Source organism: Candidatus Saccharibacteria bacterium (assembly GCA_016432585.1).
Taxonomy (GTDB): Bacteria; Patescibacteriota; Saccharimonadia; order Saccharimonadales; family Saccharimonadaceae.
This window is the reverse complement of the sequence record CP066696.1, coordinates 627,330-684,300: the sequence shown is the minus strand read 5'-3', so window position 1 is coordinate 684,300 and position 56,971 is coordinate 627,330. Positions and strand designations below refer to the sequence as shown.

Annotated in this window: 58 protein-coding genes and 2 tRNA genes (2 of these 60 only partly in view); 32 read left to right on the top strand and 28 right to left on the bottom strand. The window is 49.8% G+C overall.

Going from position 1 to position 56,971, the window contains the following annotated elements:
• A protein-coding gene (dprA, locus tag HZB75_03730; GenBank protein ID QQG50615.1) for a DNA-protecting protein DprA crosses the window boundary here: on the bottom strand, positions 1-760 show its 5' portion. The gene continues 125 nt to the left of window position 1, outside the view; 760 of the gene's 885 nt are visible here — the first part of the coding sequence; it begins with the start codon at positions 758-760; the stop codon falls past the left edge of the window.
• Positions 761-1,158: 398 nt separating this feature from the next.
• Between dprA and HZB75_03725 the strand changes: the two genes are divergently transcribed.
• Together HZB75_03725 and HZB75_03720 are read left to right on the top strand one after the other, a co-directional pair.
• Positions 1,159-1,467, top strand: a complete 309-nt coding sequence (locus HZB75_03725; GenBank protein ID QQG50614.1) for a hypothetical protein — start codon at positions 1,159-1,161, stop codon at positions 1,465-1,467.
• Between the two features lie 110 nt (positions 1,468-1,577).
• Positions 1,578-2,327 (top strand): ZIP family metal transporter, encoded by a 750-nt coding sequence (locus HZB75_03720; protein QQG50613.1) that lies wholly within the window; start codon positions 1,578-1,580, stop codon positions 2,325-2,327.
• A 28-nt stretch (positions 2,328-2,355) separates the two neighbouring features.
• On the opposite strand, the gene HZB75_03715 is transcribed toward HZB75_03720, so the two are convergent.
• From HZB75_03715 to HZB75_03690, 6 genes are all read right to left on the bottom strand, one after another.
• Positions 2,356-2,793, bottom strand: coding sequence for a hypothetical protein (locus HZB75_03715; protein QQG50612.1), 438 nt, complete (start codon positions 2,791-2,793; stop codon positions 2,356-2,358).
• Positions 2,794-2,886: 93 nt separating this feature from the next.
• Complete coding sequence (locus HZB75_03710; protein ID QQG50611.1) at positions 2,887-3,456, bottom strand: aminoacyl-tRNA hydrolase; 570 nt, start codon at positions 3,454-3,456, stop codon at positions 2,887-2,889.
• 21 nt (positions 3,457-3,477) lie between these two features.
• A complete protein-coding gene (gene der / locus HZB75_03705; GenBank protein QQG50610.1) occupies positions 3,478-4,860 on the bottom strand; it encodes a ribosome biogenesis GTPase Der in 1,383 nt (460 codons plus the stop codon).
• 89 nt (positions 4,861-4,949) lie between these two features.
• Positions 4,950-5,642, bottom strand: a complete 693-nt coding sequence (locus tag HZB75_03700; GenBank protein QQG50609.1) for an rRNA pseudouridine synthase — start codon at positions 5,640-5,642, stop codon at positions 4,950-4,952.
• Positions 5,643-5,651: 9 nt separating this feature from the next.
• Positions 5,652-6,656: a response regulator gene (locus tag HZB75_03695; protein QQG50608.1), complete on the bottom strand. Its 1,005-nt coding sequence runs from the start codon at positions 6,654-6,656 to the stop codon at positions 5,652-5,654.
• A 51-nt stretch (positions 6,657-6,707) separates the two neighbouring features.
• Complete coding sequence (locus tag HZB75_03690) at positions 6,708-8,735, bottom strand: PAS domain-containing protein (GenBank protein ID QQG50607.1); 2,028 nt, start codon at positions 8,733-8,735, stop codon at positions 6,708-6,710.
• Positions 8,736-9,081: 346 nt separating this feature from the next.
• On the opposite strand from HZB75_03690, the gene HZB75_03685 reads away from it, so the two are divergent.
• From HZB75_03685 to HZB75_03675, 3 genes are all read left to right on the top strand, one after another.
• Entirely contained in the window at positions 9,082-9,576 is a 495-nt protein-coding gene (locus tag HZB75_03685) for a hypothetical protein (GenBank protein ID QQG50606.1), read from the top strand.
• A 187-nt stretch (positions 9,577-9,763) separates the two neighbouring features.
• Positions 9,764-9,838: transfer RNA gene (locus tag HZB75_03680), tRNA-Glu, on the top strand.
• A 117-nt stretch (positions 9,839-9,955) separates the two neighbouring features.
• The gene (locus HZB75_03675; GenBank protein QQG50605.1) at positions 9,956-10,459 is read left to right on the top strand and encodes a hypothetical protein; all 504 of its coding nucleotides are present in this window, start codon (positions 9,956-9,958) and stop codon (positions 10,457-10,459) included.
• 22 nt (positions 10,460-10,481) lie between these two features.
• Here HZB75_03675 and HZB75_03670 read toward each other — a convergent pair whose 3' ends face one another.
• Positions 10,482-10,904, bottom strand: a complete 423-nt coding sequence (locus HZB75_03670) for a VOC family protein (GenBank protein ID QQG50604.1) — start codon at positions 10,902-10,904, stop codon at positions 10,482-10,484.
• 122 nt (positions 10,905-11,026) lie between these two features.
• Here HZB75_03670 and HZB75_03665 point away from each other — a divergent pair, with 122 nt between their 5' ends.
• The 3 genes from HZB75_03665 (at position 11,027) to HZB75_03655 (ending at position 15,112) form a co-directional block, all read left to right on the top strand.
• A complete protein-coding gene (locus HZB75_03665) occupies positions 11,027-11,428 on the top strand; it encodes a hypothetical protein (GenBank protein ID QQG50603.1) in 402 nt (133 codons plus the stop codon).
• A gap of 115 nt (positions 11,429-11,543) precedes the next feature.
• Positions 11,544-13,958 (top strand): phosphoketolase family protein, encoded by a 2,415-nt coding sequence (locus HZB75_03660; protein ID QQG50602.1) that lies wholly within the window; start codon positions 11,544-11,546, stop codon positions 13,956-13,958.
• A complete protein-coding gene (locus HZB75_03655) occupies positions 13,931-15,112 on the top strand; it encodes an acetate/propionate family kinase (GenBank protein QQG50601.1) in 1,182 nt (393 codons plus the stop codon). Before HZB75_03660 ends, HZB75_03655 begins: the two co-directional genes overlap by 28 nt.
• Here HZB75_03655 and HZB75_03650 read toward each other — a convergent pair.
• Positions 15,100-15,909: an HD domain-containing protein gene (locus HZB75_03650; GenBank protein QQG50600.1), complete on the bottom strand. Its 810-nt coding sequence runs from the start codon at positions 15,907-15,909 to the stop codon at positions 15,100-15,102. The two genes, HZB75_03655 and HZB75_03650, sit on opposite strands and share 13 nt — an antisense overlap.
• A 125-nt stretch (positions 15,910-16,034) precedes the next feature.
• On the opposite strand from HZB75_03650, the gene HZB75_03645 reads away from it, so the two are divergent.
• A complete protein-coding gene (locus tag HZB75_03645) occupies positions 16,035-16,853 on the top strand; it encodes a hypothetical protein (protein QQG50599.1) in 819 nt (272 codons plus the stop codon).
• Here HZB75_03645 and HZB75_03640 read toward each other — a convergent pair.
• From HZB75_03640 to HZB75_03620, 5 genes are read right to left on the bottom strand one after another with little or no spacing between them, the layout of a single operon-like run.
• On the bottom strand, positions 16,824-17,219 hold the full coding sequence (locus HZB75_03640) for a response regulator (GenBank protein ID QQG50598.1): 396 nt from the start codon (positions 17,217-17,219) through the stop codon (positions 16,824-16,826). The genes HZB75_03645 and HZB75_03640 overlap by 30 nt on opposite strands.
• A gap of 2 nt (positions 17,220-17,221) precedes the next feature.
• Positions 17,222-18,769, bottom strand: coding sequence for a HAMP domain-containing histidine kinase (locus HZB75_03635; GenBank protein ID QQG50597.1), 1,548 nt, complete (start codon positions 18,767-18,769; stop codon positions 17,222-17,224).
• The gene (locus HZB75_03630) at positions 18,760-19,860 is read right to left on the bottom strand and encodes a DUF3048 domain-containing protein (protein ID QQG50596.1); all 1,101 of its coding nucleotides are present in this window, start codon (positions 19,858-19,860) and stop codon (positions 18,760-18,762) included. The genes HZB75_03635 and HZB75_03630 overlap by 10 nt, the downstream gene beginning before the upstream one ends.
• 47 nt (positions 19,861-19,907) lie before the next feature.
• Positions 19,908-21,347, bottom strand: a complete 1,440-nt coding sequence (locus tag HZB75_03625) for a glutamate--tRNA ligase (protein QQG50595.1) — start codon at positions 21,345-21,347, stop codon at positions 19,908-19,910.
• Between the two features lie 31 nt (positions 21,348-21,378).
• The gene (locus HZB75_03620; GenBank protein QQG50594.1) at positions 21,379-22,347 is read right to left on the bottom strand and encodes a DUF4367 domain-containing protein; all 969 of its coding nucleotides are present in this window, start codon (positions 22,345-22,347) and stop codon (positions 21,379-21,381) included.
• Positions 22,348-22,472: 125 nt separating this feature from the next.
• Here HZB75_03620 and HZB75_03615 point away from each other — a divergent pair, with 125 nt between their 5' ends.
• Positions 22,473-23,918, top strand: coding sequence for a PEGA domain-containing protein (locus tag HZB75_03615; GenBank protein ID QQG50593.1), 1,446 nt, complete (start codon positions 22,473-22,475; stop codon positions 23,916-23,918).
• Positions 23,919-23,921: 3 nt separating this feature from the next.
• On the opposite strand, the gene HZB75_03610 is transcribed toward HZB75_03615, so the two are convergent.
• Positions 23,922-25,199 carry a sortase gene (locus tag HZB75_03610; protein QQG50592.1) on the bottom strand — a complete coding sequence of 426 codons (1,278 nt, stop codon included), beginning with the start codon at positions 25,197-25,199 and terminating at the stop codon, positions 23,922-23,924.
• Between the two features lie 58 nt (positions 25,200-25,257).
• Between HZB75_03610 and HZB75_03605 the strand changes: the two genes are divergently transcribed.
• Positions 25,258-25,344, top strand: a tRNA-Leu gene (locus HZB75_03605).
• A 47-nt stretch (positions 25,345-25,391) separates the two neighbouring features.
• Here HZB75_03605 and HZB75_03600 read toward each other — a convergent pair.
• The 5 genes from HZB75_03600 to xth are packed head-to-tail and all read right to left on the bottom strand — an operon-like array spanning position 25,392 to position 29,035.
• Positions 25,392-26,171: a hypothetical protein gene (locus tag HZB75_03600; protein ID QQG50591.1), complete on the bottom strand. Its 780-nt coding sequence runs from the start codon at positions 26,169-26,171 to the stop codon at positions 25,392-25,394.
• Positions 26,172-26,223: 52 nt separating this feature from the next.
• On the bottom strand, positions 26,224-27,009 hold the full coding sequence (locus HZB75_03595; GenBank protein ID QQG51367.1) for a hypothetical protein: 786 nt from the start codon (positions 27,007-27,009) through the stop codon (positions 26,224-26,226).
• Positions 26,978-27,490 carry an 8-oxo-dGTP diphosphatase gene (locus tag HZB75_03590; GenBank protein QQG50590.1) on the bottom strand — a complete coding sequence of 171 codons (513 nt, stop codon included), beginning with the start codon at positions 27,488-27,490 and terminating at the stop codon, positions 26,978-26,980. Before HZB75_03590 ends, HZB75_03595 begins: the two co-directional genes overlap by 32 nt.
• Positions 27,491-27,500: 10 nt before the next feature.
• The gene (locus tag HZB75_03585; protein QQG50589.1) at positions 27,501-28,232 is read right to left on the bottom strand and encodes a hypothetical protein; all 732 of its coding nucleotides are present in this window, start codon (positions 28,230-28,232) and stop codon (positions 27,501-27,503) included.
• 2 nt (positions 28,233-28,234) lie between these two features.
• The gene (gene xth / locus HZB75_03580) at positions 28,235-29,035 is read right to left on the bottom strand and encodes an exodeoxyribonuclease III (protein QQG50588.1); all 801 of its coding nucleotides are present in this window, start codon (positions 29,033-29,035) and stop codon (positions 28,235-28,237) included.
• A gap of 120 nt (positions 29,036-29,155) precedes the next feature.
• On the opposite strand from xth, the gene HZB75_03575 reads away from it, so the two are divergent.
• Positions 29,156-29,410: a hypothetical protein gene (locus HZB75_03575; protein ID QQG50587.1), complete on the top strand. Its 255-nt coding sequence runs from the start codon at positions 29,156-29,158 to the stop codon at positions 29,408-29,410.
• Positions 29,411-29,465: 55 nt separating this feature from the next.
• Here HZB75_03575 and smpB read toward each other — a convergent pair whose 3' ends face one another.
• Entirely contained in the window at positions 29,466-29,939 is a 474-nt protein-coding gene (gene smpB, locus HZB75_03570; protein QQG50586.1) for an SsrA-binding protein SmpB, read from the bottom strand.
• Between the two features lie 120 nt (positions 29,940-30,059).
• The gene (locus tag HZB75_03565; protein QQG50585.1) at positions 30,060-30,632 is read right to left on the bottom strand and encodes a CDP-alcohol phosphatidyltransferase family protein; all 573 of its coding nucleotides are present in this window, start codon (positions 30,630-30,632) and stop codon (positions 30,060-30,062) included.
• Between the two features lie 175 nt (positions 30,633-30,807).
• Here HZB75_03565 and HZB75_03560 point away from each other — a divergent pair, with 175 nt between their 5' ends.
• The 6 genes from HZB75_03560 to HZB75_03535 all read left to right on the top strand — a co-directional run bounded on the left by HZB75_03560 (position 30,808) and on the right by HZB75_03535 (position 36,375).
• Entirely contained in the window at positions 30,808-31,425 is a 618-nt protein-coding gene (locus tag HZB75_03560; protein ID QQG50584.1) for a hypothetical protein, read from the top strand.
• Positions 31,426-31,578: 153 nt separating this feature from the next.
• Positions 31,579-32,370 (top strand): hypothetical protein, encoded by a 792-nt coding sequence (locus HZB75_03555; protein ID QQG50583.1) that lies wholly within the window; start codon positions 31,579-31,581, stop codon positions 32,368-32,370.
• A 133-nt stretch (positions 32,371-32,503) separates the two neighbouring features.
• Positions 32,504-33,211: a UMP kinase gene (gene pyrH / locus HZB75_03550; protein ID QQG50582.1), complete on the top strand. Its 708-nt coding sequence runs from the start codon at positions 32,504-32,506 to the stop codon at positions 33,209-33,211.
• A 1-nt stretch (position 33,212) separates the two neighbouring features.
• Positions 33,213-34,040 carry an alpha/beta fold hydrolase gene (locus tag HZB75_03545; GenBank protein QQG50581.1) on the top strand — a complete coding sequence of 276 codons (828 nt, stop codon included), beginning with the start codon at positions 33,213-33,215 and terminating at the stop codon, positions 34,038-34,040.
• Between the two features lie 7 nt (positions 34,041-34,047).
• Complete coding sequence (locus tag HZB75_03540; GenBank protein ID QQG50580.1) at positions 34,048-35,067, top strand: glycosyltransferase family 4 protein; 1,020 nt, start codon at positions 34,048-34,050, stop codon at positions 35,065-35,067.
• A gap of 12 nt (positions 35,068-35,079) precedes the next feature.
• On the top strand, positions 35,080-36,375 hold the full coding sequence (locus HZB75_03535; protein QQG50579.1) for a glycosyltransferase: 1,296 nt from the start codon (positions 35,080-35,082) through the stop codon (positions 36,373-36,375).
• 61 nt (positions 36,376-36,436) lie between these two features.
• Here the strand turns inward: HZB75_03535 and HZB75_03530 are convergent, their stop codons facing one another.
• The 3 genes from HZB75_03530 to HZB75_03520 form a co-directional block, all read right to left on the bottom strand.
• A complete protein-coding gene (locus HZB75_03530) occupies positions 36,437-36,895 on the bottom strand; it encodes a hypothetical protein (GenBank protein QQG50578.1) in 459 nt (152 codons plus the stop codon).
• A gap of 134 nt (positions 36,896-37,029) precedes the next feature.
• The gene (locus tag HZB75_03525; GenBank protein ID QQG50577.1) at positions 37,030-37,449 is read right to left on the bottom strand and encodes a hypothetical protein; all 420 of its coding nucleotides are present in this window, start codon (positions 37,447-37,449) and stop codon (positions 37,030-37,032) included.
• Positions 37,450-37,562: 113 nt separating this feature from the next.
• Positions 37,563-38,327: a hypothetical protein gene (locus tag HZB75_03520; protein QQG50576.1), complete on the bottom strand. Its 765-nt coding sequence runs from the start codon at positions 38,325-38,327 to the stop codon at positions 37,563-37,565.
• Between the two features lie 99 nt (positions 38,328-38,426).
• Between HZB75_03520 and HZB75_03515 the strand changes: the two genes are divergently transcribed.
• A complete protein-coding gene (locus HZB75_03515; protein ID QQG50575.1) occupies positions 38,427-40,076 on the top strand; it encodes an ABC-F family ATP-binding cassette domain-containing protein in 1,650 nt (549 codons plus the stop codon).
• Between the two features lie 108 nt (positions 40,077-40,184).
• On the opposite strand, the gene HZB75_03510 is transcribed toward HZB75_03515, so the two are convergent.
• Entirely contained in the window at positions 40,185-40,487 is a 303-nt protein-coding gene (locus HZB75_03510) for an NrdH-redoxin (GenBank protein ID QQG50574.1), read from the bottom strand.
• 86 nt (positions 40,488-40,573) lie between these two features.
• Between HZB75_03510 and HZB75_03505 the strand changes: the two genes are divergently transcribed.
• The 13 genes from HZB75_03505 to HZB75_03445 all read left to right on the top strand — a co-directional run bounded on the left by HZB75_03505 (position 40,574) and on the right by HZB75_03445 (position 54,740).
• A complete protein-coding gene (locus tag HZB75_03505; GenBank protein QQG50573.1) occupies positions 40,574-42,766 on the top strand; it encodes a ricin-type beta-trefoil lectin domain protein in 2,193 nt (730 codons plus the stop codon).
• Between the two features lie 235 nt (positions 42,767-43,001).
• Positions 43,002-43,256 carry an AtpZ/AtpI family protein gene (locus tag HZB75_03500; GenBank protein ID QQG50572.1) on the top strand — a complete coding sequence of 85 codons (255 nt, stop codon included), beginning with the start codon at positions 43,002-43,004 and terminating at the stop codon, positions 43,254-43,256.
• A 95-nt stretch (positions 43,257-43,351) separates the two neighbouring features.
• The gene (locus HZB75_03495; GenBank protein ID QQG51366.1) at positions 43,352-44,095 is read left to right on the top strand and encodes a F0F1 ATP synthase subunit A; all 744 of its coding nucleotides are present in this window, start codon (positions 43,352-43,354) and stop codon (positions 44,093-44,095) included.
• Positions 44,096-44,134: 39 nt separating this feature from the next.
• Entirely contained in the window at positions 44,135-44,347 is a 213-nt protein-coding gene (locus HZB75_03490) for a H(+)-transporting ATPase (protein QQG50571.1), read from the top strand.
• Positions 44,348-44,361: 14 nt separating this feature from the next.
• A complete protein-coding gene (atpF, locus tag HZB75_03485) occupies positions 44,362-44,907 on the top strand; it encodes a F0F1 ATP synthase subunit B (protein ID QQG50570.1) in 546 nt (181 codons plus the stop codon).
• 4 nt (positions 44,908-44,911) lie between these two features.
• Entirely contained in the window at positions 44,912-45,295 is a 384-nt protein-coding gene (locus HZB75_03480; GenBank protein QQG50569.1) for a F0F1 ATP synthase subunit delta, read from the top strand.
• Positions 45,296-45,310: 15 nt separating this feature from the next.
• Entirely contained in the window at positions 45,311-46,837 is a 1,527-nt protein-coding gene (locus HZB75_03475) for a F0F1 ATP synthase subunit alpha (protein ID QQG50568.1), read from the top strand.
• 3 nt (positions 46,838-46,840) lie between these two features.
• Positions 46,841-47,710: an ATP synthase F1 subunit gamma gene (gene atpG, locus HZB75_03470; protein ID QQG50567.1), complete on the top strand. Its 870-nt coding sequence runs from the start codon at positions 46,841-46,843 to the stop codon at positions 47,708-47,710.
• A gap of 11 nt (positions 47,711-47,721) precedes the next feature.
• Positions 47,722-49,101 (top strand): F0F1 ATP synthase subunit beta, encoded by a 1,380-nt coding sequence (locus tag HZB75_03465; GenBank protein ID QQG51365.1) that lies wholly within the window; start codon positions 47,722-47,724, stop codon positions 49,099-49,101.
• Between the two features lie 133 nt (positions 49,102-49,234).
• Positions 49,235-49,561: a hypothetical protein gene (locus tag HZB75_03460; GenBank protein ID QQG50566.1), complete on the top strand. Its 327-nt coding sequence runs from the start codon at positions 49,235-49,237 to the stop codon at positions 49,559-49,561.
• A 120-nt stretch (positions 49,562-49,681) separates the two neighbouring features.
• Positions 49,682-50,107, top strand: a complete 426-nt coding sequence (gene atpC / locus HZB75_03455) for an ATP synthase F1 subunit epsilon (GenBank protein QQG50565.1) — start codon at positions 49,682-49,684, stop codon at positions 50,105-50,107.
• Between the two features lie 220 nt (positions 50,108-50,327).
• Complete coding sequence (locus tag HZB75_03450) at positions 50,328-52,880, top strand: DUF2309 domain-containing protein (GenBank protein QQG50564.1); 2,553 nt, start codon at positions 50,328-50,330, stop codon at positions 52,878-52,880.
• A 9-nt stretch (positions 52,881-52,889) separates the two neighbouring features.
• Positions 52,890-54,740: a hypothetical protein gene (locus HZB75_03445; protein ID QQG50563.1), complete on the top strand. Its 1,851-nt coding sequence runs from the start codon at positions 52,890-52,892 to the stop codon at positions 54,738-54,740.
• 3 nt (positions 54,741-54,743) lie between these two features.
• Here the strand turns inward: HZB75_03445 and HZB75_03440 are convergent, their stop codons facing one another.
• Together HZB75_03440 and HZB75_03435 are read right to left on the bottom strand one after the other, a co-directional pair.
• Entirely contained in the window at positions 54,744-55,703 is a 960-nt protein-coding gene (locus HZB75_03440) for a tRNA-dihydrouridine synthase (protein ID QQG50562.1), read from the bottom strand.
• A gap of 40 nt (positions 55,704-55,743) precedes the next feature.
• Positions 55,744-56,971, bottom strand: partial view of a hypothetical protein gene (locus HZB75_03435; protein ID QQG50561.1) — the 3' portion only. Its footprint extends 5 nt past the window's final position; only the last 1,228 of its 1,233 coding nucleotides appear in the window; the start codon falls outside the window, past its right edge; the stop codon is at positions 55,744-55,746.

The window sequence follows — 56,971 nt, the reverse complement described above, 5'->3', positions numbered from 1 at the left end:
GAAGGCCTGTTTGGAGTAAGGATATAATTTTGCTCTCAAGTGGATTAGAGCCTAGAGGTAGAGTCGTTTGTATTTGTTGCAATTGAGGTGCGATAACCTCAAGAATGTCCTCGGCGCAGGTAGCGGGTTGCGCGCCTTGTTTTAATAATGCGTTACACCCGGCCGAAAGCGGGCTGGTGATATTGCCTGGCACAACAAATACTTCACGGCCTTGCTCGAGTGCATGCATGGCGGTAGAAAGCGTGCCGCTGCGTTTTGCAGCCTCTACTATAATAATAGCGTCGGAAATGCCGCTAACGAGCCGGTTGCGTGCCAAGAACTGATAGGTTCGCGGTTCGGTTGGTGGCGCATATTCGCTCATGATCGCCCCGCCCTTTTCGATAATCTGCTCACCTAGGGTGGCGTGGGATCTTGGATAGATGTGTTCGACGCTATTTGCGAGAATAGCAATGGTTTTTCCGCCCGCCTCCAGCGCCGCGCGGTGGACGATCGCATCGGTTCCGAGTGCGAGACCGCTAACTATAATTACGCCACGTTTTGCAAGATCGTAAGAAAGCTTGTGTGCTACTTCTACCCCATAAGACGTAGGCTTTCGAGTACCTACAATAGCAACCGTCGGCAATCGATCAACAGGGATACTGCCTCTAAAAAACATATTTTTTGGAGGCTTTGGTATCGTGCCGAGCGGCACTAAATACTCATGCTTATCAGGGGTGGATATATTGATTTTCATAGATTTTGTGGCAAAAACTGTTGACATTATGTCAAATACGTGCTACTATCAAACACGATTGGTTGCATTGCGAGATCAACCAAACGCACCTTATACCCCCTATTCTAACTTATGTTAGGTTGTGCGCAATGTGCTATTAAGTATCTACCCTCCACTTTATAGCGCAAAAAACATTGCGTGCATACTAATCCCTTTAACCGGCGGACCTCTCGTATGTGTGAGGTGGGTCACGCTTTACCTCCTAGGAGGTGCGTTAAAGGGTTAAACGGCGCCAGGTGATGCCCACCCTTACCTGGCGCTTTTTAAGTACTCAGAAATAATCAAGTGCAGACGGACCATAACTTGACAAATGACGAGTTATGGTATATAATTAAGATATCGCGTCAACCACGCGTGAAGTCCCGCCTAGTACGGAGGTAACATCAATGAACGAGCCTGGCATGTTCGCTGGCTACAGCGCTCTCGTCGCCGCGTTCTATCTGGTCATGTTCCTTGCGCTGCTGATCAGCGCCTGGAAGCGATCGGTCGGAATGACGATGGCGACGCTCGGCGGTTTCCTGATCGCCAACCTCTACGGCGCGAGCGTGCTCACCGAAGGCACTCTGCCTTCCGGCGAGATCGTTCGCATCGTGGGGATCGCGGCCGCGTTCATGATCGTCATCGGTCTCCTGCTTGCCCTCTTCGGAGGCAAGAAGAAGCGCCCGACGACGCCGACACCCGCGCCCCGCCCGTGACTTCACCGGGGCGGTGGGAGCATTCGCTCTCCACCGCCCCGGCACGCACCACTCTGTTATTTTCAAACTCGCAATTGCGGGTTTTTGTTTTGCTGTGATATATTTAACAGATGACTATGCTACTTATGATCCTTGCTATTATTTTGGGAAGTGCTATTTCGCTCGCAGGCGGAATCGCGCTTATTCGTGTTAAAAAGCGTCGCCAGGCCGCGTTGCTTATGACGATGCCTTTTGGTGCTGGTGCGCTACTTGCGGCTGCGTTTTTTGATCTTTTGCCCGAATCGTTTGAAATCGCCGATCCGGCAACGATGCTCATGTATGCCCTTGCTGGTTTTATCTTCTTTTTTATTATGGAACGCTGCGGAACATGGTTTCACCACCATCATGATCACGGACAGATTGAGGCGAAAGTTGTGCAGCAGCGCCGATTGGTAGTGCTTGGCGATCTTACGCATAATATTATCGATGGACTTGCAATAGGCGCGGCGTTTCTTGTGAGCGTGCCGACGGGTATTATTACGACGCTTGCGGTTTCGGCCCATGAAATTCCTAAAGAAGTAGGGACATTTGCATTGCTTCTTTCTCGTGGCTGGCGTGGAAAAACGGTTATTCTTGCAAATATTGCCACTGCCCTAGGAACGGTGTTCGCGGCCGTGTTGGTGTATATACTGGCAAAAGATGTCGAGGAGTTTGTAGCGCCCCTTCTAGCGTTAACATCAGGCTTCTTTATTTACGTGGCGGCAAGTGATATTATCCCCGATATCCACGAACAGCCGCAGCGAATCGGTACGATTCAGGCGGCCATGCTTGTTATTGGAGTTATTGCCGTCGGTAGTTTGATTACACTTCTTGGCGTGTAGGCATACGTTGAGATTGACTTTATTCGCATTATAGATTATAATATGTAAGCACAATCGTGCACGAAGTATCGACTCTTGGAGGTTTTTGGTGAATCCCACCACTCCCCCCGCTGTGCCCGGTGTCACCGACGCCGCTGCCAGTAACGGTGTCCTGCTGGGCATCGTTCTGTGCCTGCTGTTCCTGGGTGCCCTCGGCTTCGCTGTCTGGGCGATCTGGGGCATCTGGTGCCGCCGCCCCGCGCGCCGTAACGCCCGTATGGGCGGATTCTCCGCGCTCGCACTGACCGTGCTCTTCGCGGTCTGGGTGGGGCTTTCGCTGTGGACGGTGCTGTTCTTCCTGATCGCCTTCGGGCTTCTCCTCTTCGTCTTCGCGCCGAAGAAGTGGTCCGACGGAACGAGGGAGCGGATGGCGAAGGTCAAGGCCGCAAGGCCGCAGCGCCCTACCCCGCCGCCGGCTGAGTAACATCGGCCTGGCAGTTCCAGAGTAAGAAACTTCGTCCGGGTGTGGAGCAGTGTGAGAATCCCTAGCGGGACCTCCCTGCTCCCACCCGGGAGAAGCCTAGTTTTTTTCTAGCGTCACCTTTGTAAGATGAAATGAGTCGGCAATAAAGCCGTCGATAAAAGGCAGTACATGTTTATAGACGTCCGTAAGGGCGTTATTTTCGTTTTCGCTAAAACGCGCCAATACAAAATCGGCGTCAGGCATGCGGTCGCGGAGTTCGTTGTAAATGCCGACGCGAATGCGGTTGTGATGCTCGCCAATGTGAGCGTTGAGTGATTTAATCCCGTTATTGCCAGCGTCGCGGCCTTTGTCGCGTGTACGGATAGTGCCAAATGGCAATGCGAGGTCGTCGTGGATCACGAGAAAGTCCTTGCTAGGATCGAGCTTGTAAAAGTCTAATAAAGCCCGGGCGGATTGGCCTGTTTCGTTATAGAAAGTCGTTGGCTTTACGAGGAGAACTTTTTCGCCCTTTACGGAGATTTCGGCGATATCCGCCTGGAACTTTGCCTTGCGGGTGAAATCGGCGTTATGCGCATGCGCATAGGTGTCGACCATTAAAAAACCGACATTGTGACGGGTGCGGGAGTATTCGGCGCCAGGGTTGCCTTGTGCAAAAACGATTTTCATACTACGACTATTGTAGCGTATTTATTGCTCGTCTGTTTTTTGGGCGAGTTTTTCTTTTTCGGCGCGTTCGTTTTCGCGATTGGCTTTGATTTGCTTTTCGTCGCGGAAAGAGAATTTAATAGGCGTTCCAGCGTAGTTGTAGGTTTCACGGACAAGGCGCTCTAGGTAACGCTTGTAGCTCCAGTGAACGAACTTTAGGTTTGATCCGTAAATAACAAACCATGGCGGAGTGGTGTCGGTTTGTACCATGTAGCGAAGCTTTGGATGGGTGTTCTTTAGGCCTGCTGGCGGGTGTTTTTGAGTTGCCTTTTGTAGCATGTCGTTAAGAACACGAGTCTTGGTCTCTTGCTTGCGGCGAGCATCGATATCGAGTGCGAGATCGAACAGTTTAGTAACGTTTTGGCCAGTAACGCTGCTAGTAAAGATAAGCGGTGCCCAAGGAATAAAGTTAAATGTGCGAGCGATTTTTGGTGCCAAGGCGTCGCGAGTATACGCGTCTTTGTCTTCGACAGCATCCCACTTGCTAATAACAAGCACAAGCCCCTTGCCTGCTTCATCGATAATACCCGCAAGGCGTTGGTCGAGCTGAGTATTGAGTTCGTTAACATCCATAAGGAGCAGACAAACATCTGCTTCTTCGATAGCCTGAAGCGTTCGAAGCACGCTAAACTTCTCGATTCCTACCTCTTGTTTGCCTGGTTTTCGCATACCGGCGGTGTCTAAAAGCTCGATATCGCGGGCACCATAACGGATAGAAACACGGTTAACATCGCGAGTTGTTCCAGCAATATTAGCAACAAGCGCTTGCTGCTTGCCGGCGAGCGTGTTGAATAAGTTTGATTTGCCAACGTTCGGACGCCCGATAAGTGCGACGCGTAGGATTTCATCTGGTGTCTCTTCGTGTTTTGCGGGAATAAGCTCGACAATTTCGTCGAGAACGTCGACAATACCGCTGTTGTGCTCGGCAGAGGTGCGGATAATCTGCTTGATACCGAGGCGTTTAAATTCGTCGGCTGGCAAGCTTGTTTTAAGATCGGCCTTGTTTGTAACAAGGAGGACTGGCTTTTTAGATTTGAGTGCTTTTTTAGCGACAGTGCGGTCTTGGTCGCTGACATACTGGCTGCTGTCGACGACAACCAAAATAACATCGGCTGCCTCGGCGGCTTCTTGGATCTGCTCTTGAATAGATGCTTCGAAATCGTCGTTAGGGTCTTTTAGTCCTGCTGTATCGACGAGCCAAAAATTGTGGTGTTTGTGCTCGACACGACCAAGGACATTGTCGCGGGTGGTGCCGGCTTCGCGGGCCACAATAGCCTGCTGTGCACGAACCATGCGATTAAAAAGCGAACTCTTGCCGACGTTCGCTTGACCGATAATTGCTACTGTTGGTAGTTTTGAAGCCATAACTTTTGATAATTATAACAGAGGTTGTATAAGTTAGCGAGCATAAGCATCATGCGGATTTGCAAGGGGCTGCTAGGTGGGTATATCATCTAGCGCATATCAACGACTGTGAACTTGCCGGGCTGTATATCACCGAGTGAATAATTGCCAAATGTATGACGATGAAGTTTTTCTACGTCGTATCCTAGCGAGCCAAATGTGCGACGAATTTGTCGGTTGCGCCCCTCGTGCATGGTTACTTGCCAGTGTTTACGATCTGTTTCGTTGAGCCGATGAAGGTGGAGCTTGCTTGTGCCATCCTCTAGCTGAACTCCATAATCGCTTATCATTTGCTGGTGGAGGGGTTCAAGGTCGTGATCGAGCTGAACATCGTAGATCTTTGTCTTTACGAACTTGGGGTGAGTCATTCGATAGGTAAAGTCGCCATCGTTTGATAGTAAAATCAAGCCCGAACTGTCTTTGTCGAGCCGACCGACTGTTTTTAGCGTGTGATACTGATCTGGGAGAAGATCGTAAATAGTTGGATTGTCGCCCTGGGCACGGCGTGAGCAAACATAACCAACGGGCTTGTTAAAGAGGATGTACTGGTAGGCTGTGTGAGTTGTAAGCGGTTGGCCACTCACAGAAATAGAATCACCTTCATTGAATCGTGCGCCGAGGGTGGCAGTGTCGCCATTGATGGTTACGCGGCCACGCTCGATAAGCTCGTCGGCCTCGCGACGTGAAATGCCCAACTCTAAAGCGATATGTTTATTGAGGCGGAGTGTTGCTGGTTCGGTCATTATAAGAGATTATACACTACTCGGCGTTGGAGGCTGAGGGCCGGGTGTAAACTGCGCAGCAGGCTGCGGTGATTGGGGTGCTGGTTGACGAGGCGTTTCTTCGAAACTAATACCCGAATCTTCGCGCTCGGGAGCTGGAGCGGTTGGTGATGTTGGCTCTTGCGCTGGCGAAGGCATAGATGGCATTTGTACTGGCTGAGGTGACACTTGCTGCTGTATTGGTGCTACTGGTGGTGCCATTGGAGCTGGAGGAGGTGCGATTGGCTGCGGTGATGCTTGATTGAGTTCTTGGTCCATAAGACTGCCAAGGTCGGGCTTTGGTGGCTGCCCTGCAGGAGTAGTGATCGGGTGAATGATTCGATCACCAAGACTTGCTGGACGAGTCGTTGAAAAAGGTGCCGTGGGCTGAGGTAGCCCTGCACTTGGGGCTGGCGCCGCTGGGCGTGGAGCGGGAGCCTGAAACGATGGCGCAGAGGGCGCTATTGGCGTGACGGTTGGCTGTGTTCCTTGTGGCTGAGGTACTTGTTGTGGTGGAACTGGACTTGCGGGGCGCTGTGGTGTTGGCATAGCCGAAGGCCGTGGCATCGATGAAGCAACCGGTGCTGGGCCGCCAAAAGTGGCGCGAGCCGACGAGGCGGTGGTTGGCGCATCGCCAAGTACCTCGTGAACGGTGCGGACAACGTCTTCGATTCCCACCTGTGATTTTACTAAGTAGCGGTCGGCACCCAGAGCCTCGCCGCGCGCACGCTGATCTTCGCTGCTAAGAGCGGTCATCATGATCACTTTAATATCTTTTGTCTCTGTTGTAGAACGAAGAATATCGAGCATGTCGAAGCCACTAATCTTAGGCATCATGACATCACTGACGATAAGTTGAGGGCGTTCTTTTATAGCCATGGCAAGCGCCGCTTCTCCGTCGCCAGCAGATACGATATCGTATCCTTCTGCGAGGAGTCGAACGCCATATATCTCCCTCAGGCTCTTATCATCTTCTACCAGTAGTACTTTGGTCATATTACCTTCTATTGTAACCAAGGGCGATAGAAATTGCTATAGCCCTTATGTTTAATTTTGATTCCTTGGTGGAACAGGTACGCCGTCGGGGCGAGTGCGAATGTATCCAGCCGGGTCTTGTTCGATGCTTGTGAGGGGTACGTTTGTGTGAGCTTGCTGGGGTGGTGTGTACTGAACGGGTTGCGGTGTTGGCGCGGCGGCCTGTTGCTGAGGCTGATAATAAACCGGAGGCGGCGCTTGCGGCTGAACCTGGGGTGGCGTAATAGTGCCAACGGATTGCATTTGTTGAACGACCGTTTCGATAGGCTGGTTTGTGTAAACGGCGTCGTTCGTATCTTGAGTTTGAGCTACCGCCTGGGGTGCTGGAGCTGGAGCGGATTGTTCAGGGAGTGGCGCTTGGTAGGCGCTAGGGATAATCTGAGGCTCGACGGCCTCTTGCTGAATACTGGCGGCTTCGATAAGTCGTGTTGCCTCTTCGTGGTCGATGCGAGGGATTTCAACGTAGAAAGTACTTCCCCTTTTGTATTCGCTATCTACCCATATACGACCGTTCATGGTTTCTATGAGACGTCGACACAAATAAAGTCCAAGGCCTGTGCCCCCAATTTCGCGCGTGTCGCTATTGTCGACTCGATAGAACTTTTGGAAAAGGTGTGCTTGATCTTCTTTTGGAATTCCAATTCCACTGTCGGTAATACTAATGGTGACATGCTCGGCATCGCCGCCGACATCGATAACAACATCGCCCGATGGTGTGTATTTTATGGCATTTTCAATAAGATTGGCGACGATTTCGCGAAGGTGGTCGTTGTCGACGTTGGCGTAATACACCGGATTGAGGCGACGCTCCCCTCCCTTGTCGTCATCGTCGTCGGGCATTGGCTTGAAAAGGAAGCGAAGTCCTTTTTCTTCAGCCTTCGGCTTAAGGCCCTGGGCGATATCGTGGGTAAAAGCGACGACATCAACAACCTTAGGGTTGTCGGATAGGCGTCCGTCTTCGGCCTTGCTAACATCGAGAAGATCTTGAAATAGATGACCGAGGTGTTGAGCGGATTCGTGCGCTTTCGTAAGGTAGTCGTGCGCTTTTTCATCGATTTGTGCGGTTGCAGGGTTAAGGGCGAGACCGAGATATCCTTCAATTGAGGCGACGGGCGTGCGCATTTCATGAGCTGCGGTACTGATAAACTCCGCTTGCTCGCGCTCTTCCCTTTTTTCTTTTGTAATATCACGAAAAACAACGATTGCGCCCGAGCCAAGTTGGGCGACCGGCGACACGATGACCGATACAAGGAGCTTTTTACCAGAATTTGTAATAAGACTTAGGTTGTTGCCGGTCGCCTCTTTGTTGGCGGCAAGCACCTGGGCTACTGGGTCATTTGCGGGGGTCACCTCGTTGCCATTGGCATCGACAAGCTTTAGGACCGACTTGTAATTAAGTGTTAAGGCATCTTGTTTCCCCCAGCCGATAATTTGCTGAGCAGCGGGATTGATAAGCTCTATTCTTCCTTGACTGTCGAGTGCGATAACACCATCGGCGATGGCATTAATAACAACCTCGGATTTGCCCGATACCTCGCTTAATTCGCTTGCAAGCGCGCTATATGCTGACTTGCTACTATCTTCACCCTTTGATTTTTGATGCCATAATAAATAACTGACCGCAAGAGGTAGCTCGCCCACAATGAAAATAGTAATAATTGTTTCGCGGCCAAGTAGGCCGCCGGTATATTGCATGACCATATAGGCAGTAACGGCGATAAACATCGGCAACATGCCGTAAAGGCCAAAAACGCCGGCAAATATAGAGACGATCATCCAGAGCGCGATAAATGGCGACGAGACACCCCCGGTGTTTAAAATAAGCATTGCGGTTGTGGCTGCAAGGATAGTAAATGCCGCTAATGACCCCCAGAAGATGTATTTTTTTGGGGCCCACAGATACGAAATAAACCCAGTCGCCAATGAAAACCCTGCCATGACAGCAGCGATCTCGCTGACGAGAAGCGCCGCACCGATGCTTTTTACATCGGCAAAGTAAGCCCAAAAATAGAGCGCAAGAATAATAACCGACACTAACATAACAGCCTCGCATATTCGGCGATGCCAAAAACGTGTGAGCGTTAGTGGTTTTATGGTGTGCCCCCTATTTAGTCGTATAGTTCTTATGCATTATTATGCCCAACTCTACGAGAGGATGCAAGGGCATAATATGATCATAAACACACTGTATACACATATTTTTATGCAATATTATTGACAATATATTTACAATGTGATAAGATGTATCTCAGATTGTTTACGAAAGTAATAATCGAACCTTTTGGCACAGTTTGGTGCGAAACAGGGATTGGTGTGTCTTTATAGAAGACATAGCAACCCCTGCTTCGCCCTCGAAGCAGTGTGGTCACAGAAACCGGAGTAATCCATGTTGGTTCTCAAGAGCACGCACGCCCGCGCCGTCCGCGAGCTGAACAACGACCTGTCGGCCGCGTACGCGGACAACAGCCGGCTCGAGACGGCCAACCGCCGCCTCCGCACGCAGAACGCCCTGATCCTCCCGATGGTCATGAACGCCGCGACCAACCTGGTCCCGGTCTTCGGCCCCCTGGAGTCCCTGGGTTCCGACGAGCACGACAGCGCGCTGCTGTTCGTGGCCGCCGACGGCCTGGCCAACGTGGCGCTCTACCCGGCGACCAGCGAGATCGTCGTCTCCGACCCCAACAACGTCGTGGACGGTGTCCGCGTCTCGCTGGACGGCAACGGCGCCCTCGACCGGCACGAGCTGCGGGAGATCCGCACGTTCCGGGCTGAGGTCCTGTTCATCCAGCAGCAGGGCAACACCCGCGCCATCGGCCCGGTCTCGCTGACCGCCAAGTCCCGCCCCGCGTCCCCCGACGCCGAGCAGGAGCCCGCGGTCTGACCCTGCTTCACCTGCGCCATCCCCGAGTGGGACTGGCTCGGCACCCATCAGCGGTGTCTGAGCCGGTCCTACTCGGATCGACTCAAGCCTTATTCCAAGAATCATCGCAGGATGATTTTTTTGTACCTCGCACTTGTGGACAGATACGAATATTTTTGATACAGTGACTAAGGTTAATTATATAAATGGTCTCATCGTCTAACGGTTAGGACATCAGGTTCTCATCCTGGCAATCCGGGTTCGATTCCCGGTGAGATCACCATAGAAATCATTAGAAAGCTCCTGTTTTTTGCAGGAGTTTTTCTATTTCGTTTTTTCTTGAGCTCCGCACGGAAAAGTGATCTGGGGTATAATAAGAGAAGAAACGGAAGGAGGAGTTATGGGGTTTATGGATTTCCTAGGGCGAATGGCTGGTGGCAAGCCTATCTTCGATGAAGGAGTGGCGGCGAAAAATAACGACACACCGCAGCAGCCTGTCGACTCGCAGCCCGAGACCGGACTTGAGAAAAGTGATCCGCATACGTTTCCAAACGTTCATATTAAACGCGTGTCGACTCGTATAAACGGCGAAAACATGCAGGTGTATTGCCAGATTCTCAATAGTTGGAATCAAGAAGTGATGCTCGACAAAATTACTATTTTAGGCACAAAACATGAGATTGACGATTTTTTAAACGCAAATGAAGAACAGCAGTTTCTGGTTTACGACGGCCCAATGCCAACCGATCAAAACCGCGAGGCGTTTCTTGACTACAAAATTCGTGATACTGGGGATTATTTTCAGTCGGTGCACGACGTGACGTTTATGTATCACGACGACACTAGGCGGTATAGCGTGAATGAAATCCGGCTTCGCTTGCCTATCCGCGATATCTACGAGTAGTCTCTACCGCTACCATCCTTACTTATTGCTGCTGTGCTAATGGCGCGATATTTACCATCCAGTCGATCCCGAACTTGTCGGTACACATGCCGAATGTGTCGCCCCATGGCGCCTTTTCGAGCGGCATAGTAATAGTGCCACCATCGGTAAGTTTATCCCAGTAGCTGCGGAGTTCTTGCTCGTTGTCGCCACTTAGCGACATGCTAAAGTTTTTACCGACACTATGTTCCATGCCGTTGGGTGTGTCCGATGCCATAAAGGTAATGCCGTCGGCCTCGATCATACTGTGCATGATTTTATTGCTTTCAGATGGGTCGTCTGAGGCGTGAAATTCTCCGAATGTGTTAAACGTTAGTTTTCCGCCGAAGATAGATGAATAAAATTCCATTGCCTCGCGCGCATTATCTTTAAAGCTAAGGTACGGATGAAGTGCTGTTTTTTGCATGGGTTCTCCTATGATTTGTATCACCTTTTATTATTGCATAAGCATTTTAAAATCATAAACCAAAATCGAATGAGTAAAATCATCATTGCACTCTCAGATTTGCAGAGTATACTGAGGGTATTATGAAATACCAGGGCGTTATTATCGAGGAAAGTCTTAGGGATAGTAATGCCCTATCGGGTTTAAATATAACTTCAACTAAGGTAGAAAAAGTAACGCCAGCGCATAACACGCCGTGGCTGCAACAGTGGACATTGCACCGGTTTGATGCCGATGAGCAAGAGGCGGAAGACTTGGCGCAGCGTCTTAGTCGGGCGCTTCAGGTTGGCTATTGGTATGCTGATTTTAAAAATAGCAGCGTCCACTACATTATATTTCCAAACGAGGTGTTTAGAATTGATCGTAGTCAGCCCGAGCAATACGAGGCTGCAGTGGAACACGGCTTAACACTTGATATCCCTGACTATCAGCTAGACTTTTCGCCGGCAATTAAAGACTGGCAGCGTAACAATAGTCCTGCATAGAGCTCGCGTGTGATAACAGTCACAGTGCGATACCCCTTATGCTAGTGTATACTTTACGCGGATGACGTATCTGTGAACACGACGAATAGCGTGCTTTGTTACATGTGGCTACAAAATGTCATTATTTTTAATCAATTTCCTCTCGGGAAATATAAGGGGTATAATAAACATAAGCATTATGAACGAAAATTTTACATCTATCGATAAATATTTACGTGTGGCAAACTACCTCACGGCGGCGCAGATTTTTTTACAAGACAACTTACTTATGGAGCGGGATCTTACGTTTGACGACGTAAAGCCTCGCCTGCTAGGACACTGGGGTAGCGGACCGGGGGTTAACTTTGCCTATGCGCACCTTAGCCGTCTGGCAAAAAAACATCAGCAAGATATGATGTTCGTACTTGGCCCAGGGCACGCCTTTCCTGCCCTGCAAGCGAATCTTTTTCTTGAGGGTACGCTGAGTAATTTTTATCCAGAAGTACCGCAAACTCTCGAAGGTATCGAATACATGTGTCAGCAGTTTAGCTGGCCATATGGTTTTCCGAGCCATTCCAACCCCGGCACGCCTGGCGTTATTTTAGAGGGTGGTGAGTTGGGCTATTCCCTTTCGACAAGCTACGGAGCGGTGCTTGATAACCCGGATCTTTTGGTTGCATGCTTGGTAGGTGACGGCGAGGCTGAGACTGGGCCGACCGCGGGATCATGGCACTTAAATAAACTTATCAACCCGCGTAAAGATGGCGCAGTTTTGCCTATTCTTCACCTGAACGGATACAAGATCTCGGCCCCTACGGTGTTTGGTCGCATGAGCGATGCCGAACTTACGTCGTTATTTATTGGATACGGGTATAGTCCGCGAATCGTGGATGTTACGACCTCCGATAATCACCATCAACTCATGAGTGACGCGCTAGAGTGGGCGCACGGTCTGATAAAAGAGATTCGTGAAAGCGACCCCGACACAACCCCGCACATGCCAATGATTATCATGCGCACGCTGAAGGGCTGGACTGGCGTTAAAGAACTAAACGGTGACAAGATCGAGGGTAACTGCCTTTCGCACCAGGTGGTTCTTACCGAGGCGAAAAGCGACGAAAACCAACTAAAACTACTAAACGAATGGCTGCACTCATACAATATTAGCGAGTTATTTAGCCGTGAGACCGGGTTTGGTGATTTTGTAAAAGATATTCTACCCGACCGCCTCGAAGACCGTATAGGCATGACGCCTCACGCACTTGGTGGCGATCCTGTTTACAAGCCTCTTATTTTGCCAGATGCCGCAAAATACGCCGAGGATGCTGAAATTCCAGGCACTATTGGTAGCAGTAGTATGCGTCGTGCCGGCGAGTATCTCACCGAAGTTTTCAAACTAAACGCGCACAATAAAAACTTTCGTCTTATGTCGCCAGACGAAACGTATTCGAATAAGCTCGATGCGGTGTTTAGCGAGACTTCCCGTGCATGGCAGTGGCCGATTATGGATTGGGACAAAGATCTTTCCCGCGATGGCCGGGTTATGGAAATGTTGAGCGAACATAACCTTCAGGGATTGATTCAGGGGTATGTTCTTACCGGACGCCATGGTATCTTTGCAAGTTACGAAGCGTTTATTCAGGTGATCGTGAGCATGATGGATCAGTATGCGAAGTTTCTTAACCACGCCCGCAACGTCGAATGGCGAGGAGAAGTTCCGTCGCTCAACTATATCCTTACGAGTTCTGGCTGGCGGCAAGACCACAACGGGTTGAGTCACCAAAACCCTGGATTTATCGATGACGCGCTGCGTCGCCAGGGTGATTTTGTCGATGTGTACTTTCCTGCCGATGGCAACACGACCCTTGTCGTTTTGAAGCATATGCTTGAGAGTGTGCAAAAAATCAATGTACTGATTGCTGGAAAAACTCAAGAACCACGTTGGCTGACGCCCGCACTTGCTGAAAAACAACTAGAAGCAGGGCTTATGGTTTGGGATTTTGCCAGCGACGAGAACCCGGATATCGTTTTGGCGGGTGCTGGTGACTATCCTATGAAGGAAGTTATGGCGGCAATCGACCTCATTAACCAAGAAAATCCGGATATTAGGGTGCGCTGTGTGAATATTAGCTCGCTCACGAGTTGTGGACTGGGCCGGGGCGGCCTTTGTGTGCCACAAGAAGGCTTTGAGCGCAGCTTTACTTCGGACAAGCCGGTAATCTTGAACTTCCACGGTTACCCAGAGACAATGAAATCGATACTGTTCAACTACACCCACCACCCCGGGCGATTTGATATCCGTGGTTATATCGAGAACGGTAGCACGACGACACCATTTGACATGCACGTCCGTAACCGCACCAGTAGGTATCACTTGGTTATGGCGGCGTTTGAAAAGCTTGCTGTTACCGGGCGAATCTCTGAGGAGGAGGCCAGGCGCGTTATCGACACCTACCAAAAGAAACTTGACGACAATACGGAATATATTAAGGTGCATGGTATTGATATACCAGAGATTGATGCATGGGTGTGGCCGGCTCGTTCAGCTTAATAGCGAACCCTGGGAGTGCCAGTCGCAAGTACGCGCTTTATGAGGGCGCGGCCTTGCGGGCGACACTTCATTTTGAGTGGTCTCGTGGAAAAATAATCTGCACACTAATACGCGGTGCAGATTCTTATAGTGAAGATGTGGACATACGACATTTTGATCAATGTGCCTCGCTAGTGCTTGCTATCTTGCAAAAGCGCAAGGTAATGACCAGCGATGATGTCGTTGAAAAGGTTGGGGTGCGCGTGGTTGCGCCAGGTGCGTATTTTTTGGCCGATCGTATTGTTGATGACGGCTTTATTGCTGAACTTGCCGCCGCAAAGGCGCGAGCTCCCCTTCATATCGCAGCCACACTCGAAGAAATCGAAACGCTTCGCCGGCAGTTTGACGCCGCTACTATTGTCGGTGTTTCGGATAGCGCGTATCATATCACGAAGCCCGATTATGCCTGGAATTATGGTATCTCGCTAGAAATAGCCGACCGGTTCGATATTAAACGATTTGGCTACCATGGTCTTTCGGTGGCGTCTGCTGTGCGACAGTTAACGAAAGCCGGAAAACTGCCCGAGAAACTTATCGTTTGTCACCTGGGCAGTGGCGCCAGTGTTACGGCCGTTTATAAAGGCGAAAGTATGGATACTTCTATGGGCTACTCGCCGCTTGAAGGGATTATCATGAGTACACGAAGTGGCTCGATCGACCCTACGGCAACACGCGTCCTGCGGGATGTGTGTGGCTTAAACGATGGGGGGCTCGAGAAACATCTCAATACCGAGAGCGGTCTTTTAGGTCTTGGCGGCTCGTCGGATATTCGCGAGCTGTTAGAGCGTGAGGCTGCGGGCGATACTCGTGCGCAACTGGCATTATCGACATATGTTCACAGTGTTCAAAAAACAATTGGCCAAATGGCGGGCGTGCTTGATGGGGCTGATGCAATCGTATTTACCGGAACTGTTGGTGAACGCTCTGCGCCAATTCGTGAACGCGTTATAGAAAAGCTTCACTATCTTAGTTTTGTCCTTGATGAGACAGCTAACAAAAACTGCACGGCAAGTAAGGTGGTGACAGATATCAATCACGCAGGGTGCTCGCCTATTTGGGTGGTTACCGCAAACGAGGCTGACGAAATGGCTCGTCGTCTTGACTATCTAAGCTGACGAATGAAAGACATGTCGCGCTCGATTAACTCTGGCCACGATTCAATTGTGCCACTTTCAAGTTGGCGGAGAATCGTTTTAGCAAATGTTGTCACCTGGCGGCGATGTGTTGCGAGCGTGCTTTCACCTGTAGGGTGAGGATATTTGTACGTCTCGAGTAACTGTACTTGTCCACGTTGAAAATCGGTAATTTCATCAAACGGAATATTCTGCTCTCTTGGCATTCCTTTGATTTCTCTAAATAATTGATGCGACAACAAAGGACCTTCCGGTGTATAAAGCTCGCCAAAGTCCCCACAAGCGACGCCAAGGCCAAGGAGGCGTGCGTCTTTATCTGGGTAATCAAGCCGGGTTGCCATCTGTCCGACTATTCGCTTTCCAGAAAAAATAGGCTCCGTTCCCTTGATTGCAAGGCCGCCAATATGTCGGAGAGGCTCCGGGAATACCCGCGCGCGTTCGAGCTGACCCTCAAACCACTCGGCGCTTTCGTTCTCGTCTCGGCCGCGCCCTTTTAGCTGCACCAGGTCGTGGGAATACCCTGCGGCCTTGGCGACGGCAAGCTCTGGCCTGGATAGTCCCATGCGTGTACATACTTTTAGCGCTGCGTCGCCTACTGCCCTAGCGTGGTGGCCGTTGTGGTACGACAGTTCATGAGAGCCTGGTCGCCACGACGGGTAGCCGCATCCGTACCTTCTGTCGACAATATCAAGTGCCTGATCCCCAACCTTATCGGCTTCTCTTACTATTTTATTGTCGTCATGCTCAAAATTTTTCCATGATGAAATACGCTCACTCATGTCAGCTCTCCTTTTCGTATGTAGCGAATATCTTCGCGTTTTTCTAACGATTTAGAGTGTAGCGTGGGTGGGAGATTGTTTATATCTGTTGCGCAAAAAGTGCACAGGTGTTAAAAATAGAAGGCATGTTTAACAATACTCAGGTGATACGCGCCTACTTTTTTAAACTTGGTCTTAGCGCAGAAATCGCCGATATTTACTTGGCACTTCATGCCTACGGTCCGCAATCAATATCCGACTTGTCGCGACACTCTGGTGTCGAGAGGACTCGGATTTACCGGCTAATGGACGAAATGCTTGCGAGCAACCTTATAGAGGTCGAGGTCCAGTACAAAAAGAATATTTTTCGAGCGGCTCCAATTACTAATCTTCAGGTGCTGATTGCGAAAAAAGAGCAAGACCTAAAAGACCTGCAAACCGAATTGACACAGCTCCACGCGACGCTTACGAAAGCTGCAGATAACGCGCCAGCGACAAGGATACAGTTTTATAAAGGCGATGACGGCCTGAAGCAAATGTATTGGAATCAAACAAAAGGTAAAAGCGAGAACCTCGCGATACTCTACGAAAATATGCAGATTCGTACAAATCTTGCGTTTTTTGAGCGATGGGCGCGAACATGCAACGAACGAGGATTGAAGTTTCGTGGCATTATTAATGATAATTTTATAAAAACCCAGCAAGATTGGTACGGTAAGCACTCGAACGAGCGGCTAGCCTCGTGGCAGTCGCGCTATTTGCCCGACGGTGTGTTTTTAATTACCCATTCTGTCGTGATTTACGATGACGTAACGGCGTACTATAACTGGAAAGATGGAGAGATTTTTGGAGTGGAAATGTACAACCAAGAAATCGCCGATTCGCAGCGGCAGTTTTTTGAAATGCTTTGGAGTCAGGGATTGCCTGTCGACGACTTAAAGGGTTTGAGCCGGGAGATCGTTTAACTTTTCGATAACGGCGAGTAGCTTTTTCGGCGTTATTTCGGCCTTAATAAGATAGGCGTCGGCGTTATGCTGCATGGCTGCTCGTGATTCGTCGTCTTGATCGAAGTTGGTTAACACAACAACTCGTGTCTTTGGAATAAGATCTTCGTCGCCGCCGCGCAGTGCGGCCAAGATTTCGCTCCCCCGTCGTTCGGGAAGCATGATGTCAAGTAATATAAGGTCGTACTGTTTATTGCGGGCGGCAACAAGGCCATCGTTGCCGTCGACCATCCAGTCGACATCGTACCCCGCCTTTTTAAGGCTTCTTACATACATCTCGCCAATAAAACGGTCATCTTCGATACACAGAATTGTTTTAATTGCCATAATTACCCCCTGTACATAGCGTGGTTCTTAATCCAGCCGTCTTCGTTGTGTTCGATGAGGCCTTCGTTGCTGTTGTCGTTTGCGCCGAGCTTTGCTGCCACTGTGCTGTATATCGGAAGACTGAACTCAAATGTCGATCCAGAGCCTTCGGCGCTTCGCACTTCTATTTTACCACCATGTGACTCAACAATTGCCTTACTAATGTAAAGCCCGATGCCGGTTCCTGCGACCGTTTCGCGTGATCGGTGTGAGCGATAGAATTTGTGAAACAGGTTACTAACGACGCTACCTGGCATCCCGATGCCGTGGTCTTCTACGGAAACCTTGATAAATTCCCCGTCGGCTTTTGCGGTAACAGCGACCAAGCCACCTTCATTGCTGTATTTAATCGCGTTGTCGATAAGATTAGAAAGCACCTCGCTAACGCTTGCACGGTCTGCGGCAATTGTCGGCAGATTATCTGGAAATTGCACGGTGAGCATGCGGTTTTGACTTGCTGCGCGCAGCTGCATATCGTCGCTGATCGTATCGTAAATATCCGCGATTGCATCTTCGCGAAGATGTACCTTGAGGTGGCGACGGTCGTAGCGCGATGCGTTGAGAATATTATTGACGTAGCTACTGAGGCGGTTAGCAGAAACAACAAGTCGTTTTAACAGTTCGAGCTGATCTTCGTCGAGTTTCTCCTCTAGTTCGTCGCCCAGAACGTCTAGGTAGCCACGAATAACGGTAATTGGTCCGCGAAGCTCGTGCGCGGCGAACGCGATAAAGTCGAGATCATCGTCTTCGGGCTGGTATTCGGAGGTACGCTCAAAAAGCGCAAGCACAACCTCGGCTTCGCTTCCTTTTTGGTAGGATGCCGTAACGTCGTAGATTCTTCGCCCTTCCTCGCCAGTTACCTTGTTTGCAATACGTTGCCAGCTGTTTTCGGCATGAACCGCGTGGTCTTCGCAGTCCTTTAGCCAATCTTGTAGGGTGGGCTGTTCGTCAAACAGAAGGTCGATTATCCTTTTCCCTTTTGGATCGGTGTGAACTGGCGCCTTGTCGTTGGCGTAAATGACCTCTTGTTTGGTGTTTAGTACGATAAACCCGATCGATGCGTTGTTAAGCGCTGTTGGAAAATCCGTTTCAGGATCATCTTTTTCGGCGACGTCTTCGGCTTTGTCTTTTTTTGCCGCAAGTTCATAGATTAATTGCAAAAGTGGCTTGAATCCGTCGCGTTCAAAATGCTGCGCGTTAGGGTTTGGAGGCGTGACAATTGTCGGCTCGCCGGATACATGCGTGAGAGCGCTTGTAAGATCCTTAAGGGGTGCGGTAAGAATATTGATAAGTAGTAGGTTTATGCCGATCGAGCTAGTGAGGATCGCCAGAAGAATAATCCAAAAAGACGTTGTTGGCACCGTAACGTTGGTTGCAATAAGGGCAAACCCAACAGCGAGCGTGCCCGCTACCTGCATAAGAATGGTTGTTAGTGTGGCGTGCATTTTGAAGCGTGGCCAGTACGAACGGATCATGCCCTGTGCTTTTTCGGCCTGCTTTTTTACTTCCATGAGACGCCTCCACCGCTGGTTGGAACGGCTGCAATCCAGGTTTGTCCTCGTGCAAGAGGCACGTCAACGCCCTTGGAGTCGGTGAATGTAATTTGCGATGCTCGTGATGCCTTGTACCACTTAACCTTTTGGGCGGTTCCATTTTGGAATATAATCGCTTCACCACTACCAGTCGTTTTAATTGCTTCGCGATAGCCATCTTCGAACACGCGTTGCATGCTGACTTTCATGGCGATGACGACCTTTGGTGTAATAGTGCCATCTTCGCGGTCTTTGTGTGGTGCGCCGGCTATGTAGCGAGTGTAGCGGTTATTCTTTTTGTCGTATTTGTAGCTGGTGTTGAATAGCGGTCCACTGAAGTTAATTGTTACCGAATTTGCCGTTACTTTTTCAGCTGGCTTTTCGTCGGTTCGCGAAAACCCTGTAAAGGTAGAGGTTTTGTATCCTTTTGCCTTATTTAATGCGTCGAGTTTTTTGAAGCTGGTGTAGACATTGTGCGGTGCGTAGCGGTCGGTTGAACGCCAGTAGTAAGCGCTGTTGAAGAACTGGTCGATATCACGGTACTTTCCGCTACGGACTTCTTTGAGCGCGGCAGCGCTGCCACCGATATGTGCGACGCTGGCATTGTATGGGGCGAGCCAATCCACATAGTACATGCGGAGACTGCGAACGGGTCCAATAAGTTGAGGCTTATCTTGCTGGTGGAGTGTGAGAAATCGAGTAATACCACCTTCGGCAATGGCTTCGTACACAATACCCGACTTTTTTAACCCAGATTGCGGCCTGGCGTCGGGGCTGTTTTCTATCATGATTGCTGTTACGGGCATTTTTGTTTCAGCCTCGCTGGAAACGGCTAGGCCTGTGAGTGGCGAATAGTAGAGTGGCTTGTCATCGATCTTCGCAATAGGGGTCGGTGTGTAATGCTCGATTTCGGGCATTTTTTGCGACAAAAGCGCAAAAGTAATGCCGGCAGCAATGAGCACCAAAATAGAACCCCCTATCGCCAGCGAAGCGACTCGGTGCGATACAATCCATTGCCGTAGGCGGCGAAAGAATTGACGGATTCGAGACTGCTTAGTTTCGTCCTTCATGCTTGTGGTTATTATAACAGAAGCAGCGTGTGAATAAGAGGGTTTGACTAGCTATTTGTTGCGTGATGAGCGGCTTGTCGAATACGCGCAAGCGCGTTTTCTTTGCCGATAGCGGCAAGCGTGTCGTTTAGTGCCGGGCTAAACGGTGCCCAGCTGACGGCAAGTCGAATAAGACTAAAGAGCGTGCCTGGCTTTTGGCCGGTCGTCTCGAGTAATGTGTTGAGTGTATTTTGCAGCGTTTCAGGCTTGAAATCACTATTCTCGAGGGCATTTGCGGCCTGTGTAAGAAGTGAAGCTACCTCGCTGTTTTCTAGCTTTTTAAGTTGCTTGTTAGTTGCTATCATTTCCCAGTCGATAGTTGGCTCGGCAAAAAAGTACGATGTCATTACAGGCAGGTCGCGAAGGGTTTTTAGGCGATCTTGAACAAGGCTTAGGATCTGCTTTTTATATTCAGAATCGCTTCCATTGGCGCTTTCTGGCCAAAAGCCTTCAACACGCTGGTAAAGATCGTCGAGGCTTAGGCGACGGATCCACTGTCCGTTCATCCATAGAAGGCGTTGTTCGTCAAAACGTGCACCGCTTCGCTGTACCCTGTTGAGCGTAAACTTTTCTATTAGTTCTTCGTGGGTAAAGATTTCTTGTTCGGTGCCATCGTTCCAGCCGAGTGAGGCAATGAAGTTCGTTAACGCTTCGGGTAGAATACCATCGCGAATGTAGTCGAGCACATCTTTCGCTCCGTCGCGCTTGCCAAGTTTTTTACCGCCTGTTTCGCCTAAAATGTGTGGCATTGTCGCGAAGATTGGTGGGGTGATTTGCAGCGCGTCGTAAAGATTGAGGTAATTTGGTTGACTCGAAATAAACTCTTGCCCACGAATAATGTGCGTAATTTCCATTTCGGCATCATCAACGATATGTGCAAAATTATAGGTCGGGTAGCCGTCTGACTTTATAAGAATAAAATCATCGATCACTTCGGGGCCCGTAGAGAGCTCACCCATAACTTCGTCGTGCCAGTTGTAGGCCTTTGGCTCAGACTTAAAACGAAGGGGTTGGGTGCCATCCCAGGCTGGTGGGTTTTCGGGGCGGTGGTGCCGGTATAAAAACGCCTGCTTGTTTGCCTTGGCTTCGTCGCGAAATGTCTGAATCTCATCTGGTGTGTAGGGATCGGCGTAGGCGCGCCCCATGTCGATAAGCTTTTGTGCCCAGACCTTGTATGTTTCAAGGCGGTCGCTCTGTTTGTAGGGCTCGTATGGTCCACCGATTTCGATGCCTTCGTCGTACTGAATGCCAAGGACGTCAAGGCATTTCAAAAGATGGTCAGCGCTTCCCTCTACCTCGCGCTTTTTGTCGGTGTCTTCAAGGCGCAAAATAAACTTGCCGCCATCATGTCGGGCGACAAGGTACGCAAAAAGACCGGTGCGGATGTTGCCAACATGAAGAAAACCTGTTGGACTTGGAGCGAAGCGAGTACGTGTAGTGGTAGGCATATGCTGTTATTATAGCAAATAACAGAGGCAATTACATACTTGTTGCAATACGACGGATCTGATCGTTCGAAAGCGGTGCGTCACCAGTTAGTTTGTAGAGGACGCCGCCGTTAATCCAGGCTGCGTTGTTGTCGTAAATATAAATCTTCAGACCACGTTCGATGTAAGGGTCGATATATCCACCGTTAGATTCTTTGGCAACATAGTTCTCTTCAAGAGCGGCCGAATCCCAGTTGGTTTTGGTTTGGCTTATTGAAAAAGCCTGAGGCCCCCCGTTGGCGGCAAACTTCATAAGAACTTCGCCATCGGTGTACGCTACAGGACCGCGAAGACTGTAGCCATCTGGGCGATATTCTGGGTAGGTTGCATTGACGCCCGCTTGGGCCGCGGCAACCCGAACAGATAGGCTCGGCATATTAATATAGGTAAAGTAGCCACCAAGAAGAAGTAATGCGAGACTGGCTGATGCCAGACTAAGGAATCGCGAAGAGCGTTTTTTAGGCTGTTTGACTTGTTTGTGGTTGGCGCTATGGCTAGGAGCTTTTTGCAGGGCTTCGGCAACAGCCTCTTGTTTAATGACATTCGATGGTTTTGGCATTGGCTGTGCAGTTTGAGCTGGCACATGCGACGACACGACAGGCTTTGCTTGCTGCATTTGTTGGTGAGCCTTTGTGACCATTGGGTGCGATACGGGTCCGATATCCATTGAGCGTGCACGAGGTTTGGCGCTCGTTGGGTGGGGTGCGAATTTGGTAATGGCAGGACTTTTTTGCATGACACGTGGCTGTACAGGAGCGGCTACCTGCATACGTTTAACAGCTTGGCGATTGAGTGTTTGTGATTTTTGGATAACCTGGTGAACGGAATGCGAGTGGTGCTCCTCGGGTTTTGGTGTTTGCGGTGCGGGGTTAATGCCGTGAAGCGGCGTGTTTTTCCGAATCGGCATACCTGTGTGCGCGTCGTACTCTGTGCCGTTGATCGTGACTGTTCGCTGATTCATATTTTTCCCCTTGTTTACCCAAGAATTTATGTGTTCGTTTTTACATAACTTGTTATGTTTTATAGTAGGTAATCTGGCGCAAATATGCAAGAGTTTCCTCTAAAGTTGCTATAATACTAACTGATATGTATCGTCCACCATCTAAACGCAAACAATTGATTCAGCGTACTGCCGTGTATAGTTTTATGACCATCGCAGTGGTCGGTCTTGTTACGGTTCTTGTTCTTGTTATGCTCGGATATCAGTTTAATCGCAACGAAGGTCGTATTGAACAGGGTGGCCTGCTTCAGTTTGATTCCCGTCCTAATGGTGCGAATGTAACGATTGACGGCAATGCTTTTGGCACGCGCACGCCCTCAAAAACAACACTTAGCTCGGGTCAACATTTCATAACAATGACGCGTACCGGTTACCAAACTTGGCAGAAATCGGTTGATATCGTGCCGGGCAGTGTTACGTGGTTAAACTATTCGCGTCTGATTCCCGTCGATCTTCAGCCCGCCTTGGTCGCTGATTTTAGTAAGGTATCCTCGACTGCCGTGTCGCAAGATGCAAAGTGGATGGCGCTGAAAGAAAATGTCGCAGACGCATCTATCCGTCTTGCTAATTTAGCGGGTGACGACGTTGCGCTTAAGACAATTGAAATACCAACAACGGTATACACAAAAGCTAAAAAGCACATCTTTACTATCGAAAAGTGGGATCCAGACAGTCGTTATATTCTTGTGCAGCATACCTACGACGGCAAGCGTGAGTGGCTTGTTGTTGACGCAGAAAATGTCGGTGCGTCACAGAACGTGAGCCGACTGCTCGATATCGATGCATCAAAGGTTGTTTTTAGTGATGGAGATAGCCGTATTTTGTATGTTCAGATTGGCACGGATATACGTCGTATAAATCTGAACGAGGCAACTATGTCGCGTCCGCTTGTCGACAACGCGGCTGATTTTTCGCTATATAAGGCATCGACAATCGTGTTTACGACAACTCAGGATACTTCGACAAAGCAAAGAAGTGTCGGTTTTTATAAAGAAGGAAGCGAAAAGCCTCAGATCGTTCGCTCGTATGATAGTAATAAGAACGTTTCTCTTCATCTAGCACTTGGCGAGTATTTTGGTGATACCTATTTTGCAATAAGTCACGGTAAAAATATCGACGTGCTTGAGGGGGATCTTAACAACGTGGCAAATGTTAAGTCTGTCGCAAGCTTTGCGGCAACCGCGGCTGTTGATCACTTATCTATCGTGACGAATGGTCGCTTTATTATTGCTCAGCACGGGGCTGCCTATACTACCTATGATCTTGAATTTAAAAAATCAACGAGTACTTCACTAAAAGGTGCTGCCGTGGTTAGCGATGAACTTCGCTGGCTCGACGATTACACTGTTTGGAGCGATCGTGACGGCACGGTGCGATTGTATGAATTCGACGGCGCTAATCAGCATGATATTATGACCGTCGTGCCAGGTCTAAGTGTGACGCTCAGCCCTAACGCAGAGTATCTTTACGGTGTTAACAAATCAGATAATGGCGCGTATCATTTACAGCGCGTACGCTTGATACTTCCCTAGTTCTTAGCTCTCGCCACCGCCGAATATCCGCTCAAGGAATGTTGGCGAATTGCCTGGAATGCTTGCGGGTTCGCTGGTCGTATCCGTTACAGGGGCGGCTGAGGCATCTTTTGGACTTGGGCTGACTTGTTCGGCGGTAACAAGTAACCGGTTAAGAGAGGTCCCGATTGGCGTACAGGTAATAAGTGTAAGAATAGGCTTATCTGTTGCGTAGACAAGCTTATTAACCTCTGTTGGCTTTACTACTTCCTTTTTTGTAATCGTATAAGTGTAGCGTTTGGATTGGTAATTAACAAAAATCGTGTCACCCTTTTGAAGGTGTTCAAGGCGCGCAAAAATAAACTTGTAATTACCGGCGTCGATAACATCGTTACTGGAGTGCCCTGAAATCACAGTGTTTCCTATCTGCCCAGGTCTGCTGTTTGCCCCAGGTATACCAAACCACGCCACACCGTTTTCCATGGCTTTCATTTGCGAGGCGTAGTCTGGTTTTGTATTGTATTCTACTGGCACGTCGACATTAATTTTTGGAATAATCAGTTTTGGTTCGGCGCTCACAACGACATCCGTTGTTGGGTCGATAATGATATTGGCGGGGTCGATATTTCCCGGGCTAATATATGCCTGGACATTGGCAAAAAGCACACGGTTGTATTGTAGAAAGAGGAATACGAATACAACACACAGTGCTGCGGCAATCGGCATAAAGTGACGGCTCTTGCGCGCTTTTTTAGCTGTTTCTTGAATGTTCCCAATAACCTTACGGCGGAGGTCATAGAGTGCTTCGTCGCGTGAGAGAGTCTCTGGCTCTTGAGGTGTTGGCGTAATGCTGCTTGCCGGTTGCGGTGCCGAAGATTGTTGATTCGCTTCTGCTGCTCGGGCTTCAAGCGCTTGTTTGGTGCGGTATACCTGGCCAACGTAATAGCGTTCGTAGTATTTTTGGTAGTAATCCTGCCACGCGCTATGATATTGCTTCCACTGATCGGCTTGAACTTCGGCGGTGTTCGTTTGTGTTCGTTCGTAAGGGCTCTCTGCTTCTAGTGATTGTTGCGTGGCTGGCGGTGTGGCTGTGGCGACTGGTGTTGTTTGCGGCGTTGGAGTTGTTGTGTTGCCGCTGTAGATGCTTTCTAGCTGATTGCGTGCGATATTTGCCGCGGCATCGATATGTGCGGGCGTATTAACGTGCTCGTTTGCTGTCTCTGGGGTATGAAGAAGTGATCGCTGTGGTACCAGCGGCGTGCCCACTCGCCTGCTTGTATTATTTTGATCTTCTGGTCTCATCTATGGATTCCTGCTGTCATCTATTGTACAATACATTGGTAGCAACCGCTATCCACACGCCGCGGTGGTGGAATCGGTAGACACGCTAGACTCAAAATCTGGTGAGCATTAGCTCGTGCCGGTTCAAGTCCGGCTCGCGGTACCAAAGTAAAACACCTCTGTAATAAGAGGTGTTTTACTTTTGCGGAGTAATCATCCCTGACTTTCGTGCCCCGCCGCCAAAAAGCTGCCTTGCGCCAACCGGCGCCGAAGCTGCTCGTGCCGTTCGCTCGCGCTATCTGGCGCCATGATTTTATCGAATAATACCTTTGAGGCATAAGCAAGTCGCGCTCTGTCATCGGCTGTGTGTGATCCCTCGAGCTCGCGGAGAATACTTCTGGCCACCGAGTCGGGATTTTCGGGTTTTCCTGCGTGTTCGTCGAACTCGTTAACTCCGATAGGGATAACCCCCTCTTTTCTACTATTCTCAGCGTCAACGGGTCGTAGGATAGTCTTTACTTGCAGAGGGAGGCCATCGGTTATACTTGCGGTTGCAAGCGGCGTTATTTTAAGATCTATCCCCTTGGAGATATCCTCTTGCCTTGTTGAGGGAATGACGGTGGCGACGGAACTTTCATCGAACGCATCATGAAGCATGACTCCTATAACTGCCAGCTCACTTAATCGCCCGACGCGGCGCCTGCGAATGAGAGCCTTATTTGAAAGTTCTCTATCGATCATCTCGGCAATGAGTCCGTATGTGTCGTTGGCTGCCGTTAGGCGTTCAGGGGTGGTTGGATGAAATGCGATGTCATATAGCGGAAGTGAGCGTATCTTTAGGTCTGCGTAAAAAGAGCCAAAGTGGCCTTTTGATGATCTGAGATTTTCTAGGGCGTCGCGGGCATCAGTAATATTACCCCGCAAAAGATGTTCATCGGCGAGATCTTCGTGGGTTGTGTTTGGGTGGGAAAGCCACGTCTCACGGCGATTCATTATATAATTTTGACATATATATGACACGAAGTAAATATTTTCGTGAAGCTATCTATTTTAGCGCAATACTTGCCGTAACAGCCTTTTGTAGCGAAGTGGGATTCCAAAGCCAGTAGCATGCGGCGTTTGTAGCGACACTTCCGCGCCAGATAGCCATAGGATTTTCCCATGCCATTGTTGTGACTGTGCCGTTTTCGGCGACTAAAAGATGGTCTTTATGTAAAACGAGGATTCCGACCGGATACGTAATGGTAAATTTGTGCAGCGCCTCAACAAGGCTGGCAAGCTGCATACTAAATGTAAGAATCTTTGGGTAATATACGCTTTGGAATAGCTTTTGTAGTTGCGCAAACGACACGACAAGCAGTGTATTGGGCCGCTCGACAATAGTAGAAGCACTGTTTTTTATAAGATCAACAGCGTCGCGGGTTATAGTGAGCTGCCCCTTATAATCTTGCAGAAAATCTTCGTAAAGGATAGCGGTTTCGCTGTTGCGGCCGGCATCACCAATCATAAGTATGTGATTTGCCCATGCGCCAAGAGCGTGCATTTCAGTGCTTGCCTCGCGTGCCAGGCTTCCCGAAGGGTTCGTGGCGCCAAAAATCGTATCGGTGATGGTTGGTGGGATTGTTTTACGCAGAACATCTGGCAAAAGTACGCGAACCTCACCTACTCCGGCATTTAGTGCGCTACCGTAACTTTCGGCAACGGCCGCGAACCCTAATTTATTGCCTCCAATAATCCCCAGCTTTCCCGCTAGAGACTTTTGTTCGGGTTTGTTCCATTCGATATCTGGGTAGAGTGGTTTATCGGTCTGTTGCTGCCAATATGGGCGTATTTCCATGGAGTAGCTCCTCTACTTCTTTAATGTCGTGAGTAAGCATATTTTCGGCTTCGTCGAAAGTAAAATTAGCGATAAGTTTTTTGCCGGCAAGCGCTTGTGGCAGCCAGTATTTGTCATCTTGCCACATGTTATCGTAAGGAATATCCTTTATTGCAAACCATTCTGGTGCCATTTCTTCGGTCTCGACAGGTTCGCCTTCCCACGTATCGCAGAGGTACGCATGCACGTACATGCGCCAAGGATCGCTACCCTTATCTTGAATAAAATCGTGTTCTGCTATTTTCCAGTAGTTAAGCGGAGTGACGCCGATTTCTTCTTGGCATTCACGCACAAGCGTTTGCTCGATAGTCTCGCCTGGATCAATCTTGCCGCCGATACCGTTGTAGCGGTCCGATCCAAAGCCGCGCTTTTTCATTGCAAGGAGTACTTCGTCGCCGCGAACAAGAAAAAGCAGTGTACATTCTTTGGTTGTCATTTATATCCTCCTAGTAGTAATTTCGCACAAGTTCGAGGATTTGTTGTGCATATTCTTTTGCCTGCGCCTCCTCTTGTTTACTATATTTTACAATATTAATAATATCTTGGGTAGTAGCATCGGGGTTATTAGGTGAATTAACCACCCACCGAACAAATGTTTCATGCTCGGGGTGTAAAAGCCATTCAAGCGACAACGCAGCTTCGCTCAGCCGTTTAGTTTTCTCTTCGCTTGCGGTGGGGTATCGCATCTCGAACCATGTTCGCCATGTATCTGGGTGGGTGCTAAGCCCTATGACAATCGTTTCACTAAATGGCAGGCGTCGCATAGGATCGACAACGTTAGAAAGTGTCGCTAGCATATTGTATTTATGGGCATAGTGCCGCGGCAGAGACCCATAAACACGCCCCGTCGTAGGGTGAATCGCATACTGAACGACGTTTTGTGCTTCGATATCGCTAAGTAGTTTGCCGAGAGATTCATCGGAATGGGGCTGGGTTTCGAACATGCCTGGTTCGTCGTCGGGGCGGGCGTCGCGCGTCGTAAAAACTGGCACGCGACCAAACGCAGTATCCGAAAGCGCAAGATGATTCATGACGTAACTTTTGCCAATAGCAACAGGCCCCACGAACATAATGAGGGTTTTGTCTTTTATGCTGCCTGCAACTTGAGCGTTGGGAGTGTAGGTGCTTTCTGCCCTGCGCGCGGCATCCAGTTTGGCTTGAATGTCGGGCGAAACCATAATTAAGCGTCTACCTGAATACTCACTGGGCAATGGTCCGAGCCCATGATGTCCGTATGAATGGCGGCGCTTTTTACCATATCTTTGCCTTTTTTGCTGGCAAGAAAGTAATCGATGCGCCACCCAACATTTCGTGCGCGCGCATTTGCCCAGTGTGTCCACCAGCTATAGTTTCCACCCTCTTTATTAAACAGGCGGAATGTGTCGGAATACCCCGCTTCGATAAGCTTGTCGAAACCTTCGCGCTCTTCGTAAGTAAACCCGTGCTTGCCGATGTTTGGCTTTGGGTTGGCAAGATCGATTTCAGTATGCGCGACATTTAAATCGCCGCAAAAAAATACAGGTTTCGTTTTTTCGAGCTGTTGAATGTGCTCAAGAAATGCTGGGTCCCACTGTTTGTGGCGCAACCCGAGGCGGCTAAGATCGCCTTTTGAGTTTGGCGTGTAAACGGTAACTACCCAGAACTTTTCAAACTCTGCCGAAAGAACGCGGCCCTCTTTCGATGGATCGCCGTAGCTGTCACCAGCTAGATTATATTTTTCGGCAATACCATCGGCGAACCCTTTTTGAACAGAGATAGGCTCGTGTTTGCTAAAGATAGCAACGCCACTATAGCCCGCCTTGTCGGCACTGTTCCAGTATTCGTGGTAATCTGGCAAATCAATAACAGCCTGGCCTTCTTTTGCCTTTGTTTCTTGCAGACACAAGATATCTGGCTGTTCTTTGGCGATAAATTCCTGAAACAATCCTTTGTTTATAACTGCGCGGATTCCGTTGACATTCCATGAATAAATTCTAAGCATAGTTCAGATTATATCATTTTATACGGGGATAGAGTTGCGATATACTGATACGGTCAGTGAACCGGATGCATGGATGGAGTGCAGATGTCTCAGTCTAGTTTGGCAGGGGTTCGTGCTGCTGTGTTGGCAGCCTACCGCTCGGGTACGAAACCCCTCTTTCACTACATCGTCGCAGAGGTGGGCGACTGTTCCGATGCGGAGGTCGGACGGTTCCTCGCCGAACTGAAGCGTCGCTTCAGTGGTGCGGACGCGGCCGCCGATGCGGCCGCTGCGTCATCGTGCATGGATCGCCTCGCCTACGGGCTGCAGGCGGAGATTCTGGCCAACGAGTCAGATGTCCGTGCGTCGAACGAAGGAAGAAAGGGCCGACGCTGACGACCCAGGGTGCGCCAGGACTCTTCGTGAGCCGGGCGCACCCTCGGGTGTTTTACTAGTTTTTCAAAAGGCGTTTATGGTCGCGTTCGATGTCGCGGCGTTTTATTGTCTCGCGCTTGTCGTAGTTCTTTTTGCCCTTGCCTAGCGCAATAACGATTTTAATAAATCGGCCTGTGGTAAGAAGTTTTGTTGGAACAATGCTCATCCCCTCTTTACGGCGAGCGGCTAAAACGTCGATTTGTTTGCGGCTAGCAAGAAGTTTGCGAGGTTCGGTATCGATAGTACGCGCGCCAACCTGCCCTTTTTGATTGAGTTTTATGCTAAAGCTGGCATTGTTGAGCCATAGTTCGTTATTTCGAATTGTCACGAACGAACCTTTTAGCTGTATATGGCCGTCGCGAGCGGCGCGGACTTCTGGTCCGGTAAGTGCTAGGCCTGCAATAATTTCATCGCCGAGTTCGTAGTCAAAGCGGGCCCTACGGTTGAGTATGGCTTTTGGTTGATCTGACTTCTTTTTCTTTTGCGGCATCGTACTACAAGTATACCTTATTCAACAGGGGTGTAAATAAGCGTCTAAAAAGAAAACAGGGCGGCCGCGGTTGCGGTCGCCCATGTCTCCTTCGTGCGTTGACGCCGGATCGGGTTGGACTCAGGCGAAGCGCCCGTTCCACCAGAGCAGCACCTTGTCGCGCTGGTAGACGGTGATCGCGACGAGCGCATTGACGGCCACCGCGAAGGCGAAGCCGTACCCGAACGCCATGTACGTGAACCAGAGCATCACGGCGACGATCTGAACGCCGCCGTGCATGACGATCATGTTGATGGCGATGACCCAGCGGTTCAGCGGGGTCACGGGGTTGTTCATGATCGCCACCATCCAGCCACCGAGTGCCACGGTCGCCACGAAGACGATCATGAGGGTGATGGACGGTGCGCTGAGCCACCCGGTGTGGTGGATGGCGTAGCCGATCGGAACGAGCGACGAGCCGAACGCGAGCGCCGAGTCGGCCAGGCCGTCGGCGTCGAAGTTCGGATGCGTGTCGCGGTAGCAGCCGTACTTGCGCGCGGCCAGGCCGTCGAACAGGTCGGTTGCCCAGCCGAGAGCGAGGAGTACGAGTGCTGTCTTCCACATTCCCGCGAGCGAGAATGTGATGACGCCCAGTACGCTCACAGCACGAAGGAGCGACAGCGTGTCTGCGAGGTAGATCGTGCGGCGGTCCATAGTGGTCCTTCCGAGGTCGTGCGCGGATATGCTGTACTCTTTAATTTAAGCATAAAATATATAGATTGTCAATACTCCACCTCTGTAAGGAATATTGATAAACTCGTAATAATATGATAAAAATAGTGGAGTTTACCTCGTAAACTACCCTTGTCGAACCGACGGAAGGTGCGTCATGCGTGACCTGCTTCTCCCCCTTCAGTGGGTGGTGAGCGGTGGATTTTGGAGCACGCTCCTGATCTGCCTCATCATCTGCCCGATCATCCCGCAGGTTGTGGGGATGCTGTTCGCGAGTTACTGGGCGCCGTGGAGTCCGCGGTATCAGTTCCTCTCGTACATCCCCGGAAACCCGTTTCTGGCACTGTTCATCGCGGGCATGTCGACGACGCTCCCCGGTGGGCACGTTGACCTCAGTCCCAAGCTGAACTACGCCGCCCTCTCCGGGGCGTTCGTTGCCTTTCTGGTGATGGAGTGGATGGACATGAGCGCGTACCGCGTCGATCAGATGCGTTCCGCCAACAAGCGCTACCACAACGCCCTGTACTTCTGGTACGGGTACCTCGCGGTCGCCTGCTTCATCACGATGCTCGGAACCGACGTGTCGGACGGTCGCAAGTGGCTGGTGACGGCGCCCGGGATTTTCTGGGTGCTTTGCCTCATTGCCGACAACTTCATGTCGGCCGGGGCGAAGCGGCGCAAGCTGGCGTTCGCACACACCAACAACCTGCCGCTCTGGCGGACGGGTTGGCGGCTGCGGCGTCGAACGCACACTGGCTACGAACTGATCGGCTGATCGCGACAAGGGAACGCCGCCCTAGTACCCACTGCAGTCTGCGGTGTGGGAACGGGCGGCTTTCTCTTTTGTTTATCTTCCACAGAGGTGGAAAAAGGAATGCTCGGACTGTATACTGAAGGGTGGATCATTTCCAATCAGAGAGAGGACGCCATGTCTAACACGGCGGTCTTACTGGAAGACATCGACCTCGCTACGCTTCGGCGTGAGGTCGACGCGAAGATTCAGCGATTCACTGCAGATGCGCAGTCAGCGCCCCCCGCGGGCGGTGAGCGGAAGTCGAACAACTTCCGTGCGCTTCAGCAGTCGATCAGCGGTCTCGCGGGTCAGCAGGAGGTTCTCGTTGCGGTCAACGGGGACGGTGGTATTGAGGTCGGCGAGCTGTCGGCGGTGTGTTTCGTGGGTGCGCAGGACACTATCCTCCTGCGTATCTTCTACCGCGTCGAACAGCGAGTACTGCTTCAGTACGAGTACGCCCTGTGCGTACAGCGGCGTGGTCAATCACCGGTCAAGTGGACGGACGCCAAGGCGTTCCTCCGCGAGTATGCCCGGCGAACCACCGTGCGAGTTCCCGTGGGGATCGACATGGGCCGCACACGCTCCAGCGCCACGGAACTGCTCGAGACGCTCCGCACCGGAGGTCCCAAGAAGGTTCTGTTCCGGGGTGCGGAGCTGACGGCGGCCGAGGTCGAACACCAGATCAAGGGGCTGCGCCCTCTGTTCGTGCTCGGCGATAACGCGGCGACGCTGGATGTGGGTAGCTACAAGGCCGCATGCTTCCTGTCGGACGGCAGCGTCCTGAAGCTGCGGGTATTCCGCTCGGATCCGAGCGGTTGGCTGCACGCCACCTACCAGCTGTCGGTCGAACCGAACCGGCCGGCGGCACATCGTCGGCTGCGCGGTGCCGGCGGCACGAAGATCCGCTACAACTGGCGCAGCGCGTAACAGCGCAGCCCGGCTCTGAAGTAGAACGCCCAACAACGGCCACCTACTGGAAAAAGATTCCACCCTTCCGCCCGTGCGATCCACGGCGGGAGGGCTTTTCCATTTATGAGGTTTTTACTGGTATACTATTGCCATGTATAAGCGTATTCTTTTGAAATTATCGGGTGAACAACTTCAGGGAAAATTTGACGGAGGGTTCGACGCCGAGCGGGCAACGTGGATCGCGGCAGAAATTAGCAAGATCCAGAACGCAGAAGTAGTGGTTATGATAGGTGGTGGAAACTTTATTCGCGGCGCACAGCTTGCGGGTAACGGTATCGGCCGCGTGACGGCCGATAATATTGGCATGCTCGCAACGACTATGAACGCATTGGCATTAACCGACGTATTTAACGCAAATGGTGTCGAGGCGCGCGTTCTTACGAATATCAAAGCCGACCAAATTGCCGACCAGTTTACGCATCGTCGCGCACTGAGTCATCTTCGCAAAAACCGCGTCGTTGTGGTTGCTGGTGGTATTGGCCGGCCATATCTTACAACCGATACCGCGGCAGTCAACCTAGCACTCGAACTTGAATGCGATGCTATTTTGAAGGCAACAAAGGTCGACGGTGTGTACGATAGCGACCCGGCAAATAACCCGGCAGCCGTAAAGTTTGATACGCTTACCCTGCAACAAGCGGTCGAACAGCCCGACATACGGGTTATGGATAAGGCAGCGATTGCGCTTGCCTACGACCACGATCAATCAATTGTCGTTTTTGAGCTGCTAAAAGAAGGTAATATTGCGCGTGCTTGTGCTGGAGAACCAATCGGTACCACGATTACCGCTGGAGAATAATATGGAATATGCCGCGTGGAGCCAGACACAATTGAAGCGGATTTCTATTCGCGACGGCCGTCAGGTGACGAGCGTCTGGTGCAGCTCGCCAAGCGACTTGCCGCTTATTGTGCTGGTGCATGGAATCAGTGGTGATCATGCAGGTTTAGTGGCGCTTGCTCACGACCTAGTGAAAACCCATCGCGTGGCAATCGTTGATCTACCGGGCCACGGCAAAAGCAGCGCCTTCCCTCTTCCGGATGCCACGGCGCTTCAGCAATGGTTTAATCGAACTATCGACGCTATAGAGCAGAAAATTGGTCCAATTGCCGCAATCTGTGCTCATTCATTTGGCTGCTCTGCTGTGCTCGACGAGGAGATGATTCGGCGGCATAAAATCATTCTTCTTAACCCGGTTCCGACACCTAGTGCCATGTATGCTCGGTATTCCCGAATGATTATGGATTCGGCTCACTTTTGGGCGCATATTTACAATTGGCGAGGGTTTATTTTGCTTCGCGGCATGACACTCGCAAAAGTGCGCACCCGCGAGGCGATGCGCCGCGTTCGCTGGGTGGGCTGGAACTCACGAGCTACCTATTCGCAAATTGTGTTCCAGTCGCGGCTTGTTGATATTATTCTCGACGCAGGCGCCTACAAGCATGCTCGCAGCGGGGTTGCGCTAGTGGTGTGTGGTATGTTTGACACCACTGCACTTGAACGCGATTCACTGGACATGGAAGAAGTTTTTGGCGATACGCGCGTGGTGTTTCTGCGCGGTGGCCACCTGTTGCCTATTGAATCACCCGGTCGCGTTGCCTCACTCATTCGCGAGGTCGTGGTAAACTAAGGAGCATATGAAAACAATTCGCATTAATATGGTCTCGGAAAGTGACATTACTGTCCAGGGTCACGGTGTTCACACTGCCTATGTAGAGATGGCCGAGGCATTAGAGAAACGTAAAGATACAAAAGTAATTCGCGGCGCTTTCGGCAAGATTGTTGATTGTGATATCGTTCACGCGCACACGTTCGGTCCACGAACATGGCGAAAACTTATGCATAAGGGTCCTGCAAAGGTGATTTCGGCGCATGTTGTGCCAGATTCGTTGATTGGGTCAATTGTTCTTGCAAAATACTGGATGCCGCTTATGCGACGCTACATGCGCTGGTACTATAACCGTGCCGATAAGGTGTTGGCTGTTTCGGGAACGGTTGCCAAGGTACTGCACGACGACCTGCGTGTTCCAAAAGACAAAATCGAAGTGTTTTACAACACCATTGATATGAGTCGCTATTCGTTCACGGCTGCAGATAAAAAAGCCGCACGAACTCGCCTTGATATCTCGCCAGATGTTTTTATGGTGCTTGGTAATGGCCAGGTGCAGCCACGCAAACGGCTTGATATTTTTGTAAAAATGGCAAAAGAATTGCCAGATGTTGAATTTGTTTGGGTGGGCGGCATTCCGTTTAAAAAACTAGGTGCCGATTACGCGAAAATGCAAAACCTTATGGATAATGTGCCGCCAAACCTTACGATTACCGGTGTTATTCCTCACGAAAAAGTAAGCGATTACCTTGCTGCCGCAGATGTCTTTTGTTTACCTGCCGAGCAAGAAAACCACCCAATGTGCGTGCTTGAGGCGGCTGGTGCCAACCTCCCAATCATTCTGCGCGATATCCCGGAATACAACGATACATTCGCAAACGACGCCATACGTTGTAGTGACGACGACTTTACCGCTGCAGTGGTTAAGCTGCGCGACAGTAAAACTGCGTATGCTGAGCAAAAAAAGAAAACGAAGGCAATCGCAGCTCGTTTTGACAGTAGTGCGGCCGCGGAACGTCTCGTCAAACTGTATCGGCAGCTGGTATAATAGAAAACAATTATGCGTATAGGCCTTTTTACAGACACGTATCGACCCTCGATAAACGGTATCGTTTTCGTGGTCGAATCATTAAAAAAACATCTTGAAGAACAAGGACACGAGGTATTTATTTTTTGTCCGGGCAGTTCGATTCGCCCCAGCCAGCAATCGGTGCGGCTCGACGAAGACGAATATGTGATTCGCTTTCCAAGTATTAAGGGCGCGTTTTACGACGATTACGACACGAGCCTGTTCTTCCCTCCGTATGTTCTTTCAAAAATAAAAGATCTTGATCTCGATGTCATTCATATCTTTACACCGGGTCAGGTGGGTATGATGGGAACCTACGCTGCGTTCAAAACGAACACGCCAATCGTTGCTCAGCATTGTACCGATCTTCGCCAATATGTCGAACATTACCGTGACGGATTACTCCTCCCTGGCCTTCTGCTGCTTATTTCGTTGCTGCCATTTGTGGTAAAGGTAGATGGTAAGGATGTCCGCGAAATTATGAAGCTCTACCGTCCGCGTCGTGGCCGTGTTCAGTGGAATATCGATATTGTCGAGCACGCTATTACGCTTATTTACAGCAAGTGTGACGCAGTCATTGCCCTAAGCCGCAAAAGCAAAAACCAACTCGAAAGCTGGCAAGAAAAAGACGATTACAAATACGAAGTGACGCTTATGCCAAACGGCGTCGATCGCCTTCGCCCACCCACCGAGGCGCAGTTAAAGGAGTTCCGCGAGAAATGGGGTATCGATCCGAAAGACGAAGTTTTTGGGTTTGTTGGGCGTCTTGGTGCCGAGAAAAATCTGGACATGCTTATTCCTACACTAGAACTTGTGGCTGAAAAGCGACCAAGGGCGCGCATGCTGTTTATCGGCGACTTCGATCATAAAGAGGTGCTAGAAGAAGCGGCTGCAAAATCAAAATATCCGGACCGTTTTACGTTTACTGGCGCAATCCAGCGCGAAAACCTTGGCGTCGGATACGCGGCTATGGATGTGTTTGTATTCCCTTCTCTTACGGATACGCAGGGCTGGGCGGTTCACGAAGCGGCGCTTGCCGGCCTTCCGATGGTGCTTGTTGATACCGAGGTCTCAGAGGTGCTAGAGTCTGGTGTTAATGGTGCATATGCTGAAAATACACCAGAGGCGCTGGCTGCGATTGTGGCAGATTTATTGGCGCACCCTAAAAAACGCGTCGAATACGGCGAAGCAAGCCAGAGATTAGCGCGTCGCTTTACCGAAAAGCGTCAGGTGGGCAAACTTTCAAAGCTCTACGAAGAAGTCATTACCGAATATCATAAAAAATAGCTATGAAAAGTGCGCCGTGACCCGCGGGCACTTTTCATGAACAGGCTTGTTCTGAGAAGCGTCATCTTGAGGTCAGGGCGCGCCGGTAGGTTGTGCCTCTGGGAAGCGCTGTGCGCATCCGCTGGAGGTCTTGCCATTGTTCAGGTGTCATTACCCAGTACTCCGTAACGTGACGCTGAACGGCTCGCTGTGGCGACGTGACTTCTGCCGCCACCATCCGGCCAGAATTGATTTCATTCCGAATGATGGCGGTCAGCAGGTCCTTAGTCGTCTTGCGAGCGCTTTGCGAGTGAAACGGGAGGAGCGCCGTAAGTACGGCAATATCCTCTAGGTCGAGCTGCTCCGGAAATCGGGTCGTTCCTCGCAGCGCCGTTTCCGTGATGCGGAATGCTAACGAGGCTGCAATTTGCTGCTTCGGCCCGGCGACATGGATGCCGTGTGTCCGGGTTCTGAGGAGCAGATTGATGCCGGCGATGATGGCGGCAGTCTGCTGCTGTGCAGATGGCTCGACTCGTAACATGATATTCACCCCCTGGTGATGACATGGACAAGAACAGTAGAAGAATACAATAAAAATGATAAATTAGCAATGAGTTGCAGAAATGAAAGGTGCGCCAAGTTTCGGCGCACCTTTCATTTTCAGGTGATCGAAGCTCAGCGCACGTGATCTTTGTGGAGCAGGTTGTGACGCGGGATTGTTCCCTCTCCTGGTATGCACAGTCCACGACCGTCAGGAACGAGAATAATCTCACCCGAGCGTAACCGTGGCGCGAGAGCTTTTGCGAGCGTTCTTGCCGAGCGTTCGAGCTCTTGTCGCGTGCCCATCGGAAGTCGTTCGAGGAACGCGACGCACTGCCGCGTAAGCTGCGATTCCTTCATGACGGGCAGAAGCCGGTTGTGTTTGCGCAGTAAGAGCAGGCTGATTGCCAGCTCGTATGCGACGTGTCGGGCCGAGGCGAAAACGGCGACCTTGCCGTGTTCGCGCTGAATCAGCTCGACAATCTGGGCGGCGATTTGCTGCTGCTGACTCTTGTTGAGTAGCGGTCGTCGCCCGAAAAGCAAACCAGATAGCACGCACTCTCCTTCGGTAGATCCTGATAAATATAATACCATATAATCAATAATTAAACAAATGAAAAGTGCGCCGAGCTCCGGCGCACTCCTCATGGAAGTGCTGCGCGTGGAACTCAGCGCAGGTTTTGCCGCGTCGCGATGACGTGGACGGGGATCTCTCCTCCTCTGGGGATGAGGAGAGAGGTGTAGTTGTACGCCACCACCAGCGTTCCGGCACCGATCTGCTGTGCGATGGTGTTGCGGAGGATGGCGGTGGACTTGCGGGTGTTGCGCGCGTTGTCGAACGGAAGGTCGTCGAGGAACGCGACGGCCTCGGTGGTGAGGTTCGCGGGCCGCATGATGCTGGTCAGTTCGTCGCGAAGGTAGAACGCGACCAGCTGCTCGGCCAGTGCCTGCGGAACGTCCGTCTCGCGTGCGAACACGGCGACGGTCTTTCCACGGGTGGCGATCAGGTCGGTCAGGGCGTGGTTGAAGCGCTGTGCGATCTCCTTGATCTCCTCATCGTCGTCGATGAGGCCCTGGGACAGCTCGATGTTGAGTCGCGCCGTCTCCGCGATCTTGTTCAGGAACGAGCGTGCATCGGCGATAGCACTTTCGAGTTCGCGGTCACTTCCCTGGGTGGGGAGCGCTCGCAGACCCTCGGTGCGGGCGTTCTCGGCGATGATGACGCATGCGTCCTGGACCGTGTTGATGTGCGTCTGACGCAGTTGCTGGTCGATCAGTGCGAGGTCGTGCTCGGCCTCCTCCAGCTGACGCTGGGCGGTGGCAAGGTCCTCGCGCGGGTCGACGTTGTCCGGGCGGCGACGTGCCGCTCGGACGATCAGGCAGATCAGCCCAACCGCAAGGATGGAAAGAACGAGAATCTTGAGCGTGTCCACGAGAAGACATCTCCTTCGTAGGTGAGCAGTGCGATTTCTTAGTATAAATTATAGCATATATTCTATAAAATGTCCAGGTTGTGCTATACTGCTACAGATATGATCGCCGATATAACAGTGACGGAAAAAAGTTTTGGCCCCAAGGTTTTAATGCATGGGATTCGTTTTAGTATCGACGACGGTGAAAAGGTTGGTGTTGTTGGGCGTAATGGTGTTGGCAAGTCTACCCTCTTTAGCCTTCTTGCGGGTACCGACAAAGATTTTACCGGTGACATTATTTACCGACGCGGAACAGTGGTCGTGGCAACTGCTCAGGAGCATCACGATATGGGCGATACTACAGTGTTGCAATATATTCTTTCTGGACTACCGGAATACACGGGGTTGAGCCACATTATCGAGACCTACCCCGAAACTATGGGCGACGACATGCAAAAGATTAACGAATACACCGATGCGCTGATGCGTTTCGATGACAAGGGCTTTTATCAGATCGAAGAGCAAATCGAGCGCGAGCTGAATAATTTTCAGCTGCCAGATGTCGCGCATAGGCCGTTTAGTTCCCTTTCGGGTGGGCAGAAGCGCCTTGTCGAAGTGGTAAAAATCATGCATTCCGATGCACACTTGGCGCTTGTCGACGAACCGACGAACCATATGGACTACGTGGCAAAAGCGCAGTTTATCGACTGGATGCGTGATGCGCGCGAGGCTATGCTAGTGATTACTCACGACCGCGACGTCCTCAACGAAGTTGACCGTATTATCGAGTTAAAAGACGGTGAAAGTGTCAGCTATAAGGGAAACTACGACGCGTACTTAAAGCAAAATGCTGTCAGCACCGGCTCGCAAATGAACGAATTTGAGATGATCGAAAAGCGTATTGCCAATCTTAAGGTTAAAGTGCTTGACTATCAGCGCCTCAAGGAAAAGTCGCGCAACCCAGGTACGATCCAAAAGTTCAAACGTCTAGAAGAAGTTTCTCGCAAGGAGTTGGCCGAACTTCAGGCAAAAGAAAAGCCGACATTTTGGATCGATAAAGAATCTGCGGCAAATCTTAACTACAAGGTAGCTAACCAGTACGATAAGTTCAAGGCAAAAAATATCCGCATGAATCTTAAAAGCGAAGAATCGCGCAGCAAGCATGTGCTTGTGAACGTTAAGGATTTGTCGCTTGGATATGGTGACGCACCACTATTTAAGGGTATTAATATCGACCTTCGTGAGGGCGAGGCGCTGGAAATTCGTGGGCGAAACGGTGCGGGTAAAACAACGCTTATCAAGGCGCTGCTTGCGGCACCTACAGAAAACGGCATTGTTAAATTTTCTGGCGATATCACGCTCGATAAAAACATCCGTATTGGTGTTTACGAGCAAGAAGTTCGCCCTACTTACTTTGCCCTGACGCTTCAAGATGCAATCGAGAAAATGTACCTCGACCGCGGGTTGTCTATTAGTACATCAAAAATCAGAAGTCTGTTAAGCGACTATTTGTTTACCGAGGGTGATGGTCATGTTCCCCTTTCGAAACTAAGCGGGGGCCAGAAAGCGCGTTTTCAGGTGATTTCGATGTTGGCAGATGATCCCCAGCTTCTTATTCTTGACGAACCAACAAACCACCTCGACCTTCCAAGTATTGAAGAACTTGAGACGGCGCTTACTAAGTACTCGGGGGCGATTGTATTCGTAAGTCACGATGGCTACTTTAGGGATGCTATTGGCGGCGATGTTGTGCAAATTGGTGCTAAATAACTATACGCACATTGTGTGTTAAAATGAGTCCATACGACCGCGTTATACCCGCGACGTCACAAAAAAGACAGTACGTCGTTGTACTGTCTTTTTTAATTTTTCTAAAAACTACGCTGCTGGTACGAGGTTTTTCTCTTTTAGTACGCTGTCGATTTTGTGGCGGTCGAACCCTAGGATCATTGTGCCTGCGATGTCGGTAACGGGAACGCCCTGGTAGGCGCCGCCATTCTTTTGCATTAATTCCTCGTAGGCTTCTTTGTCCTCTTCGACGTCTTTTTCTATGTACGCAACGCCAAGTTTTGAAAGATATTGTTTTTCAGTTTTGCAAAACGCGCACCAGGTAGTGCTATAGATAATAACCTTGGCGTCGTCGGCTGGCGTGTTGGTTGTTGCTTGTGTTTCGTCGTTCATGGGACTCCCTCATCCTTTACTATATACTGTATAGTATACACGAAATAGATTGATTATGTAATGCTTATGCTCTATAAATAGAGTAAATGATTCGTTTATCAGGCAGTAAAAACGGTTTTGCGCTTCCGACTATTCTTATTGCGTCGGTTATCATGCTGACAGTTCTTGTTTCTGCCGTCAGTGCCACTTCTAGTATACGCTCTGCGCTTGATAGTCAATATTATACACAACTTGCCCGCGAAGCTGCCGAATCGGGCCTGGCGCGCGCAAATGGCTGCCTGCGTAACAACGCTTATGTGCCGGAATGGTCGGCAAGCAACCTCTACCCTAATACGACATGTAGCGGTGGTACTCCCTGCACCAACGCTGCGAGCTGTTTTGTCATGCAATATCCTACGAGCCAGCCAACCGTGAGAGCGACATTTACTGTCGAGCCGCCCGAGGACATGGAGGTTTCGCAGCTGGTGCGCTCTACGGGTAAGGTTGAATTGCTTCGAAAATCGAACGGCGAAGTGTGGCGTACATTCACCTACTCTGCCAGTGCGCGTATCGGTGTCGACCTAAGCCTTAATACCATTGCGTTTAGTTATGCCGGTGGGTACGGTGCGTCGTTTGCAACAATTGCCGCCGACGGAAAAGTGCGAGCAGTCGGCTATAACGGTTGGGGGCAGCTTGGTAACGGCACGTACTCGGATAGTCTGACGCCGACTGTTTACGAGCTGAATGAATCGGAACGTGCGGTCGCGGCGTTTACGAACTTTGTTTCGGGTGGCTACAATATGTTTGTCTTAACTCATACGGGAAAGATCTTTGGAACGGGATACAACGGCTACGGTATGCTTGGAGACGGCTCGACCTCTTATAGAACAATTCCATCTCAGGTTGTGTTGCCAATCGGTGAAGAAGGAAAAGTTGTTAGCCCGGCGGGCTTTGTTACCTACTTTGTTACCGAAAGCGGCAACGTTTATGCGGCAGGGCTTTGTGACAATGGCCGCCTTGGTACGAACTATACTATTAGCGGCTGTTCAAACGCCTCGACGCCTGCGCGCGTGGCACTGCCAACAGTAACGGGTGATCAAAATACGGTCCCATCGACAAATATCGCAAGCGACTACCAAGGCGCAGTGCTGCGAATGGCCGGCGGACGTGTTTACTCGTGGGGCGGTAATTCTCATGGGCAGTTCGCAAACGGCACTACAACCGATTCCTCCACTCCTGTTCAGTTTAGTACTTACGGAAACTCGGGCCAGCCGAAGGCTATCCAGATAGCGTTCGACGGTATTACGACCCATGTTCTGGATAACACGGGCGTTGTAAAGTCGGCTGGTGCTAACTTTAACGGGCAACTTGGTGGTGTCGATATTACCATTAGTAACGACGGGTCGGGTAAATGTATCGACAACCCAAGCGGTAACGGAACGGGCATCCAGGTGTATACCTGTAATGATACTGCTCCGCAGCGCTTTACTTTCCGTACTGATCTGAGTATCTATAACTCTAATACAAATACGTGTCTTGATAATAACGGTGGTGACGGTGTAACTCTTCAATTGTATACATGCAACGGTACGGCGGCGCAGCGGTTTGAATTCAACAACGACAAAACGATTCGCAATCCGCAAACCGGTAAATGTCTCAATAACCCAAGCGCCGCAACCTTGCAGCTGGCGACGTGTACGACATCATCTACTATGAAGTTCTCCCTTCCTGATGTCAGGGCGCGCACAGTGCAGTGGAACATTCCTTCTTCGGCGGGAACGATTACGAAGGTGGCGACAGACCAGTGGTTTACATCTGTGCTTACAAGTAACGGCGAGGTGTGGAGTTCGGGAAACAACAACATCGGGCAACTTGGCAATGGCACGACCGATCTTTATCAGCCCTACCCTGTAAAATTCATATTGCCCTCTGGCGTGACGGCGACAGATGTCTATGTAACGGCGTATGGTACGGCAACGAATACCGACTACAATAACGTTTTTGTAACGGGAAGCGACGGCAAAGTATATGGTGCAGGCGCCAATAGCTTTGGTCAGCTTGGCGATGGTACAACGACCGCACGCTCCACCCCTGTTGCTATGCAGGCGATAAATGGATCAACAGTTAAGGCAAAAGATGTCGTGAGCGGCTATGGGACTACGGTCGTTCTAACAGAAGACGGAAAAGTCTATACGGTCGGCAATAACGGCAACGGTCAGCTTGGCGATGGTACAACCACAAACAGCTCTACTCCAAAAGCAAACCGCTACACGAACGTTCTGCCGGTTACTTCGTTCTAGTTTGGCGGGTTAAGTGCCAGCCGCGACATTGGTCGCAGTGATAGATCGACAGTTCTAAACTAAGATGCTGTAGCATTTGTATCTCTGCGACGTGCTTTGCCTCGCTTTCGGTGGCGTACCGCCGCTTATCAAGGCAGCTGTTGGCTACCTGAACAAAAGGACGGTGCTGGGGTGAGTTATTTCGTCGTGGCATCTCTATACAAATACTTTCTCTGCTGTTATAGTGTATACGTACATGGGCACATCACCAAATAGCGGAGATGACAAAAATGTACCGCCGGATTCCTCGACGGTTATTTTATTGCTACTTACGATGGCTGACACGACTTGGCGGCTATTTATCCCAACGATCGGTTTACTGATTGCGGGACTGCTGCTTGACAAGCAAATGCACACGGCGCCCTGGTTTATGATAGCGGGCACGGTAATCGGTGGAACAATTGCAGTCCTTCTAGTGCGCTCACAAATGAAAAAGGTAGGAAAAAGATGATTCAATTAACACAATTCGCATCCGAAAACTCTCCCCATGTCTCTCTTGCGGCAGATCATATTTTTAGTGTTTGGGGTATTCCTATCACCAATTCTATTCTTATGGGAGTTATGGGATACGCGCTTCTTATCTGGATGTTCGTTTATACGGCCTATGTCGTTAAGAACAACAAAAAGCGAAATACGTTTGTAAAACTTATCGTATGGGCCTACGAAGGGCTATATAACACCGTACTTCAGGTGGTTGGCGACAAAGAGATCGCGAAAAAGTTCGCACCTCTTCCTATCGCCATGTTCTTTTTCGTTATCGTGCAGTACTACCTGGGCATCCTTCCCTTCGTTGGTCCTATCACTATCGATGGCGTCCCTCTCTTCCGTGGATTCGCCGCCGATCTCAACACGACATTTGGTCTTGCTATTCTTATGCTTGTTACGGCGCAGATTTACGCAATTAAGGTTCATGGCTTTTTTGGTAATGCCGGTCGCTATCTTCGCAATCCATTTAAAGATCCTGCTGGCGCGTTCGAGGGAATTCTTGAGATTTTTGCAGAGTTTTCGCGAACAATCGCGCTTAGTATGCGTCTTTTCGGTAACGTGTTTGCCGGCGAGGTTCTATTGGTAATGGTTGCGTTTCTTACAGATTACTTCTCTGTTGCCGCACTTCCTCCGTTCTATATATTCGAGCTGTTTATTGGTGGCATTCAGGCGTACATTTTCTTCATGCTGACGACCGTTTTTGTATCGCTCGGTCTTATGTCCCACGGCCCGCACGAAAGTGCAGATTCACACGCTCATTCCTCTTCTGCTAATGCCCAGGCACCTGCCCCGGCTAGGGAATGATATAATTTAAGGTAATAAATAAAAGGAGAAAATAATATTATGGAACAACTCGCATTTGGTTTGACTTACGCTATCCCTGCTGCTTTTGCTGCACTTGGTGCTGGTCTTGTTGGTAGCGCTGCGGTAAACGCACTTGGCCGCAACCCAGAAAAAGTCAACGAAATCCGAACCATGATGATCTTGGGTATCTCGTTCATCGACGCCCTTGCTATCATCGGTATCATCGTTGCTATTATCGCGAAGTTTATCTAGGAATATAATCCCAGATGAATACGATACTAACAATTATGGCATCGAGCGAAGCTGCAGCCGAAGAGAGCAATCTGTTCACCGCGCTTGGTATCGACTGGAAACTGCTGATTCTTCAGACGGTCGCTTTCTTGATTTTGCTATGGTTCTTGTCGAAGTTCGTCTTTCCGCCGCTGACACGTATGCTCGAAAAGCGTGATGCTGATATTGAGGCTGGCGTTCAAGCGGCTCAAGCTGCCGAAAAGAAAGCAGATGCCGCTAAGACCGAAGTTGAAAAGCTTCTAAAAGAAGCTCGCCGTGAAGCCAGCGAAATCGTTTCGACTGCCAAAGAAGAAGCCGCTGCTGCCGTGAGTCTTGCTGACACGAAAGCAAAAGAACGCGCCGAACGAACGATTGCCGACGCTAAAGATCAAATCGATAAAGAAGTTTTAAGCGCTCGTAAAGCACTGCACAACGAAACGATCGAACTTGTTGCTCAGGCAACCGAAAAAGTTGTTGGTAAAGCGGTTTCGTCTCAGGTAGATGAAAAAGTGATCGCCGCAGCAGTTCGGGAGGCGAAGTAATTTAATGGCCGCACGTTTGTCCCGCCGAAAAATTGCCGCGCATGTTGCGGATAGCCTGGTAAGTGGCAAAAAGCCTGGCGATGTTATGCGCACGGTTGCCGCGTACCTTGTTGATACGAGACGAACACGCGAGCTAGAGTTACTTGTCCGCGATATCGAAACCGCCCTTTCAGAACGTGGTGTTACGGTAGCCGATGTCGCAAGCGCGCATCCACTATCCGCTACGCTAAAGACCGAGGTTGCCAAGATGATCGGCGGAAAATCAGTCCAACTACGCGAAACGATCGACCCAACCCTTCTTGGCGGAATTCGGATAGATATTCCAGGTAAGCGTTTCGATGGAACGGTGCGACGAAAACTAACTGCCCTACGGGCGAAACAACTGTAAGGAAAAAGAGGAATTATGGCTGATATAGCAGTAACAGAATTGTCAAAGGATCTCCGCGACGCAATCGCGGCTCTTGACACGTCCGAAAACCTCGAAAGCGTTGGAATTGTCACCCGAATTGGTGACGGTGTTGCATGGGTTCATGGCCTTCGCAGTGCTGGATTCTCTGAAATGCTCGAGATCGAGACGAAAAACGGAACAGTTGAGGCGTTTGCCCTCAACCTTATGGAAGACGAAATTGGTGCGGTACTTTTAGGTAGCGATGCCGATGTTTCTGCTGGAAACACGGTTCGTTTAAAGGGTACGCAGCTTGAGGTTCCGGTTGGCCCTGAACTTCTTGGCCGTATCGTTGACCCACTCGGTCGCCCTCTTGATGGTGGACCGGCTATCAAAACGAAGCTCACTGGTCTTGTCGAGCGCGAAGCGGTCGGTGTTCTTGGCCGAAAGCACGTGCACGAGCCACTTATGACCGGTATCATGGCAATCGACGCTATGTTCCCTGTTGGTCGTGGCCAGCGAGAGCTTATCATCGGTGACCGCCAAACTGGTAAAACAGCAATTGCGATTGACACCATGATTAACCAGGCAAAGCAAAAAACTGGTGTGGTAAACGTGTATGTTGCTATTGGTCAAAAGCTTTCGAAGATCGCTCGTCTTGTTGATCGTCTCAAGCAAGAGGGCGTTATGGATCAAACGATTATCGTTGCGACTGGTCCTAGCGATCCTGCGTCTATGCTGTATCTTGCGCCATATGCCGCTACCGCTATGGGCGAATACTTCCGCGACAACAAACAGCACGCGCTTATGATCTACGACGACCTTACTAAGCACGCTGTTGCCTACCGACAGATGTCATTGCTTCTTCGTCGCCCACCAGGACGCGAAGCCTACCCGGGTGACGTTTTCTATCTTCACTCTCGTCTTCTTGAACGATCAGCTAAGCTTTCCGATGATCTTGGCGCCGGTAGTCTTACTGCCTTGCCTATTATCGAAACGCAAGCTGGTGATATCTCGGCATATATTCCAACTAACGTGATTTCTATCACCGATGGTCAGATCTTTATGGAGACCGACCTCTTTTACCAGGGTATCCGACCAGCTATTTCGGCAGGTCTTTCGGTTTCTCGTGTGGGTGGTGACGCTCAAACCAAAGCGGTTAAGAGCGTTAGTGGGCACCTAAAGCTGGGCCTTAGCCAGTTCCGCGAGCTTGCAAGCTTTGCGCAGTTTGGTAGCGACCTCGATGCCGAGACGAAATCTCAGATCGACCGCGGTATGCGCCTTACCGAGCTTTTGAAACAGCCACAATACCAGCCAATGAGTATTTGGGAACAAGTTGCGAGCCTTACGGCAGCAAACGGCGGCTTCTTTGATAACGTTCCGGTCGCGAAGATCAAAGATGCGCAGGCTGCGCTTTTGACTCGCCTATGGACCGATCACAAAGACGTTATGCGCGATATCAACAAGGGTGATAAGCCAACCGAAGACACGATAAAACTTTTGCAAAAAACCGCCAAGGCTGTCGCCAAAGGGTTTGAGGAGTAAAACGTGGCTTCAACACAACAACTAAAATCGCGAATCCGCTCGGTTAAAAATACCAAGCAGATTACAAAAGCGATGCAGATGGTCGCGGCGAGCAAAATGCGCCGCGCTCAAGAGGCCGACAAGGCTGCTGCACCGTATACGCGCGCTGCTAGCGAGTTGTTGACGTTTCTAGCAAGCCAGGGCGTCACCGACGATCACCCATTGTTTGCAAAGCGTGAGGTAAAAAAGCGCCTTTTGGTTGTGATTGCCGCCGATAAAGGGTTGGTAGGAGCCTACAACAGTAACGTATTTAAGGCCTACCTGCGTGAGCTTCGCGACGACGATAAAAAAGGCATCGCCAACGCCACTATTACTGTAGGGCGTAAGGTTTCGCAGTTTGCCGCCCGCCTTAAGGATACGTCGATTATCGGTGTTTACGAGCACCTTCCCGATCGTCCAGACGGCAGTGAATTGCGCTCGGTGCTTGATACGGCGCGTGACCAGTTTATCTCGGGCGACGTCGATGCAGTGGATATCGTTTATACCGAATTTGTCAGTAGCATTAACCAAAAAGCTACAGTAAAGCGAATCTTGCCTGCTGGTTTTGACGAAACAGAAGTAACCGATGCTGTCCGCGACGCATTGTACGAGCCGAATATCCAAGAAGTGCTCGACGGTGTCGCTTACCGGCTTGTCGAGGCACAGCTGTTCCAAGCGCTACTCGATGCAAAAGCCAGCGAATACAGTATGCAGATGATTGCCATGAAAAACGCAACCGACAACGCATCAGATCTAGTAGACGATTTGACCCTTGCCATGAACAAAGTTCGCCAAGGTGCGATTACCCAAGAATTAGCAGAAATATCAGGCGGCGTGGAAGCCCTTAGTGAATAAAGGAGAATATGATGAGTAAAGAACAAACCGTTCTAGGCCGCGTTACCCAGGTTGTGGGTGTGGTTGTGGACGTAGAATTTGATAACAACCTTCCGGGCATGTACGAAGCCCTAGAGATTGAGCTTGGTGGCAAAACCATTACGCTCGAAACCGCGCAGCACCTAGACGAACGCACCGTTCGTGCTATCTCTATGTCGTCGACCGACGGCCTAAAGCGCGGCGACGCAGTAAAAGCCACTGGCGGCGCAATTAGTGTACCTGTTGGCGAGCAGACCCAGGGTCGAATGTTCAACGTTGTTGGTGATGTAATCGACGGCGGCAAGGCTGTTACGGGCAAGCGCGCGTCTATCCACCGTGAACCACCTGCTCTTGCCGAGCAGTCAAACAAAACCGAAATCCTTGAAACCGGTATTAAAGTTATCGACCTTATCGCTCCTCTTACCAAGGGTGGTAAAGCTGGTCTGTTTGCCGGTGCTGGTGTTGGTAAAACCGTGCTTATTCAAGAACTTATCAACAATATCGCTAAATTCCACAGTGGTAACTCGGTATTTGCTGGTGTTGGTGAGCGTACTCGTGAAGGTAACGACCTTTACTACGAAATGGAAGAAGCCGGCGTGCTTGGCAAAACAAGCCTCGTATTCGGCCAGATGAACGAGCCGCCTGGAGCACGTCTTCGCGTTGCGCTTGCTGGTCTTGCTATGGCCGAGAGCTTCCGTGACGATGGAAAAGACGTCCTTCTTTTCATTGACAACATCTACCGCTACACCCAGGCCGGTGCCGAAGTTTCAGCACTGCTTGGCCGTTTGCCATCTGCCGTTGGATACCAGCCTAACCTTCAGCAAGAAATGGGTGCATTGCAAGAGCGAATCACCTCTACGAAAAAGGGCTCGATTACCTCTGTACAGGCCGTTTACGTGCCAGCCGACGACCTTACCGACCCAGCGCCTGCAACGACCTTTGCTCACCTCGACGCAACGATCGTTATGAACCGTGCGCTGACCGAAATTGGTATCTACCCTGCCGTTGATGTCCTCGATAGTAGCTCGAACAGCCTCGACCCAGAAGTTGTGGGCGAAGAGCACTACAAGGTAGCGCGCGAGGTACAGCGTGTACTTCAGCAGTACAAAGAATTGCAGGATATTATTGCGATCCTTGGTATGGAGGAGCTTTCCGACGACCAGAAACAAATCGTTGGTCGCGCTCGCCGCTTGCAGCGATTCTTTGCTCAGCCGTTCTATGTTGCCGAGCAGTTTACGGGTAACCCAGGCGTCTACATCAAGCTAGAAGACACTATTCGCGATGCGAAAGACATCCTTGCTGGCAAGTACGACGATAAGCCTGAAAGCTGGTTCTACATGGCTGCCGGAAGTCTTAGCGAAAAGAAAGACTAGTCAGTTTTCTACTAAAACAACCCGCCTATGCAGGCGGGTTGTTTTTAGATTATTGCTTTTTACAGTAATTTATGATATAATTATGGTGAACAATCGTTCAACCGATAGATAGTTCCCGCAACCTGGAGGCACAATGCCCAGCGACTCGCGACCGCGACGTCCCAACCCCTACGACCCGCCCGTGTTTCAGGAGGAGCCCACGAAGCAGCCCAAGGGCAACTTCGTTCCACTGCTCATCGGCATTCCGGTCACCTTGCTGGTGCTCTGGATCTGCTGGTGGGGTGGTCTGGTTCCGCTCACGGTGCAGATGTACTTCATGTTCGGCGCGCCGATCCTGACCATCGCCTGGGTGGTTCGACGTTTCCGAGGCAAGCACTTCTCGCTCCTCTGGTTCGTCGTTCTGCTCATCTCGGTGGTCGGGTCGGTCCTCTTCTGGACATACTTCATGTCCACGAAGTGAGCGAACGGGCGGAGGCAGGTCGCTACGCGACCTCGTCTCCGCCCACGCTGGGGACTATCTATCACTTCCCCATATCACCTCTCGCCATGTGCGAGTTTTTTTGCTACTATAGGAGTTGATATGAATTTAGAACTTATTACTCTTCTTGGCAAAAAAGTTGACCAAGAAGTATACGAAGTCATGATTCCGACTGCTGCTGGTGAAATTGCAGTATTCCCTGATCATGAGCCACTTGTTACTATCGCTGTTCCTGGCGCCATTGCCGTTCGCTATAAAAAGGGCGATCCAGACTCTCAGCTAGATTTCTTTGCGATTAGTGGCGGAGTTGTTGAAGTTTCGCAAAAGCGCGTTCGTGTTCTTGTAGATGAGGCTGATCACGGTGAAGATATTATTGAATCTGAAAGCCGTGCAGCACTCGAACGTGCAATGGAAATGCGTGAGAACGCTAAAGACCAAGTCGAGCTCGAGAAAGCGCATCAGCTTGTTGATCGCCACTCGGTACGACTTAAAGTTGCCGATCTTCGCCGCCGTCACCGCCGATCGTAACAGATGACCGACGTAGCTTTGCTTTGTGAATAACACATATAGCGTAAGGCTCTAGCAGTAGGGTTACATATATTGTGTGTTTACAAAATCGCGAATAGGAGTAGAATAAGGCAGTAGCAAAGACTGCAAATCTTGTTGATTATCAGTAGACGCCTCTGCGTTGGTTTTGTCACGAGTTAAATTCAAAAGAATACAGCATTGACTGGATGCAAGTTTAATTATGTTTGAAAAAAATAATCATCATTTCGACGAGTCACATCTTCTCCATACACTAAAACATTATCTTCCTACCCAAGGGCCGTTAAAAGATTTTGTTCATCACAATACGCTACATGCGTTTCAAGACATGAAATTCTACGATGCAATTTATAAGGCATCTGCAATTTTTGGGTATCAAACCACTCTTACGCTTACCGAGTATAGAGACCTTTATGCAATTAGGCGGATCACGCCAAAGACGCTAGCCAGAGTTATACGAGAGCGTAAGGGCGACGCTGCTTTTGATACATGGCATGAGCGAGCTTTGTATAAGGAATACGACTGGACACGTCAACCCCGCATAGGAAGGCTTCGCGAGGAGTGGAGACAGCGATACTTTATCGATATGGATAATGCCGTGCAGCCGCTTCTTTTTCGTATTATTTGTAGCTATATCGATCAAGGTATCGCTATTTCGCCCTTTCCGTTCGAAGATAAAGGCCTTTTAAACGCTCTAAGGGATCTAGAGCGTCATAGCTTAATAAGTTTTTTCAAAACAAAAAAAGCACGCGATCTTTTATATGACAAATCATGCACTATAACAAAGCTTCTCGAGATGCTGGTTGGCGACAAATCATATTTTGAACAGTATATCTATGATCAGCAGTTTGCGCACCGAGGCTGGTCTGGTATCGTATCGACGCTCGAAGATAAGCCAGAATCGCTTTTGTATTCAAAAAAGATATCTCTTGAAGACATGATAATTCTCGAGCTTCTACTCGAGATTGATACACTGACCGAACGGCTAGCAGATACCTGGATGCCGCTAGGCAGTGGAATAACACAGCCACCAGTAGATATGTTCGCCGATGAACCATCTACGGAGTTAGAAGAAGTTATTAAGATATGGCAGGACGCTTTTGAGTGGAGTTATTACGACACGGTGCTTTCAGGAGTGTTGCTGACACTCCCTGCTCAGTCTATAAAAAATGAAGATATGGCGCCAAAGAGCTTTCAGTCGATCTTTTGTATTGATGACCGAGAGTATTCGTTACGTACGTATGTCGAGAGCTTAGATGATCAAACCGAGACATTCGGTGCTCCTGGCTTTTTTGGCGTGGAGTTCTATTTTCACCCAGCTGGCGCAAAGTTCTACGATAAGCTTTGCCCCGCTCCGGTTACTCCAAAATATCTTATTAAAGAGATTCCAAAAGACGGCAAGCACGCACACGAAAAAGAGATCATGTACAGTAAGCACTCTCACAAACTGGTGCGAGGCCTGTTTTTCTCGTACTTGTTAGGAATTCCGGCAATGGGCAAACTGATCGCTAACCTTATAAACCCTGCTATGAGTCCTGCTATTGCTGATGCATCTGCGCATATGGATCCGAATGCTGACCTGACAATCCTTCATACCGGAGAAAAGGATCACGAAAAAGGCCTGCAGGTAGGATTTACTGTGCAAGAGATGGCGGATCGTGTTGAAAAAACGCTTCGATGCATCGGCTTTACTAAGAATTTTTCTTCGATTGTGTATGTTATAGGCCACGGCTCGAGCAGCGCTAACAATCCTCATCATGGCGCGCATGATTGTGGTGCGTGTAGTGGAAGGCCTGGTATGGTTAATGCGCGAGTTTTTGCGTATATGGCAAACTATGCGCCTGTACGAGAGGTACTTAAGACGCGCGGGCTAGACATTCCCCATTCTACGCAGTTCCTGAGTGCCTTGCACGATACGGCGTCTGACGAAATCCAGTTTTACGACGCAGATATCCTGAGCGAGGAAAATAAAGAGCGACACAGTAAGAATGCGCGCTTATTTGAAGAAGCGCTCGACCTTGATGCGAAGGAACGTTCGCGCCGATTTATGTCTATTAGCACCAAGCAGCACATAAAAAAGATTAGAAAAGACATTAAAAAACGATCTGTGTCTTACTTTGAACCGCGTCCAGAGCTTGGTCATGGGACGAATGCGCTATGTATTGTGGGGCGACGAAGTCTTACGAAACGTCTGTTTCTTGATCGAAGGGCCTTCTTGAACTCTTACGACTATACGACCGATCCTGATGGCACACTACTCCTAAATGTTCTTTCTCCCCTTGGTGTTGTTTGTGGTGGCATTAACTTGGAGTATTACTTTTCGCGAACGGATAACTACAAACTTGGTGCGGGCACAAAGCTGCCTCACAATGTTATGGGGCTTGTCGGTGTGGCAAACAGTAGCGATGGCGATCTTCGTTCCGGGCTTCCGCTACAGATGGTTGAGGTCCACGACCCCGTACGTCTACTCATGGTAGTGGAGCATCACCCTGCGGTCATTAAGAAAGTGATACAGTCAAACCCAGCGTTGTACGAGTGGTTTGCAAACGAATGGATTCATCTGGTTGCGTTGGATCCAGACAAAAAAACGTTGCATGTTCTGAAAGACGATAAATTTGTGCCATATGATCCCCTAACAAAGAGTATTCCGACTATGCGCAGCCTTTCACATACAATTGAATCTGCAAAGAAAATGAAAACGAACCACATTTTGGATGCCACGGAAGAGAATTTGCCCGTGCATATAATAAAGTAAGGATAAAATATGTTAATACAATTTCTCACCGCATTGCTGCTTGTTCCGATTCTTGGCTTTATTGTCTGTATTTTTACGCCACGAAAATGGGAACGCACGATTTTTGGAGTTGCGATTACGGCGGTGCTTTTAGAGCTCGTTATCTTTGTCTTGTTTGGCTTTCAGTGGCTTAGTGCCGGCGGTTCCCCGGCGTTAGCAAGCGTCGGGTCGCTGCTGATAGGTCATGAATATGTGTTTAATCTCGACTTCTATTTTGATAGTCTGGCGGCAACATTCTTAGGCGTGGCCCTTGTTATGACTACCCTTATCTTCATTTTTAGCAAGTATTATTTGCACCGCGAACAAGGGTTTAAGAGATTCTATAGTACCATCCTTCTCTTTTTTATCGGATTGTCTCTTATAATTCTTGCTGGCAATTTTGAAGTCCTTTTTGTTGGTTGGGAACTTATCGGAATTAGCACGGTACTGCTCATTGCCTTTTATAGGGATCGCTTTTTGCCAACGCGAAACGCATTAAAAGTCTTTTCTGTGTATCGAATTGGCGACGCTTTTTTGCTTGCGGCCATATGGTATGCGCATCATATCTTCGAGAAAAGTGCGAACTTTTCAGAGTTTTCTGAGCTTGCGGCGCATCATGGAGACAGTATTCTTATCCTCGGCCTTCTGCTATTAATGGTGGCTATGATAAAGTCGGCGCAATTTCCGTTTTCGTACTGGTTGCCGCGCGCCATGGAAGGACCTACATCGTCGAGTGCGATTTTTTATGGCGCACTTTCGGTGCATATGGGGCTTTTCCTACTCCTACGAACATTCCCTCTATGGGAAGATAACATGTGGCTCCGAATCGCGGTTGCGGTTGTTGGTCTTGTTACTGCAGTTGTCGCATCGTCTATCGCGAGGGTTCAATCATCTGTGAAAACGCAGATTGCCTACGCTTCAATTACGCAGATTGGCATAATGTTTATAGAACTTGCCGCCGGACTTCACTGGCTCGCCCTACTTCATTTTGTAAGTAACGCTTCACTTCGAACGTATCAGCTGCTTATTTCGCCATCAGTCGTTGGCTATCTTGTTCACGACCAGTTCTTTCACTTTGTGGCCCCTGTCCAAAAAATCAAGAACACGTTTTTGGGAAAGCTGCGTGCTGCATTGTATGTTTTGGGTATCAAGGAATGGAACATGAACGCTACCGTTAGCTACTACGTATGGAAGCCGTTGAAGTTCGTTGGCCGGACATTAGCCGTTCTTGATACAGCCCCAGCTCAGATTATATCGGTGATTGTATTTCTGGCTGTTCTTGCTAGTGCTGCGCTTGCTCATTTTTCCGCTGGCTGGCTGCTTGTCGTTTCTACAATCGCCGCGGTCGTTAGTTGTGGCTTTTATATACGGGCGTATACAACAAAAAATGCAGCAAAAATATGTTGGAATCTTATAATGTTAGGAAATCTATTCAGTATATTATTCTTAGTCTTAGCGTCTGCTGGAAGCTGGGAGTATCTAGCTATGTATGGTGTCGGGGTACTGGCGGCATTTATAGTAGGTCATGCATGCCTTTGGTATCTAGAAGCGAAAGGCGAACAAACCGCACTGCGTGATTACCATGGTTCTATATATGCATTTACAAAGCTAGGCAACATCTTCTTTATTGTTGCGCTTCTCTTTATGGCGTTTCCTATTAGCCCATCGTTCTTAGCGCAGGATGTCCTTTTAAGCTCGATTCCCGAGAGTCAAGCGTTTCTAGTGGTGCTCTTCTGCTTCTCATATTTACTTGTGGGGGTAAGTACCATACGGCTTTACACCAAGGTATTCTTTGGTCCACACAAAACAAGCCACCACGAAATAGCCTACCGGTCGTCATAACAGCTAAAGAGACGGCTGCTTGCTAATCAAAGCACGGGCTTCGTCCGTGCTTTTTGTGTGCATTAGCTGCTCACGTAGCTCACTTGCGCCAGGAAAGTCACGAATATAAATCTTGAAAAAGCGTTTTAGGGGTTCGAAGTTACGTGGCTCGAGTTCGCGTGAGTATTTATCGAACAAGTCGAGGTGGTGTTGAAGTAGCCGCACAAGCTCTTCTCTTGAATGTTCTTTTTGCTCGGTTTCGAACGCAAATGGGTTTGTAAAAATGCCACGACCAATCATAATACCATCGACGCCATATGTTTGCACAAGCTCTTCGCCGTGCTGACGGTTGTGGATGTCGCCGTTGATCGTAAGGAGTGTTTGCGGCGCTATCTTGTCGCGGAGCGCTTTGATCTCGGGAATCATCTCGTAGTGGGCGTCTACTTTGCTCATCTCTTTTCGGGTGCGCAGGTGAATCGTAAGGTTAACGATATCTTGCTTTAAAATGTGTGTTAGCCACTCAAGCCATTCATCTTTCGAGCTATAGCCTAGGCGGGTTTTAACACTTACTGGCAATCCACCTTGTTTTGCGGCTGCAATAAGTTCGGCGGCAAGCTCGGGATTTTTGATAAGCGCGCTTCCTGCCCCGCCCTTAACGACAGACTTATCGGGGCAGCCCATGTTTATATCAATGCCGCTATATCCCATGTCGGCTAGCCCGTGGGCCATTTGCGCGAATTCATGAGGACGACTCCCCCATATTTGGGCGACCATTGGCTGTTCATCGCTTGTAAACGCTAGGCGTCCGCGAGTGCTGTGAATCCCCTTTGGGCTACAATAACTGCTGGCGTTGGTGAACTCTGTAAAAAATATGTCGGGACGCGCTGCGCTGGCAACAACGTGGCGAAAAACGACGTCAGTCACTGCCTCCATAGGAGCCAGAATAAAAAATGGTCGCGGTAATTCGTTCCAAAAGTTGTGCATAGTATCGATTTATTATATCACAATATATTTTCAATATAAATCAAAGGCGTTCCCAGGTACCCGTGTCTAAATTGGCGATAACACCAAGGTCGGGAGCTTGTACTTGGGTCCAGGTGTTGTTTAGCCAATAGGTTGCGGTTGGCCTAAATGGAAGCGGTCCAAATGTCGACCTGCGGGGCGCAAGACGCCCAATATCGTTGCCTGTAGACGAGAAATTGCTTGGCATGAGCCCGGAGCCATCGAGCCGGAATGCGCGCGCGAATGCTTCGCTGACGCCGTAATAATTATCAAGTTCTTGTGTTGTTGCCCCATTGTGTTCGAAGATATTTACCGCGTAGATACGAATGCCAAGGCTGGTGCGATATGCCCTTGCCTTATCGCCACGGGTTTTTATGTCTGACATGGTGGCAAAATGAGGAGCCGAGTAAGCGTCGCTGTTACATATCCACGATTCTAGCAATACGACATCGCCAGAGTTTGCTGTAGTGGCGATACCACTTGGATTGTAGGTGACATTCACTGCCGAACTAAACGCGTCATCCATGTTCCATACGTTTATAAAGGCATGGCAGTTTTGGGCATGAATATAATCAAGAATTGCGTTTTGGCGTGCCCTGGTAACCCCATAATCGTAGCCAAACAGATCGATAAAAATATTCGTCACGCCGATATCTATCCATTGGTCGATAAGCACTTGAAGTGCGGGTAGAGATAAATTGCTCGTGGTGACGCCGGCATCGATATATCCCCAAATAACAGTATCTGTTCCGATATCGGCAATCTTTTGAAGAATAGCAACCGAACTCGCGTAGTATTGATGCCCTGGGTCCTGCAGTCCGTTGCCGAGAACGACATCGTTAAAGCGTGATAAGTAACCCGCAGCGTAATCATCGCTGTAGGCGGCATTTGCAATGTTTGGCGCAGAATAAAAAATACAAAGCGAACGAAGGCCGTCGCTAGTATCTGGTATAATGCCGCTTGCGAGCTTTGCACTGGTGACAGATCCATCGGCAATTTGCGTGCCAGTAACTGCGCCCGCGGCTATTTTGCCTGTCGTGACGGCATTAGCTGTCAAATGATCTGCTGTTACGCTGTTATCTTGTAACTTTGTACCGTCTACGGAATTATCAGTCAGCTGGGTTGTGTCTACCGTTCCGGCTTTTAGTAGACCGGCACCAGTAAGGGATTGCGACAAAAAATCGTTTAATACGTCGCCCCATACGTTCTCGTCTTGCCCAGGTTGCGGAAGTCGTGCCATAATTTCTTCT

Bases quoted from the DNA above. Each gene is read 5' to 3' on its own strand.
- HZB75_03725 (QQG50614.1), top strand. From the start codon at position 1,159: ATGAACGAGCCTGGCATGTTCGCTGGCTACAGCGCTCTCGTCGCCGCG.
- HZB75_03720 (QQG50613.1), top strand. From the start codon at position 1,578: ATGACTATGCTACTTATGATCCTTGCTATTATTTTGGGAAGTGCTATT.
- HZB75_03715 (QQG50612.1), bottom strand. From the start codon at position 2,793: ATGTTACTCAGCCGGCGGCGGGGTAGGGCGCTGCGGCCTTGCGGCCTT.
- HZB75_03710 (QQG50611.1), bottom strand. From the start codon at position 3,456: ATGAAAATCGTTTTTGCACAAGGCAACCCTGGCGCCGAATACTCCCGC.
- der (QQG50610.1), bottom strand. From the start codon at position 4,860: ATGGCTTCAAAACTACCAACAGTAGCAATTATCGGTCAAGCGAACGTC.
- HZB75_03700 (QQG50609.1), bottom strand. From the start codon at position 5,642: ATGACCGAACCAGCAACACTCCGCCTCAATAAACATATCGCTTTAGAG.
- HZB75_03695 (QQG50608.1), bottom strand. From the start codon at position 6,656: ATGACCAAAGTACTACTGGTAGAAGATGATAAGAGCCTGAGGGAGATA.
- HZB75_03690 (QQG50607.1), bottom strand. From the start codon at position 8,735: ATGTTAGTGTCGGTTATTATTCTTGCGCTCTATTTTTGGGCTTACTTT.
- HZB75_03685 (QQG50606.1), top strand. From the start codon at position 9,082: ATGTTGGTTCTCAAGAGCACGCACGCCCGCGCCGTCCGCGAGCTGAAC.
- HZB75_03675 (QQG50605.1), top strand. From the start codon at position 9,956: ATGGGGTTTATGGATTTCCTAGGGCGAATGGCTGGTGGCAAGCCTATC.
- HZB75_03670 (QQG50604.1), bottom strand. From the start codon at position 10,904: ATGCAAAAAACAGCACTTCATCCGTACCTTAGCTTTAAAGATAATGCG.
- HZB75_03665 (QQG50603.1), top strand. From the start codon at position 11,027: ATGAAATACCAGGGCGTTATTATCGAGGAAAGTCTTAGGGATAGTAAT.
- HZB75_03660 (QQG50602.1), top strand. From the start codon at position 11,544: ATGTCATTATTTTTAATCAATTTCCTCTCGGGAAATATAAGGGGTATA.
- HZB75_03655 (QQG50601.1), top strand. From the start codon at position 13,931: ATGGGTGTGGCCGGCTCGTTCAGCTTAATAGCGAACCCTGGGAGTGCC.
- HZB75_03650 (QQG50600.1), bottom strand. From the start codon at position 15,909: ATGAGTGAGCGTATTTCATCATGGAAAAATTTTGAGCATGACGACAAT.
- HZB75_03645 (QQG50599.1), top strand. From the start codon at position 16,035: ATGTTTAACAATACTCAGGTGATACGCGCCTACTTTTTTAAACTTGGT.
- HZB75_03640 (QQG50598.1), bottom strand. From the start codon at position 17,219: ATGGCAATTAAAACAATTCTGTGTATCGAAGATGACCGTTTTATTGGC.
- HZB75_03635 (QQG50597.1), bottom strand. From the start codon at position 18,769: ATGGAAGTAAAAAAGCAGGCCGAAAAAGCACAGGGCATGATCCGTTCG.
- HZB75_03630 (QQG50596.1), bottom strand. From the start codon at position 19,860: ATGAAGGACGAAACTAAGCAGTCTCGAATCCGTCAATTCTTTCGCCGC.
- HZB75_03625 (QQG50595.1), bottom strand. From the start codon at position 21,347: ATGCCTACCACTACACGTACTCGCTTCGCTCCAAGTCCAACAGGTTTT.
- HZB75_03620 (QQG50594.1), bottom strand. From the start codon at position 22,347: ATGAATCAGCGAACAGTCACGATCAACGGCACAGAGTACGACGCGCAC.
- HZB75_03615 (QQG50593.1), top strand. From the start codon at position 22,473: ATGTATCGTCCACCATCTAAACGCAAACAATTGATTCAGCGTACTGCC.
- HZB75_03610 (QQG50592.1), bottom strand. From the start codon at position 25,199: ATGAGACCAGAAGATCAAAATAATACAAGCAGGCGAGTGGGCACGCCG.
- HZB75_03600 (QQG50591.1), bottom strand. From the start codon at position 26,171: ATGAATCGCCGTGAGACGTGGCTTTCCCACCCAAACACAACCCACGAA.
- HZB75_03590 (QQG50590.1), bottom strand. From the start codon at position 27,490: ATGACAACCAAAGAATGTACACTGCTTTTTCTTGTTCGCGGCGACGAA.
- HZB75_03585 (QQG50589.1), bottom strand. From the start codon at position 28,232: ATGGTTTCGCCCGACATTCAAGCCAAACTGGATGCCGCGCGCAGGGCA.
- xth (QQG50588.1), bottom strand. From the start codon at position 29,035: ATGCTTAGAATTTATTCATGGAATGTCAACGGAATCCGCGCAGTTATA.
- smpB (QQG50586.1), bottom strand. From the start codon at position 29,939: ATGCCGCAAAAGAAAAAGAAGTCAGATCAACCAAAAGCCATACTCAAC.
- HZB75_03565 (QQG50585.1), bottom strand. From the start codon at position 30,632: ATGGACCGCCGCACGATCTACCTCGCAGACACGCTGTCGCTCCTTCGT.
- HZB75_03560 (QQG50584.1), top strand. From the start codon at position 30,808: ATGCGTGACCTGCTTCTCCCCCTTCAGTGGGTGGTGAGCGGTGGATTT.
- HZB75_03555 (QQG50583.1), top strand. From the start codon at position 31,579: ATGTCTAACACGGCGGTCTTACTGGAAGACATCGACCTCGCTACGCTT.
- pyrH (QQG50582.1), top strand. From the start codon at position 32,504: ATGTATAAGCGTATTCTTTTGAAATTATCGGGTGAACAACTTCAGGGA.
- HZB75_03545 (QQG50581.1), top strand. From the start codon at position 33,213: ATGGAATATGCCGCGTGGAGCCAGACACAATTGAAGCGGATTTCTATT.
- HZB75_03540 (QQG50580.1), top strand. From the start codon at position 34,048: ATGAAAACAATTCGCATTAATATGGTCTCGGAAAGTGACATTACTGTC.
- HZB75_03535 (QQG50579.1), top strand. From the start codon at position 35,080: ATGCGTATAGGCCTTTTTACAGACACGTATCGACCCTCGATAAACGGT.
- HZB75_03530 (QQG50578.1), bottom strand. From the start codon at position 36,895: ATGTTACGAGTCGAGCCATCTGCACAGCAGCAGACTGCCGCCATCATC.
- HZB75_03515 (QQG50575.1), top strand. From the start codon at position 38,427: ATGATCGCCGATATAACAGTGACGGAAAAAAGTTTTGGCCCCAAGGTT.
- HZB75_03510 (QQG50574.1), bottom strand. From the start codon at position 40,487: ATGAACGACGAAACACAAGCAACAACCAACACGCCAGCCGACGACGCC.
- HZB75_03505 (QQG50573.1), top strand. From the start codon at position 40,574: ATGATTCGTTTATCAGGCAGTAAAAACGGTTTTGCGCTTCCGACTATT.
- HZB75_03500 (QQG50572.1), top strand. From the start codon at position 43,002: ATGGGCACATCACCAAATAGCGGAGATGACAAAAATGTACCGCCGGAT.
- HZB75_03490 (QQG50571.1), top strand. From the start codon at position 44,135: ATGGAACAACTCGCATTTGGTTTGACTTACGCTATCCCTGCTGCTTTT.
- atpF (QQG50570.1), top strand. From the start codon at position 44,362: ATGAATACGATACTAACAATTATGGCATCGAGCGAAGCTGCAGCCGAA.
- HZB75_03480 (QQG50569.1), top strand. From the start codon at position 44,912: ATGGCCGCACGTTTGTCCCGCCGAAAAATTGCCGCGCATGTTGCGGAT.
- HZB75_03475 (QQG50568.1), top strand. From the start codon at position 45,311: ATGGCTGATATAGCAGTAACAGAATTGTCAAAGGATCTCCGCGACGCA.
- HZB75_03465 (QQG51365.1), top strand. From the start codon at position 47,722: ATGAGTAAAGAACAAACCGTTCTAGGCCGCGTTACCCAGGTTGTGGGT.
- HZB75_03460 (QQG50566.1), top strand. From the start codon at position 49,235: ATGCCCAGCGACTCGCGACCGCGACGTCCCAACCCCTACGACCCGCCC.
- atpC (QQG50565.1), top strand. From the start codon at position 49,682: ATGAATTTAGAACTTATTACTCTTCTTGGCAAAAAAGTTGACCAAGAA.
- HZB75_03450 (QQG50564.1), top strand. From the start codon at position 50,328: ATGTTTGAAAAAAATAATCATCATTTCGACGAGTCACATCTTCTCCAT.
- HZB75_03445 (QQG50563.1), top strand. From the start codon at position 52,890: ATGTTAATACAATTTCTCACCGCATTGCTGCTTGTTCCGATTCTTGGC.
- HZB75_03440 (QQG50562.1), bottom strand. From the start codon at position 55,703: ATGCACAACTTTTGGAACGAATTACCGCGACCATTTTTTATTCTGGCT.